This window comes from Paenibacillus sp. J22R232, assembly GCF_056269165.1.
The window spans coordinates 1-57,671 of record NZ_JBWDNK010000014.1 but is presented as its reverse complement, the minus strand read 5'-3'; the positions used below and the strand labels follow the sequence as shown (position 1 = coordinate 57,671).

The following is a 57,671-nucleotide window of genomic DNA, read 5'->3' as shown; positions in this document are numbered from 1 at the left end:
ATCCGTTCATGTAAAAAATCAACGATATGCATCGCCTTCATCGTCTGATCTTGTTGATGCTTTTCAATTCCAAGCTTCATTTGAAGCAGACAGCCTGGATTGCTCGTTAGCATAAAGCTTGCTTGCGTGTTGTTCGCATGCTCCATTTTGTGCTCAAGGATAGAGCCTGCCATCTCAGGTTGTATGACATTGTATATACCAGCAGAACCGCAGCAGCGATCAGATTCGACCATTTCGACATATTCAACGTTATCTATTTGCTTCATTAATATACGTGGGGCGCTCGAGCCTTTCATTACATTGCGCAGATGACAGGAGTCCTGATACGTCACTTTCATTTTCTTAGCCTGTAGAGAGCTTTCTTTTTGCGCAAATTTAGGAACGCGTCCCTTTTCAACAACCAATGTGCTGACATCGATCACTCTTGAAGCAAACCACTTTGCTGACTCACGGTACTTTTCATCATCCTGCATAAGATGGTCATATTCAACGAGCAGCGCGCCGCAACCGCCTGCATTCGATACAATGTAGTCGACATTAAGCTGTTTGAATATATCGATATTCACAGCTGCCAGTTTTCTAGCGTCGTTCATTTCTCCACTATGAGCATGCAGCGCACCGCAGCATACCTGACTTTCAGGAATGTATACGTCAAAGCCCGCAGCAGACAGCAGCTCCACTGTATTCACATTCGTATCTGCGAACATAACATCCATAATACAACCGCGGAACATCGCAACTGTGGCGATTGCTTCCCCCCTTGCTGGATAAAAAGTACCGAGACGCTCGACTACTCCCTTCGAACTAGCGGATGGTAAAATAGCTTCCATCTCCGATAATTGCTTAGGAAGCAGCTTCATTACACCTGTTGTTTGCACTGCTTTTTGCAAGCCGGATTTTTGATAGAGCGCAAGTGAACCTCCAAGCAGCTTCAAACTGCCACGCTTCGGAAATAAATGTTTGAATACCGCCTTACGAATAATTGTAATGGGCAATGAATGAGTTGCATGGTCCTCGATCGCTTCCTTCGTCTGTTCAATTAATTGGCCGTACTTCACATCTGCCGGACAAGCTGGCTCGCAAGCACGACAGCCTAGACACAAGTTCATTTGATCTTGGAATTGCTGATCTGGAACCATTAGTCCATCTACGGCTGCTTTCATCATCGCAATGCGTCCACGCGGTGAGGCAGGTTCCATGCCTGTTTCTTGGAATGTCGGACAAGCAGGCAAGCAGAAGCCGCATCGCATACAATTTGTTAACTGGTCATAGTCAAGCTTCTCTAATAAAGTTCGAGCTAGAGGATTAGAATGCTCGATTGCCGGTTTTCCCGTAGTACTAGCCATGCTGTACCACCACCCTCTTCTTCGTTTCCTTCGCAAAAATCTTACTTGGATTCAAAATATTCAATGGATCGAAAGCACTTTTGATTCCTTTCATAACTTCAACTCCCGCTTCTCCAACCTTCCATTCCAAATAAGGAGCTTTCACAACGCCGACCCCGTGCTCGCCGGTAATCGTGCCTCCGAGTTCGATTGCAGCTTCAAAAATTTCTGCAAATGCCTGCTCAACACGATGCACTTCTTCATGGTCACGCGCGTCAGTCGTTGCGGTTGGATGCAGGTTTCCATCTCCTGCATGCCCAAAGGTCGCTATATTCACATTGTATTTTTGGGCGATTGCATTTGTACGCAATATCATTTCCGCAATTTTAGAACGTGGTACGGTAGCATCCTCGAGTATCGTCGTCGGGCGAAGGCGAGCGAGTGCGGTAAATGCGCTGCGTCTAGCTGTCAGCAGTTTATCTGCTTCTTCACGATCCGCTGCTACAGCAATGCGATCCGCCTGCTCTTCTTTGCAAATGAGTTGTATTTTTTCAATATCTCGTTCAACCATTTCTGGTTCGCCATCCTGCTCGATAATGAGGATCGCGGCCATATCTAGCGGCAGACCAATTTTCGCGAAATCATCAACAACCCGAATCGTTGGATTATCCAATATTTCTAATGTTGCTGGAATGATTTGATTTTTAATAATTTTAGATACCGTACGTGCCGCACCATAAATATCCTTATACATCGCAACCATCGTTTTCTTTGTTTTGGGCTGTGGAATAAGCTTAAGAATCGCCTCTGTAATGACGGCCAGTGTTCCTTCTGAGCCTACTAATAGCTTTGTTAAATCATACCCGGCGACATCTTTAGTCAATTTGCCACCGGTACGGATGATTGAGCCATTTGCCAGCACCGCCGTTAAGCCAAGGACATAATCTTTTGTCGTTCCGTACTTTAAGCCTCTTAGACCGCCTGAGCATTCAGCGATATTGCCGCCGATTGTAGAAATTTTCATACTGCTTGGATCTGGTGGATAGAATAGTCCCAACCCTTCAACTTGTGTGATAAATTGGCCGGTAATTACCCCTGGTTGGACAATAGCCGTTAGGTTTTCCATATCCACTTCCATGATTTTATTCATGCGATGCATGACCATCACTATTCCGCCTAGCAACGGTACTGTACCACCGCAAAGATTCGAACCCGATCCTCTTGTTACAATCGGAATAAGATTGCTGCTAGCTATTTTCATGATTTCTGAAACTTGCTCAGTTGATTCTGGATAAACGACTCCATCAGGCAAAGCCTGCAACATCGGCGTTCCATCATAGGAATGTGCGATTAGCGCCTCCTGGTCTGTCCGAAAAAACTTTTCTCCTACAATCTTTCGTATTTGTCTAACTACAGCTTCATTTAACATGATCGATTCCTCCATCGTAAAATTGAGCAGGTCATCTGATGACTTTGAATTGATTATAGTGTAATAAAGTTGTAAAGTATAGTCTATAGTTATATTTTCGGGAGGTTAAAAGCTCTATGCAGCCGATAAAGGTAGAAACTGAAAAAGGACATGAGCTTGTGCAAAAAATCATTCTTTCACAAATTGAGGAAGGTCTCTTGCAACCTGGACAAAAACTACCGTCCGTAGTTGACTTGAGTACCTCCTTTGGAGTAGGTCGCTCCACCATTCGTGAAGCATTGAGCGCATTAAAGGCTACAGGCTGGATAGATGTTAAGCATGGCGGGGGTACTTTTATCAATAAAGAATTGCCTACCTCACAAAGCAACTCGCGTGATCCATTCGAGGAATCGGAAAATGTAAAAGAAATACTAGAGGTTCGTATTTGGCTTGAAAGCGGCAGTGCTGCATTCGCTGCCCAGCGCCGAAATGATAAGGATCTCGAGAGGTTAACGCAAATTATTAAACAAATGGAGCAAGCGTTGGAAATGAATAATACGCAAATGAGTGAACAGGCGGATATTGCATTTCATCTAGCTATAGCAGCTGCCTCGCATAATGAACTTCTTAATACATTAATGAATTCACTTACTTGCAAGCTAACCGAAACAATGGGAAAAACACGTCAGCTGTGGTTTTCCGAAGACAAGTCCTCTTCCACCCTTCTCTTAAAAGAGCATCAATCCATATATGATGCAATAGTAGCTCAAAACAGCGAGCTAGCCAGCCAATTCATTCAAGCTCATTTACATAAAGTCGAGAATGTACTGAAACGCGGAGCCATTCAGGATTAATTCTGTTCCATATAGAGTCAAATATAGAACTTCGGTTCTCTATTTGGCTTTTTTTCTACGTACTAATGGCGAAGCACGCTCGAAGCACGCTCACTTGATGGATTCTGTGCATCGAATGAAAAAAAATGATATTATGTATGATGGGTAAAGGACTTTACTACCGCTTTTAATGTTTTTATATATTGCAACAAGAGGAGATATTATGAGTAACGAACAAAATTTTTGGCTTGATTTGCCAAAGCCATTTTTTATATTAGCGCCAATGGAAGATGTCACAGATGTTGTATTTCGTCACGTCGTCAGCACAGCTGCAAAACCAGACGTATTTTTCACGGAATTCACAAGTACAGATAGTTATTGCAACCCTGCAGGAAGAGATAGCACTCGTGGCCGGCTAACGTTCACAGAAGATGAGCAGCCGATCGTCGCTCATATTTGGGGCAATAAGCCTGCATTTTTTGAACAGATGAGTATCGATATGAAAAAGCTCGGTTTTCGCGGTATCGACTTAAACATGGGCTGCCCCGTCCAAAACGTCGCATCCAATGGGAAGGGTTCCGGGTTAATCCAACATCCTGAACTTGCAGCCGAAATTATTCAAGCAGCCAAAGCAGGCGGATTGCCGGTTAGCGTTAAAACAAGATTGGGTTACCATGATATTGACGAGTGGCGCGATTGGTTAGGGCATATATTGAAACAAGATATTGCGAATCTTTCCATTCACCTTCGTACAAAAAAAGAGATGAGCAAAGTAGAGGCGCACTGGGAGCTCATCCCTGAAATAAAAAAATTACGCGATGAAATCGCACCGAATACGTTGTTAACCATTAATGGAGATATCCCTGACCGCGCAACAGGATTAAAATTAGTGGAACAATACGGCGTTGATGGTGTCATGATTGGCCGCGGTATTTTCACCAATCCATTTGCTTTTGAAAAAGAGCCCAAAGAACATAGCGCAAAGGATTTTCTCAATTTACTACTTTTACAGTTGGATCTTCACGATCAATATTCAAAAGAACATCTGCCGCGTCCATTTAAACCGCTTCTTCGCTTCTTCAAAATCTATGTTCGCGGGTTTAGAGGCGCAAGCGAACTAAGAACCCAATTAATGGATACTTCGTCAACCGATGAAGTCCGTCGTTTAGTCATGCCTTTATTAGATCAAGATTTAGATTAAAACAGTTGACCAGCAGCACGGTCCCGAACCGCTTATTCCTCATAAAGGGGCGAGCAATAAAAAGCCGACTCCCTTCCGCATGCGGTTGGAAAGTCGGCTTTTCGTTTCTTACATTACCGGTCTAGCCGCTAGCTACTAAACTTCGGCGCCAGCCTATCCATCCTCTCTATCAACGATTCATCTACCTGCTCCCCATTCGCGTACAGTTCCGCTCCTTCCTCGCTGATCGCCGCCGATAAACGCCCGCTCAGTATCCGGAGGCCGATCAGACCGCCGCCGCGAATTTCAAACCCGATACCTGCGTAGCGGAACGATACATTTAACTCTCCGCCCAGCTGCGGCATCAACGTCAGTATGGTTCCGTCATCGTCATAAGCGATTTTGGAGATTATGTTAGGAGGCAGCAACAGTTCCTTGTATCCTTCCAGCTCATGCAGCAGGGAATCGCAATAAGGTGTGAGCGGCAGCTCGAACGCATAATAGTCGACATTGCCTTTTCGCGCTGCAATGGACAGATCGTCATGCCTGATTGTTACCCTGGCATCGCCAGCGCCTCCCGCAATGGATAGGGGGAAACATTTCATTGGAATTCGGTCGTTCGTAAACCAGAGATCCCAAGCGACATATTCGTATTCTCCCGGATATTCGGTCTCGAGAGGGGCTTGCGCGCTACTCCTATCAGCGCTAGCGCACCCTTGGACCGCCGTTCCGGTTAGCTCCGCAAACTCGGCGGAGATATCCCTGCCCTCCGTCGTGCAAGCCGCAGGCGGGCCGATAAAGATTAGACGCTTCCCCGACATTTCGCCATAGCGCCTAATTCTCTCCCATGTTGCCTCCGGCAACATGGCCGGCCAAAGCACGATCAACGCGTCGTAACGCGTGAGATCCTCTTCGAAGGTAGGCACGACATCGACCTCTACGTGACGCAGCATCAGCTTATGCAGAAGCGCCTTCATGCTCAGGCGATGGTAGTGCATAAACGGATCGTTACGATGGGCGACCGATTCCCATGCGTACATCATGGCGACCCGCGGACGGCTGACGGCTTTGCCTACAAATCGCTGCATCGCCCTTTGCATGGCGACGCAACGCCTCGTCATCTCCCAAGTGGGATGATGCGGATAGCCGGGTCCGAATGGACCGGAATGCCCGTAAGCATGGGCGACCCAGCGAACGTTGCGGGCGGCAAGCAAACGATGGTAATAGTTCATCTTTCCGGTGGTCGGTTCGCGATCCCAGCACATGTTGTACGCCAGGCCGCTGTCCGAATATTTCGCAAGCGACTCCGCGAGCATCGTCATGGAGAGCATCGTACGCTCCGCATCGTACTGCGAATCGACGAACCCTCCGCTCAGATTATCCGTCAGCTTAAAGTAGTCGATGTTGCCTGCCCACAAATCGCCGGAGTTTCCTTCGCCCCACCACGTGCTGTGGAATCCCATAAAGGATGCTTGGCCATGCTGCTCTTCGTATCGCTCCCTCACCTGCTTTTGAATTTGGTATGTCAGCTCAACCGTCAAGTTGTAATAGTCGTAACGGAGCTTGCCCGAGCTCTCCTCCGCCGCCTCGTGCCGCATCAGATAGATTCGATCGAGAAAGTCATAGCCGAAGCTCTGGCGAAATGCTTCCAAAAAAGCGGCTCCGCCCAGGTAGACGTCTTCCTTCTTACTGCCGGCCCCGAATTCGTCCATGGCGAAGCCGTCAAGCTTCATTCCCCGATAACAAGCAAGCGTTTCGTCAATGGACTCGGTCATGTTGGAACTCGCGAAGTCGGGGTAATCGGTGGAGTAAGACGCATACAGCAACACTTCGCCGTCCACGTCGTACGTTCCGCTCAGATCGGAGCGGCTCGTTATGGCGAGGGAGACATCCCGCAATTCCGCGGTAATATCTTTTGCCTCCCGAATGATTCCCCCTTCCCGCTTGATGAGAAACGCTTTGGCGATGCCTTCGTATACCGGCCGCATATCAATATGTCCGGCAGACTCGAGATCGTTCAACCTAATCTCGAGCTTGCCGTTTCTAATGGAGCCCGTGTGCTCGCTTATCCACTTCTGTCTGGCCTCGGGATAACGCTTGAGGAGACGCAATCCCGGCCAGGGTATAATCTGGATGAAGGCGAGGCCGTGCTTTCGGGCCTCCTCCTCCGTCGTGCGCATGGCCCTTTGGCCGATGTCGTCGAATTCGTTATAGCTGCAATTCCGAAATTCAAGCGCGATCGCGTCGAAGCCCTTTCCCGCGATGTCCGCAACGGCAAGCCGTATGCTGTCAGGTTGAGCCGCCATCGATGTGTCGATCAGCAGCATAATAGGTGCCATTGTCATCGTTTTTATCTCCCTTACTCGAATCGGAACCAATCAAAGTCGGTCGCGCCCGAGAACAAAATATATATATCGTGGATGCCGCTCGCTCCCGTAAGCGAAGCCGTTCCTTCTGTCCAATTGCTCCAGCCGCCTGTAGCAGGCGTCGTAATGGTCGCGATTTGCGTACCTGTCAAGCTATCCAAGCGCACAGCAGCCGTCTTGGTCGTGGATTCGCCGTTCGTGAATCTGAATTTCAACTGCGAGAAGCCGCTCCCGAGATTGACGCCGCTATACTTCACCCAAGAGCCCGGATTCAGTCCGCCGATCGTCGTCACGTAGTTGGAGACGCTATTGCTGCTGCTATAGCTCTCCGCTTGGATCGTAACCGGCGTCGGAGCGCTCACGCTGTCCTCGAACCGGAACCAGTCGAAGTCGGTCATGCCGGAAAATTGGATGTAAATATCATGCGTGCCGCTAGCCCCTGTAAGCGAGCTCACCGTTTCAGTCCAATTGCTCCAGCCTCCCGTCGGCGGCGTCGAGATCGTGCCGATCAGCGTCCCCGTCAGACTGTCCAGCCTTATTTCGGCCGTCTTGGCCGACACGTCCCCGTTCGTGAACCGCGTCCGCAGCGTAGCAAACCCGCTTCCCAGGTTCACGTTGCTAAACTTGATCCAATCCCCGTTATGAAGATCGCCGATCGTAGAGCCGAAATTGACGATGCCGTTCATGTCGTCATAGCTTTCCGCTTGCAGCGTCACCGTTCCGCCGCCGCCCGAAGCCGTGTACGCAGCCGTCGAAACCGCCGACTTCAGCATGCCCGCTTTGCTCGCGACCGCTTTGACGGTCTGCGGCGGCGTTACGGTCAACGGCGCTCGGTAGATTGGCGAATTCGCATTCGGCGTGCTGCCGTCCGTCGTGTAACGGATCGTCGCTCCGGTCGTCGACGAAGCAATCGTCACAGTTTGCGGCGCGCTGTACGCGCCAGCTGCCGGCGTGAAAGTAGGAGCTGCAACAGTCGATTGAGAAGCCGCGGACCCGGCATTGTTGGCATTGTACGTATTGTGCGCACCGGTATTGTTAACGAAGGCGCTGGTTACGTTTGCGGTTTTGTTTCCCGCTAGAACCGTTCCGTAGCTGTTATGAGTCAATGTGACCGCGTATTGCTTGTTGCGGACCGTGTTGTCCTCAACGATCGTGTTTGTCGTATCTCCCGATACCGTCACGTCGTTGTTGCCGTCGTAATATCCAATATCCGCCGTGGAGATGTAGATGCCGGTGTTGTAAGCCGGCGCTTCGGTAATGCTGTTGCCCACAGGCGTTTCGTTCGTACCTGTCAGGTCGTTGCCCCTGAATTCGTTGCCGAATGCTTGCACGGCGAGATAATGGCCGCCGCCGTTGTCGAATCGCTCCGACGCAACTCCCACGCCCGAGTTTTTGCTAAGCGGGGAAACGCCCGTCAGGACGTTGCCGCTCACCCTGTTGAAGTAATTGGGCGATAAGGTGGATTCGTTCGCGTTTTTGACATTCACGCTCCAGATAAAGACCCCTTCCGAATCCAGGAACGTATTGTTGGCCACTACGCTGTCGTATGCATTGCCGAACAGCCAGATGCCTTTGTCGTTATCGGTAATCGTATTATTGTAGGCAGTCGTATGTTCGTTAGGCGTAATGAGTGTCCATTTGCTCGTGCTGTCCGGCATTTTGTCCCAAGCCTTGTCGACCGTAATCGTGTTGCCGGAGATGCCCGTTACTCTGCGCAATTGTCCCAGCCCAGTCCCGTCGATGATCTGAATGGCGGGATAACTGTACATGACGGTTGGAGCGATCAACGTGCGATCCGCGCTGACCGTGACGCTAAGACCGCTTGCGGAGCTAACCGTGCCGTAGTTGAAATAACCGCCCGGCGCTTCCGACATGATCGCTTCCCCATCGTTATCGTGTCCGTCGACAAGCCCGCTCGCCACGGAGCGCATGCCGATAATCGTATTGTCCGCCAAGTAGTTGTTGGCGCGTACCGACAACCCGTGTTTTTCGGCATTGACGGCGGTATGTCCGATGAGGGTGTTACCCGTCGCGACGTAATATTCCGCCGTATTGACGTAGACGCCGAAGCTGAATTCCATATACGAGTTCGTAAACGAAGAATATTGGTTGACATAGTTATGGGCGTAACCCGCAAAACCGCGGAAGTCGCTGTCCGCAACTAGAAAACGTTCCTTGCCAAGCGTCATCATTGGGAAGCCGCGCTGCCCGGGCGCGCCGTTCGTACCAAGATCGTAGTCGATCTTCACGCCTTTAAGGAACATTTGCTCGGCCGTGCGCTGCAATACATTTCCCGCCGGATAGGTAGGATTGCCGCTTCCGTCCAATACCTCCCACGGAGAACCGAGGATTAGGAAAATGTCCGGCCGGCTCGCGTGGCCTGGCGCGATCGTTACCGTCAGATTGGCAATGCCGACCTGACCGAAGTTCGTTTTGCTATCGATAGCCGAGACGCCGCCCGTCCCGATATACTGCAGAATCGTACCCGCGCGGCTTTGACCTCGCAGCACCACTTTACGCGAGAGATGCAAGGACGTGATCCGATACGTACCGTCGGCCAGATAGACGACGCCCCCATTCGGATCCGCTCCCGCAGCGTCGATGGCAGCCTGAATGTCGGCGGTTTCGTCGACGCCGCTGTTCGGGGTCGCGCCGTACGAGCTCGCATTCACCTGGTTCGCCCAGTTGAAGTTGCCCGCCCAAGCGACGCCAAGCCCAAGCGGATCGCTTCCCACGGAGACGACTTGCAGCTGCTGTCCGCTGCTAGGCTTGCTCCAGTGAACGCCGCTGTCGTTCGAAATTTCGACGTCGTATGTGCCTAGCGGCGTGCTGGACGAGACGGAGAACTCGGCCATGTACGCATTGCTGGCTGATATGGTCTGATTCACCGTGTTCGAGCTGTTCTTTAAACGTACGGCGGTTCCGTTACCCGCTCCGAACTCGGACCCCGCGAAGTTACGTCCGACGATCGTTATTTTTTGACCGGACCAAGCTTGCTTCTCGGAGATCCAGATCGCGCGAGCCGTATTGATCTTGGCCGGAGCGCTCCAGCCTGTCGCGTTTTTAACCCATACATTATAGACGCCGGCGGCTGCGCCGTCAGGCATCGTTACGGTGACGTAATTCCCTTTGCGATCGCTCTGGATAATGGTCGGGTGCAAGGCATCGCCGGGCGGCGTAGCCGGAGACGTGTTCGTCGAATCCAGCTTGATCGCTACATCCTGCGAGGCTGCCGTCATGTCCCAGCCGGTGATCGTAAATGTCTTGCCTGCCTGCACGGCGTCCGACATCCGGTGAATCTCGGGCGCGTCCGCGGCATGGACCGTGCGAACGTCGAGAACGGCTACCAGCGTCAATAACATGGCCATAACCAACAATCGGGACAAGCTGTTTCGTAGGGAACTTCCAATACAAGCGTACATAATTAGCCTCCTGACAAAATGGTTTCTTAAATATGTAAGCGGTTACTAAGATGTCGTATTGAATCCCCCGGCTATCCATCAAGCCGCTTTGGCCGATGGATAAACCGGGGGTAGTTCCTTATTTCAGCGCATCAAGCTGATCTTTGTTCGCCTGTTTGAAATAGTCGTCGATCTTTTTCCTTAAATCCTCGTTGCCGCCGTTCTTCTCAGCGATTTCGCTGAACTGCTTCCACAGCTCTTCGAAATGCGCGTCGTCGCGGGCTGCAAGCGTCTTGGTCAATGCCTTCTCGAAGGCGTCGCGGCCTTTCCAGAATTGGTCGGATTCCGGTACTACACCGAAGAAATTCCAAATTTGCATGTCGTTATTGATCGGTATGCCTAGATCCGAATACGAATTGTTAGGCAAATTGCCCGGATCGAAAAAGTTTCTTGCCTCGGAGGGCGATAAGACACGTTCGTAGCTGTAGAACGGCGATACGTTCGAGCCGCCCCACATGTAGGTCGGATAATAAGGCCAGCCGCCGCCATAAACGTTCGTCGATGCCAGTCTCGTGTTCGCCAAGTTGTAATGGAGCGATTTGCCGTTGTCCTTGTTGTAAACCATGGCATCCTCGAGCTCTTTGTCCTTGAACACGCGTTTGCCATCTACTTCGTCGAACAGACCGGCGCTCTTTGGTCCCCAAGTGTACATTTTCTCGCCGATCTCGGATACCATGTAGTCCAAGAAACGGACAACCTGCGGCAAATCCTCTTCCTTCACGCTGTCCTTGAAGATCACGACGCCGATATTGTTTTTGACGCCGCCCATCGGCGAAATAAATTTTGCCGTGTTGACCGGAGAATCAAGGAATACCTTGCGGTAGCGATAGCTTTTGCCGGCGGCTTTCATCACGTTCTCGTCCGGCTGATCGTACAGATAAGCAATCGCGTATTGACCGTTGTTGATTTTCTCCAAATGCATCGCGTTGTTTTCGACGAGCGAGTTCGGATCCATCACCTTGTCGCGTACAAGCTTGTTGAAGTCCTGGACGATATTTTTGAAGAATGGCTGTTGGAACATAAATTCGATCTGCTGCGTCTCTTTGTCGAAGTAGGTGAAGTAGTTGCTGCCTTTCGGCATGCGGCCGTACAGGTTGGACAGAACAGCCAGCGTACCCCAGTTATCTTGACCTCCGAATGCGTAGCTTACCTCGACCGGCTTGCCGTTCTCCGTAATGTTCTCGGTCTTGATTAATTGCTGCATATCGTACATCAGCTTCGTGAAGTCTTCCGTCGTCTTAACCGGAACGTCGTAGATATCTTCTCTGCTGAACTTGCCGCCCTTCTCGACGAACAGCGCATCAATCTCATCCTGCGTCTTGGCCTCCGGATACAGCTTCTTCAAAAGATCATCACGCACCCAGATGAATTGGTCCGTGCCTTCGAGCGCGTTCGGAGTAACGAACGATGGATCCATGATTTTGAGCGAACGGTCAGGATCCCCCATCTGAGTCGGGAACGAATAGATGCTTCCATCCTGGTCGTTGTTGGTCGAGAAACGTTTGACATAAGGGAACGTCTCGAAGCTCAGGCGCTTCTGCAGGTTCGGGGCATACTTCTCGATCGCCTCCGTCAGGTCATAGGCTTTGCCTGCGGCGAACATGTCCTTAAGGCTCCCCATGCCGGAGTCGGTGACGAACGCAAGCTCGGGCCAGTCGCTCGCCGCGTTGATCATCCCGAGCTTCACGTCGATCGCTTGCCCGCCGTTGTCGAACGAGCCGTCCTTGTCGATCTCGATGCCTGTTACCCGCTTAATCTCCGGACTGACGATATCCTCCGTAGGCACCGGCCGTTTGGCGTCTCCCGTACCGTGGGCGTACCAGATCTTCAGTTTGAGCTGTTTGCCCGTCCAGTCCGGCAGCTCGGAGCTGTCGGTCACCGCATCGTACATGTCGTAATAAGCTTTTTCCTCGGAAACGTTTTCATTTGTCGCGTTGGTCGGAGCCGTCGTTCCTTCTCCGCCGTTGCCTCCGTTCGTACAGCCCGCCGCCAGCGACATCAGCAGGGCTGCGGCCGTAGTCAACATAACCGCATTGCGCGTCCGTAATTTCATGCTTACTCCCCCTAGAATGAATTTGCATCTATATCATGCCGAATCTGTGCATGCGGTTTATATTTCATCATACCAAATCCGGCATCATACCGTGGTTGATCTTGAATAATATGAAAACATGTTTTCTCCATACTGGGCCTTAATGCTAGGAAGGAAACGTGCTGCGCCGCCAATGATGGCTACAGCCGTTCACCTTGCCCCTATTCCTTAACGGCTCCGAGCGTAATGCCTTTGACGAAGTGTTTCTGAAGAAAGGGATACACGATTACGATCGGGATCGTCGTCAATATGATATTGGCGGCGCGAATGGCCTGCGGCGTCACCTGAGTCTGCGTATTCATGCCGGACGAGATGCCTGCCCGGATCGCCTCCTGGAACATGCTCGCCATCCGCTCGCCCTCCTTCAGAATTTGCATCAGAATATACTGCAACGTGTTCAACTTCTGATCCGTGACGAAATAAAGCGTCGTCGTCCAGTCATTCCAGTGATAAACAGCCGTCCATAAAGCCATAACCGCAAGGATCGGCATCGATAATGGCACGTAGATGCGCAGCATGATGACAAACTCGTTCGCTCCGTCGATCCGGGCCGATTCGGCCAGACTGTCTGGGATGGTATACAAGAACGAACGGATGATGACCATGTTGTACAAACTGAACGAAACCGGGAGAATATAGACCAGGAAATTATTGAGCAGATGCATCTTGGAATACAGCAGGTAGACGGGAATGAGTCCGCCGCCGAAATACATCGGGATCATTAGGAAAATCAGTATGGCTCCTTTGCCGTGCAGTCCCTTCAACGTGAATGCGTAGGCGCTCGTATATTGAATGAGCAGGGCGAAGGCAGTGCCTATTATGACCCGGAGCACGGATATGAACGTCGACTGGATGATGGCCGAGTTCGATAGCAGCATCTCGAAGTTGGCGAACGATAGCTCTCTGGGATAAAAGGTTAAGCCGCCGAACTGCGAATCCACGGGATCGTTGAGCGCGTAAGCGAGCACGTTAAGATACGGGAACACCATGGCGACTACGATCAGGGTGAGCAACGCCGCGTTGCCTACTTTGAAGATGCGATACGTCAGTGATTCATGATTCAATGGAGCAACCTCCTTACCAGATCGAAATTCCGGTCGTTTTTTTGGCGATCGTGTTGGCTCCAACGGTTAAGAGAAGCGCCACAATTCCTTGCAGGAAACCTACCGCTGCCGCCATTGAATAATTGCCCTGCTGAATACCGGACGAATAAACGATCGTCGAGATGACGTCATAGCTGATAAAGGCGTTCTGCATGCCGTATACAAGCTCGAAGTTGCTCGTGAACAACGTGCCGAGAGTGAAGATAAGAAGCAGAATGGTCGTCATCTTTAGTCCGGGCAACGTAATGTAGAGATGCTGCTTCCATCGGTTGGCTCCGTCGATCTTAGCCGCTTCGTACAAGCTGGGATCGATGGAAGTAATGGCTGCCAAGTAAACGACCGTCCCCCAGCCAATTTCCTTCCAGACGCTTAGCAGAAGCAGAAACGGCAGGAACAGCTCCTGTTTGGAGAGGAACATGACCCTCTCCTCTTCACCGCCCGAAAGCTTGAGCAGCAGATCGTTAAGCGGACCGTAGAGATCGAAGAACGAGTATGCAAGCCCGACGACGGCGATCCAGGACAGGAAGTGGGGCAAATAGCTGAGTGTCTGCACGGATCGTTTGAATAAGCCGTCCTTCACCTCGTTAATCATCAAAGCGAGAATGATCGGTGCTGGGAAGCCTACGAGAACCGTCAACACGCTAAGCTCCAGCGTATTGATAATTGCCTGCCTCAGCATTGGCGTCTCGAAGATCTCCCGGACGTGCTCCATCCCGACCCATGGGCTATTCCATAACCCCAAGAAAATATTGTAGTCTTTGAAAGCCGCGATAATGCCCGGCATTGGCACGTAAGCGAAGATGAACGTTAACACGACCGACGGCAGCATGAGCATATAGCCGAACGAGTTTTTGCGCAGCGCCCGCATGAATCTGCTTCCGCTCGGCTTGGCGGTATGGCTGGTAGCAATTTCTTCGTACAAGGTTCCAACTCCTTTCATCGTAGGTGTTGCTCTCATTCTATTGCATTGCGAGTAACGGTTATAGTAAATAAACGGAGCTCATATAGCTGAATTCGGACATTATAGTCGCCTGTAAGAAAGCTAGAAGCTGCTGCAAAGGAAAGAAGAGCCTGCCGCTACCGCGATAGACTCCTCTTATCCATGTCGATATTCTGTTCGTCTCTAGCATATATGCTATGCGGCTGCCGGTATGCGCAGCGTTACCGTCGTCCCTTTGCCTGGCTTGCTGTCGATCTCGATGCCGTACGGCTTGCCGTAGTAGACCTCGATCCGTTTCCTCGTGTTGAGCATGCCATAGCCGCCGTACATGCTGTCGGCGTCGGTCTCGCCTCTCATGATCGTACTTAGCTTGTCCGGCTGAATCCCTTCGCCATTGTCGGATATATGGATCCAGACCTCGTCCGAAGCCGTCTCTCCTTGCATCCCCCGTTCGACCCGAATGGAGATGCTTCCCCCGGTCTCGCGCCCGTTAATGCCATGCAATACGGCATTCTCCACGACGGGCTGCAGCAGATGCTTCAGCATAGGCGTATCGCCCAGCCCTTTCTCGACATAGATATGGAACGCAAAATCGTTGCCGTAGGCGAATTTCTGCAGCTCCAAATATTCGTGCATCATCTCCAGCTCTTGATCGATCGTAATGATGCTGCTGCCCTTGTTAAGCGCGATTCGGTAATAACGGACCATGGAGTCGATGACGCCGCGTATGCGTTCGTCACCGCTTAGCCACTTCATCGTCGATAGCGTATTGTATAGAAAATGCGGATTGACGCGCTCTTGCAGGAGCTGGGTCTCAAGCACGGTGCGTTCCGTCTCGTAATCATTAATGCGCTTATAATAATCCCGTACGCGAACGATCAGCTCGTGGAGGACGTTGCCCATGCGGCTAAACTCGTCGTCGGTCGTGGAAAATTGCAAATGATCGTTTTGGAGCAAATTTTCGACGGTCGTATTCATGCGGCGGAACAGCACCTCTAGCTTGCGAGTCAGGTAAAACGACACAACCTCTACCATCAGGAACAGAATGATCGAGACCCCGAGCAGCATGGCGACCGCTCCGATCCAATAGGAATCCAGTTCTCTTATGACAAGAGACTTCGGGATGTACATTGCGACCGTCCCGATCCCCGACTTTAAGTCGAGCCGAATGGCGTACTGGTCTTCCGAATGGGCGGCGGCCGCCTCGACTTCATCCGGGCCCGAAATGGGAAACCGTCCTCCGCCTATGTTGGAGTCGAATGCAATCGACGTGTTCAACGGCAGCTCAACGTCGAAGTGCCTCCGAATGGTAGGGAAGGGAACCCGAATTTCCGTCACAGCGAGCGGGCCTCGGAAGGAAGCCAGCGTTTTGTAGAGGTAAATGTAAGTTCGATCCTCCGGAGCGCCTAGCCCGTTTAAAGCAGACAATCTCCAGAAGACGTTGCCCGGATCGGAGGCTAGAATATCCTGGCGGAGCTTTGAACCTCCGTCCGGCTCATAGCTCCCCAAAGAATCGAATCTGCGCAAATAATCGCCGTTTAGCGTATGCTCGCTTATCGAATAGATGATCACGCTGTCGTTTTTCATATCCGCCTTGACGGCCCCGACCACGCTTTGCAAATAATCGTTAAACGACATGATGCCGACCAGATTCTGATCGGTCTTCGTTTCGAGATAATTATTAATATAGAAGTTGCTGTTAATGAACAGCAGCATATCGACGTTCGAAGTAAGCAAATTGTCGACTCCTGCCACGCTACCTGCGAGCAGGGCCTCGTTTTTCTCCAGAATGTCGTCCACTTTCTCATTCCAGACGTTAATGAACAGCACCGAGCCGAGCACGAGCATCGGAATTAACGAAAAGATAAAAATAATGGACGCGATTTTATGTCGATACTTGAGCTTGCCGAATAGAAACATGGTGCAAGACCCCTCCCGGGAGGCATGCCCCGCACAAATTAGCGCAGCATGGATTTATTTTTGTATTCCGCCGGGGTCATGCCGACGTTTTTCTTGAAGGCCAGGCAGAAATAGGAGGTGTTGACGTACCCTACCGCTTCCGCGACGACGGCCACTTTGCTGTCTTGCTCCTTCAAGAGCCCTTTGGCTATGCCGATCCGGTAGTCGATCAAATAATCGAAGATCGTCTGGCCCGTCTCCTTCTTGAAAATATGGTTGGCATGACGTCCGCTCAGGTAAACGGATTTGGAAATATCCTCGATCGTAAGCGCCTCTCCGTACCGCTGTCCGATGATGTCCCGAATTTGATCGATCACTTTCTGATTTTTGGTCGGATTGCGTTCGGCGAGCGCTTCGCGAAGCGTCGCGAAAATTCGCCGCAGCCAAACCCGCGCTTCCTTGGCGGGAGCGGGAGCGGGGACGTTAAAGTAGCTCCAATCCGCCGATTCCTCGCCTAGCAGCTCCTTCAGCGATTTGTTCGCCTCCTCCAGCAGCACGTTCACTAGATTGAGCGTCAAATAGGAGAACACCTTGACGTAGCTTTCGTGCGGGACGCCTCCTCCGGGCAAAGACATGTATTTGTCCAAAAACTCGTCGATGACCTCTTCCCCGCCGTAAGACAGCAACACCTTCACGTCTCCGTACAACGATTCTAGCCCCGGCATCGCGTCGAACGGACTGCGCTCCGCGCGGTCCTCGATTTCCGAATAGACGATAATCGGGCTGCTGCCTTCGTAGAAGGTTGTCAGCGCTGCCTGCCGAGCCTGCCGATATAGCTCAGCCATGGCGGAGAGCGAAGACGACGCCTCGCTGATGCCGATCGTTACGGAGCGGTCCAGCCGCTCCGTTATCATCAGGTGCAAATTAACCGTCGTCTGCAGAAATTGCTCCGACTCGCCGAACAAAAGAACGGCAAAGGAGTCTCCCGCCATCTGTACCGGATAAGCGGACACGAGACCCTGGCGTTTCGAATCGGAATCGGGACGCGGCGCTCCATCCGATTCCCCGGATACCGCGCCAAGGGCGGCTCCCCGCTCCAGGGCGTTAACCGCCTTCTTAATCGTATACGATTGGTAGTAGGTATCCACAACGCTGCGGGAGGACTCCCCGCTCGTCGACTCTTCTTTCTCCCTAACGTCCAGGGCAAGCACCGCAAAGCTCGAATTATCCGGCACGGACACGTGGAGAAAGCCGATTCGCTCGCTAATGTCTCTTTCGTCGCGGAAATTGCCGAGCAGCAGCTCCTTGAAGAACTGCTCCTGCACGAGCGGCAGCATTCCCTCGAGTTGACGCAGCATGCCGGCCCGCTCTCGCTCTCTTCGTTCACGTTCGGTCATCTCGCCAAGCACACTCCGCACCGCGGACTCCAGCTCGCCGGAGATGATTGGCTTAAGCACGTAGCCGTAAACCCCTAGGTTTACCGCCGATTTCGCAAATTCGAAATCGCTGTGGCAGCTCGTAAATATCATTTTTATATCGGGATATTGATCCCTCACGCGCTCCGCGAGCGCGATTCCGTTCATCATCGGCATAGCGATATCGGTGACGATCAAATCGGGATGAAGCTCTCCGACGCCAGCAAGCGCTTCCGCTCCGTTAGCGAACGTGCCGACTACCTCGATTTCCAGCGCCCCCCAGTCTACCGCTTGCTTAATGCCCATACGTTCGTATTTATTGTCATCTACAATGATCAGCTTGAACATAAGCGCTCCCCCTTTGTCTTCAGTTAAGCGTTTTCACTTCTAATGGTAGGATGGAGTTCCCGTCAAATCCAGTCCATATCAGGAGAACAGATGCCGCTATTCGGAGCTCTATTATTCACTCATTATAGCTTGTTTCTTGTCGCTGCATGAGAAATATTCCTATCGGTGTACTTCGACGATTTGCGACCGCGTTTATGCGGGAGTTTTTATCGCCAATCAAAAAAAAATCGCTTTTCTCTTTATCACTTTAAAGAACTTAAACTTTCTGATGCGGTAAATAAAAACCTCCTCATTGCGGCCAATGAGGAGGTTTTTGGATGGTTTGACGGCTGGTTTATTTTTGTTGACCATTGGCCGCGTTCATTAACGAACCGTAGGCCCAGTGACTCTCTGGAAGATCCGGGAACGTCTGGACTCCCGTCCATTCCGATGAGCGCTGCAGAATCCGGGCTATAATGGTAGCAGCCTCGGCTTTGGATAAAGTCTGGTTCGGCTTGAAGTTGCCGTCCGGATAACCGGCTATCAGACCGTTGCCATAAGCCAGCTCCAGCGCCGATTGTGCCCAGTGCCCCTCGATGTCGACGAATGACGCTTCGCCTGAGGTTAGCGAAAGACTCCGCAGCTTAAGCGCCATTAATATAAATTCCGCCCGCGTGATCAATCGTTCTGGCTTCAAGCTGTTGTCTGGATAACCGTGCATGAATGCAAGCTGCGTACAGAAAGCGATCGCTTCTGCCTGTTTGTGCAGGGGGCTTACATCCCGGAATTGCTTCAGTACACCCGTGTCCAGCTTGGATTGCGGCTTCTCGTACAAACTGTAGATCATGTCGGCCACGTCGCCCCTCGTGAGTTTGCGGTCGGGCTCGAGAAGACCTTCTTTATTCGGAGACAGATAGGATCCGGTATAAGTAACGTTTTCACCTTTTTCCGGCCAACGCTCTTCCGATTGGACAGGCTGATTCGGTTGTGGCTCCTCGCCGCCGTGAGAGGCCGGAATGGTTTCCAACGCTGCAGCGGCAGAACGAAGCGCATATAAGGAGTTTCTGATGTCTATGTTGCGCGGCGTCGATAAGGCTACGATCTCCTCCGCGGCCGCGAGACTGTAGGAATAAGTTTCCCATGTCTGGCTTGTATAGCTCGAAGCGCTTCTGCCCCGAGCAATCTCCGTATTGTACAGCCGTCTCAGATCGCCGACATCCACCGAAGCCTCACCTTCCAGCTGAACCAGATTTTCAACTTCTCCGGCAACCCGGTCTTTGCCCGCATGATACAATTCGGTCGCGACATTATGGAATGAATTTTCTGCGGTAATGACGCCATAATCTCCAAGCGTTACGCTAATGCCCTTGTTAAAGTCGGTCAGGATATTATTCTGCACGAGCAGGTTGGTCGCATCGCCGCTATAACCGTCCGTAATCAAGTCCGAGCTTTTGAGCCCCGACCAGAATACGATTCCGGATTCTTGCGGCGCCTCTGACAAATTGTTAGGCACGGCGCTTGGCACACCAGTAAGAGCATTGTTGCGGATTTCGATATTGTTTGCACCTACCGAATAATACCGGCCCTCGGAACCGTAACGCTGCGTATTAAGAAGAATGCCGCCTGTGCGTGTTTTCGGCGACACGCCAGCGAACTCGTTGTCGCGAATCGCGACATGCATGGCGGTGACCAGAGCCGCCGATTGTTTAATCAATGCGGTCCAGACAAACGCGCCTTCCGTATCGACCGCGTCGTTGCCAGCTACCACCGTGTCAACCGCGTTACCGAAAATATAAATGCCCTTGCTCGTATTTTCCGCAAAGTTATTGTAGATGGTTACATTGTCGTTAGGTGAAATAAGCGTGAACACACTGTTGCCGTCAGGAACGACGTCCCAGCTGCCCTTAATTGTAATGACATTGCCGTCAATGCTTTCCACTTCCCGCCACTGCCCCATGCCCCGGCCGTCCGTAATTTGCACGCCTAGCGTATTGTACATAATGGAGTAGTCCCGATGAGGCATAAGCGGAGCAGTCGTCAACGTGTTCTCGGTCGCGTTGATGACATAACCGGTGTTGAAGTTGCCTCCTGGGCTGTCTACAGCATAACTTTCTCCATCGTTATAGTCACTTCCAACGTCGTACACCTGATTGCCTTCCATGTGCACGTTGGCGCGGGCGAACAGACCGTGCGAATCTTTGAGCACTCCCGCCTGCCATCCGCGTCCGTGCACAATGTTGCCGTTCATGAACGAGTAGTTGGCAACGGTCTGCAAGTAACCTTCGTGCGCGTAGTCCAGCTTGTTATTAAAATAAGTCGTATATTCGTTAAGATAAGCATGCGTAATGCCGGCGGACCAGCCGCTCAGCTCGGAGTCGCGGACGATAAACCGTTCTTTGCCGATAATGACGACGGCCAATCCACGCATGCCCGCGTAAGGATCCGGGTTCGCCTGTCCGTAGCCGGTATCCAGCGTATAGTCCAATTTGATATTGTCGATAAACATTTCGCTGGCCGTGCGCAAGGCCATATTGCCGGCTGCTTCGCTCCATGGCTGCCCGAAAGCGAAAAACATATCCGGGCGCTTGGCGTTATCGGAGAGTCCCACCGTAAACCCGGACACACCATATCGGCCTTCCACCGCGCCGTCGCCTTCGGATTCGAACATATTGACTCCCGCTCCCGTATAGACGAGATGCGTCGAATCCCTATCTTCGCCCAGCAGCACAATGTCCGCATACATCGGAACCCGGCTCAGCTCGTACATGCCCGACGGAAAATAGGCGACCCCGCCGCCGGAAGCCTTCGCTGCCTCGATCGCGTCCGTCACGGCGACCGTATCGTCCACGCCGTCTCCAGGGGTAGCTCCGAAGTCGGTTACGTCATAACGATTGTCCCAATCGAACACGTTAGCCCAAGCGACGCCTAATCCAAGCGGATCCCTGCCTACCTCTACCACGTCCAAAGTTTGTCCGCTGGCCAGCGGCGCCCAGCTCAAGCCGTCGTTGTTGCTCACCTCTACGGTGTATTTGCCGATCGGCGCCTTAACGTTAAAGCGCAAAGAATATGGCGAGTACTGATCGATCTTCTGCACGACCGAACGGGAGGCGTTAACGAGTCGCAGACGCGTCGCCGAATCCATTCCGAACTGCTCTGCCATCAGGTTGCGTCCGGATAGATCGATCGTCTGCCCTTCCCATGCTTCATATTCGGAGATGAACAACGGACGCGCGGCGTTCAGCAACATAGGCGCGCTCCATCCGTTTCCGTTGTTGATCCAGACGGTGTATATGCCTGTGGTCAGTTGCTCCGGGAACTCGGCTACGAGGAAGTAGCCATCGCGACCGTCGTATTGCTTGATTGCCGCAGGCGTTCCGTCGGCCGGCGGCATTGCAGGCAAGGAACCATTGCCGTTGTAAGCCTTCATCACGACCTGTATATCGTCCGGATCGCCGGCTTTCAAACCGTAGCCGTTAATAGAGATTAGCTCGCCAGGCTTCACCCCATCCGATAGCTTGTAGACGACCGGCGGAAGCTCCCAGGCCTCGCCCCCAATCGTCAACGCAACATCTTCAGTCGATTTTGCCAACTGATCCTCGTCATCCGCAGCAAACGAGGCCGTGACGGTAAAGCTGCCCATATAATTGGGCGTGATGCTCAGCGTCGCCACTCCGTCGTCATCGGTTACGGCCGAACCTAATGAGGCGGGAATATAATCACCGACCGTTCTGCCGGACAAGTTGAACTCTACCGTTTTGCCGCTCACAGGAAGGCCCTCGGATGTTAACGCCACATTGAGCTCAACAGGGGAGCCTGATTCTGACACCTCATAAGTCACGGAGTCAAACTGCAAAGCCGTGGCTTGGTATTCCGGCATATCGACGGACACGACGCTGTCGCCGGGTAACGAATAACGCCCGTCGTCTTTGACGCGCGATCTGTAGAAATATGTGCTGCTGGTTCCCAGATCGGAATCGACATAAGCGCCGTCCGCGGCATCCGTCATACCTACCTGAACGAAAGGACCCTCTGCCTGCGCGGAACGTTCGATGACCGCGATCGAACCCGCGTCCCCGCCGCTCCAGCTCAGCTTAGCGGAGCGAGGCGATTGGTACTCGCCGGTAAACCCTTCGAGGTCATAAACCGCCGGTTCGTCGAAGAAGAATGCCTGTGGACCGAAAGTCATGTCGCTGTCTGTTTTGGTTACCTTCAGTGTAAAGCTGCCTTTAACATAATAGGTCAAATAAACGCCGTCGATAAACATATCCGGCTTAATCGAATGGTTAGGAAGCATGACGTTGCCGTTGTTGTCCAGGAAGGAGAATTCCACCGCATTTTGCGGAACGGCATTGCTATAGACCGTGAATTGATGCCAAGCCTGATCGTCCAGAACGAAGCTGAATTGTCCCGGAGAGCCTCCGGCTCCATAGGTATCATGTTTGGCAGGCGACCCGGCGCCGGCCGGAACGCTTAAGCTGGCTTCGTCGCTCGTCGAACTTCTGGCCCACAAGCTTCCGTTGACATTGTACGTGAATTGATCTAGATAATTCGGCTTCGACACGTAATCATGGATCGTCGGATCCATGAACAGCCATGTATCCCAAACCGGATTATCGCCCGGAACGGCATCCGGATAGTTGTATCCCAACAAAATATGTCCGTCCTGACCGTAATTACCGATCCAATCTCCCTTGGTCGACTTGTCGACGCTGACTTGCGACACCTCGGCGTCTGAGACGGGATCGACGGAATCGACAGGATCGAAGAACATCCCGGACGGTCCTTCGTTCCACGAGCCCATCACCTCGAAAACGAAGCTCCCTTTTACTTTGAACGTGATGTATGCGCCTTGATCTCCCAGGCTATTTGCCCCTTCAGGTAAACCAGGCGCATCGGCCAATGAAGGAGTAAGCGTTTTCATTCCACGGAATGTATTCACAAGATTATTGCCTTCCAAATCCTTTATCGTGTAATACTTATAATTCATGTCCCCCGCAAAATAAACCGAAAACAAATGCTCCTCGTTATCCCCGAGCGTGAACGCGAACTGCCGAATGTCCCCGTCGCTTCCCGGCGTCCCTCTTGAGATAAAGGCATTCGTCTTGGTAAGCCCGCTGCCGGACGGCGGATCCAGTACTGCCCCGTTGCCGCTGACGTCATCCGATTTGAGCCATGCGCGAGCCCCTGCGGTAACGGTATAGATGTTGCCATCTTGCTCCTGCACGTAAGCCGGCTGCATGGTCAAATCGCTGTCGTACAAAGCGATTTCTTTGCTTGTCTCCCCTTGATTCTCCATCGGATCGGCATCTCTGCCCTCATAACCGAACAACACGTACCCGTCCCGGCCGTATACACCGTTCCATGCGCCGCGTGTCGCAAGATCATATGCGTTGACGACGGCGCTTGAGCCCGCTGCGGCCTCGGCCGTCTTCGCGGCGGGTAATGGCGCGCAGGTCATCAAGAAGGTCATCGCCGCGATCATGCCTACGGTCCATCGTTTAAGCCTTGTCTGTTTCATTTTTTTCCTCCTCATTGATTCATCGATAGATTGATTTACGCCTAAAGTATAGCCCTCTCCAGATTCCGGATATAGTGAATATTCGGAGGAGCTATGGAGATATCCGGCTAATCTATAGTTACCAAACGGAAAATAAGCCAAAAAGACTGCCCCCCATCATTTGGGAAGCGGTCTTATCGTTTATGAACGCTATCCATCCGCTTTTCTCGGAAACACATTGTCCGATTTCCTTTAAAAATTAGTTCGATAAAACCGCGTGAGTATGATGTGTGGGTAGAGTTTGGGGGCAAAATGTGGGCACGTTGTGAGCATGCTATTATTCAGGTATATGCTTCAAATATTTTCAAACAAAAAGCCACCATCCTTGACGGTACCTAAGTACTGTCAAGGATGGTGGCTGATGTAATAGGCGCACGCTAACGAAGTAAGAGAATTATGCCGTTCTTATCTAGAAGACCGGATGAAACTCACACTGTATATGGACAAAACACATATTACGCATGTAATTGATGGTTTTGTTTTCCTTGGCCATCGTATTATCCGCAAACGTGGCGCAAAAGTTAAAGCGCGGATTCCGATCATTGATGAGAGAGCATGCTCGGTCACCAGAGAAGGGTAAGGCTAAATCTGGGTACTGCAAGGTCAAAATAGCCGAGGATTATTCCAACTCTTTAAACCTTTGGAGCATAGTGGCAACCTCTGCTCTGGTTGCAAGACCAGAAGGATTTAGAGTCAAATCGGAGTTGCCCTTCATAATGCCCTTTGACACAGCCCAAGTAATTGACGCTTTGGCAAAGTCTGAAATTTCATTTGCATCTTTGAAGCTCAAGCTTGAAATTTCGGTTTGAAGGTTAGACCCTTTACCATTTGCGTATCGATAAAGCATAACCGCAATTTGCTCACGAGTGATTGCATCATTGGGAGCAAATTTACCCTTACCATATCCGTTAACAATTTGGTTTTGGTTTGCCCAAATAATAGAATCTGAATACCAAAGACCGCTTTGAACGTCAGAGAACACATCTGAATATTTAACATTTGGTTGATTTTCCATACGATATACTACAGTGGCAAGCATTGCACGGTTCATTTTCCCAGAGGGCGAAAATTTTGTTTCAGAAGTTCCCGTAAATAGCCCCTCGTTATAAGCATACCTAACAGAAAAATAGAACCAATCGTCATGTGCTATATCTGTAAAAGGCGTTTTTCTCGCAAATGTAACAACAACAGTTGTGTCACGGCTAACCTCTGGAATGGTGTAAATGTCACGGCCTATAAATCTTTCGCCGTTGATATAGATATATTCGGTTTCAAACCCTTCATCGGGAATCATTCTGATGGTTGCAGAGGTTGTTGCACGAATGGTTTGAGCTTCAAAGCCATCCGCAATTTTGCCATTTCCTCCTTCAACAGAAGCTATAACAGAATAGTTAACTGTGTTATTACTATCCGAGGCAGCCCAACGTTTCGGACCGATAATTTTTGAGTTCTCAAAATTGGAAATGCCAATGCTAAGCTTTTCGATTGCTTCTGTGATTTCCGAGGCCAGAGCATCTTTTTTATCAAAAACAGCCTCAGCCTCCGCAATAACAATCCTTAAATTTTGAGCGGATTTTGTTGAATACCAAAAATCCGGGCTATATATGGTTTTGGGATTGTCCGCAATTGTAACTGAACCAAGTAAAGATTTTGCAGCAACAATATCTTCATATAGTGAAGATTTTGAGGCTTCCTTTATTCCAGAGCCAACAATGATTTGCACATCTTCAAACGGTTCAATATACCGCTGTGACGCATCTTTATTGGTTACAATGAAGCTGCCTAAAGAAAAGTTGAAAGTTCCGTTGTTTCTAGCTTGGAAAACAGCAGTTCCGATATTTTGAAGCATAGAATCATCTTTTCCGCTCGCGGTCATATCAAGAAAGATATAGTTGATGACACCATCGGAATATTTCATTGAAATGTCCTTTTCCATCTGAACACTGCTGTTTTTCAGAACATAAGAATCAAACTATAGCTTTCCTTGAAAACCATATACTGGTGCCCTTCCGGCACCAGCATATGAAAGACTTAGTTTAACAAAAATTTCTTCTCCAACTTCAAAGGATGATTTTGAGGTGCCAGAGCTGTCAGTTACTGTGATGTTTACACGATAACTAAGGTCTGCGGCATCGTTTGCGCTATAGGCATATGATGGTAAAACAGCCACTAGAAGTATCATACAAAAAATAATTTTTAAATATCTTATCATCTTCTAAGTGCCTCCATTAATGTAAGTTGCGCATCTACAATGTCAACAATGCCGTCGCCGTTTTTATCAGATCTCACCCAGTTTTCTGAAGAACTAAATCCGTTGTAGACATTGTTTAAAATAGCATCTTTTGTTGCCGAAATGTCATTTCTATCAATAACACCATTACCATCGGTGTCTCCACGAAGAAGAATTGGAGATTTCACCGTTGGTTCAAAAACAAGATTCGCTGTTAATTGCTCACCTGTGACAAGTTCCCTTGAAGAACCAATATATGCTTTCTTCAAGCTGTCATATAAAAGAGTTTGTTTGTTTCCTTCAACCACCACTGTTGCCTTGCCCATGTTTATTTCCGTGTATATGGTGTACAACGAGAACCCTTGTGTTTGGCGAACTTCATAACGATAACCAAGATCTTTCACGCTAATTTTGATAACGTCCGACAGTTCTTTATAGACATTTTCCCCATTTAGACCTTCAAAAGCAGAAAGTCTATAGCTAACTTTGATTGCCGTTTCGCCGGGGGCTAATGCTTCAATTGTCCCATCTTGTGAAAGGCTGATGATGTTCTGATTATAAAGAACGTGCCACACAACGTCTTCTGCTTTTAATACAGTATCGCCAACTGTGCGAAGAGCTTTAACAGAAAGCTGCGTTTTTCCGCCTATGCCAAGCTCGATAGAATCAGGCTGGTCATCGGAGCTTTCAAGGTCAGAGATTAATTTAATGCTTTCAAACTCTGTCAAAGCACGATTCACAAGATAAACTTGAACAACCGTTTCGTTTCCAGCATCATCAACCGCTTTAAGAATCAGCGTTTGATCTGGGTCTTCGCTTGAGGTCTTACGATTTACAACGAATGTTCCGTCTGGATTTCTAGCAATTCCGTCTGAACTACCGTCTAAAGTTAATGATGCGGATGGTTCTGTTAGACCATGGAAGCTATAGCTTGAGCCCGCGCCAACAAAAACGACTTGATTGCTGACGGTGTTGTCAACGTTTTCCTTGTCAAGGCTTGTTTGAACATCTTCGCCAAGGAGTAACGTAGGTGCTTTTGTGTCAACAGTAAACCCAATTGCACCTGATGACCTGCTGCCTTGAATGGTGTCACGGTTTTCACCAACCGCTATAAAGTCAATCAATTGCTGGCCGTCTTCAAGTCTTTCTTCAAATGACCAAACCGTCTTAAACTCCTGAGGCGTGTTTTTTTCTTCAGTGTTAAGGTTAAATGTCATTTTAACAGGCCTGTCGAACGTGTACGTTACCTCTAACTTGTCAGTACTTAAATAATATCGATCTTTTGATCTGTCAATGTTTGTTTCAATGCTTAAAAGCTGAGGCTTCTCCATTGAAGGCATAACAAAGCTTTGCGATGATGCAAATTCGGTTGAACTATAATATTCCGCATGTTTAAGAGGATTTTCCACAATTCTAGCAGCCTGCACTTTAACAAAATAAGCCTTGCCTTCCTGTAATAAAGGTCGGTTTGTTTTGTCTTCTAATGGTTTTAGGATGATGTCACTGCCAACTTTAAATTGACCAAAGGAATTTTCAACCTCAACACCATCTTCGTCTTGGATAGCCACGAGATAGTGTGTTGCCGTTTCGTCACTTCCAGTTATATCAACTTTCACATAGCCGTCACCACTGTAGACCGCAGAAACAGCTTGTGGTTTTTGAGGAAGCAGTGGATTGGTGAAAGTGATTGTTGAAGAAGTGATTTTCTTACTCATTCCACCTTGATGGTTAACAAGCATCGCAACAACATGATAGTCCCCTTGAGGGAAGGACTCAGGAAGTGTGAACACATGAGAACCTGATTCAATTTCATCTAACTCCAGGTTGCCAATACTAATTAATGATGAAGTGTCTTTCATGTTAGTCGATTCAATGGTTTGCATGATTGATGGGTCTTTTGTGACATAGACATTAAGTGCACCTGAATATTTGCTTTGCTTATCCGTTATCCAAGAAACGTTAATATCACGGCTCGTATTTTTGCTATTAGAAGCACTAATTCCTGTAAGCTCTGGCATATTGTCAACGCTGTTCACTTCAAAGTTGTCGATATAAACATCAGGTGTTTCAACTGAAATGGACCAGTTACCAGGAACAATAAGAGAGGGGTCAATGATTGAAATGTACAAATAATTAACGCCATCTAAAGATTGAACAAGATAGTTTCCGTTGCCGTTATTATCGTCTTCAACCATTGTTAATTTATTGCCTTTTGGATCAGTGACAATGATTTCTGATGCAGAAGGTTTGACAAATCCGCGAAGTGGAATTTCAAAGAGAAGTGCATCTTTAGTTGTCGGGCTAACCTCTTTTGTAACACCATTTCCGGCTCGAGTGCTAGCACTTGCCTTTGTAGTGAGTCTTCTCATATTCGTTCCATATGCCATGGTCGTTGGCACAAGGTTGCCGCTTTCGTCTAGCGCTTCCGAGTGGACATAGTGAACGGCGTTTCCTCTTGAAGACAGGTCGATCGATCCGCCAAAGCTTAGGTCACCGTTCCAATAATAGATAAAGCCAAGCTTAACTCCAATGACTTTAAAGTTTGCGCCAACAAAGTCAGATGAAACAGCTGCCTCAACTCCTGCAAGCTCCTTGCCCCCCACAAACGGGATTGAGTCTGGAATGAACAGTCCTGCGTAAACATAACCATAAAAATAATCTTCCGTAATTTTTATCGTTATACCACCACGAATCGCTCCGGCGTGAATGCTGATGTCGCCAAAGGCATTTAGCTGAAAAGGCGATATCCATTGAACATTCATTCCCGCTCGAATATTAAGAAGTCTTCCATCCTCGTCTTTTTTCAACCGGCCAACACCTTCAATTGCAAGACCGGATAGTTTTGCATCCAGCTTAAAGTCACCTACAATAATGGCATTAATTAAAAGCCTTGTTTGAAGATGGATGGTAAGTGGTGGAAGTTCGCCTGCTGGTTCTCCAGCAATTGTATCTGCAAGGTTTGAAATTCCTCCGCCAAGACCTGTGATAAATACATAAGGTGCAACCACAGGAACTTTCATTGTTGATGGTGCCAAAAAGAAAGTGAGTTCGTCAAGCATCATTTTTGGAACAGAGTTAATAGGAACCTTTTTCAGTGCCAATGACCCTTCTACTTCCAGCATTGTGATAGAAACACCGGCATCAATGCTATAAATATCATCAATGGTGTTAATTGTTATTTCCGCCTCAACACCGGCTTCGTTTCCTACTAATGGGCCTAATATATCTTCTGGTAGGCCTACAGATAGTGTTGTGTTAATGCCAATAAAACCAATTTCGCTGTCTTTACTTCCGTAGAGAACATCTTGAACGTTTGCGGTTAGTGAGCCTTTATAATCATAATGCTCCTCACCCTTCGATTTGTCAGCAGCTTTTAAAGGCATTGAAATCTTTCCGCCAAAGCTAATTCCGAAATCATCCTCATCTTGAGTCATCACGCCATATTTAATATTGATTAAGAAACCTGCAATATTTTGCAGCATAGTACCCGCATCTCCAAGCTGAAGCTCAAGTGCCACAGCCTCCTTCTCGGAAACAGCTTCCCGATCCAGGCTGTATTTGACTCCATTCTCGGCTTCAAAATGCCACTTATTATGCCAAATATTAATGGAGTTGATTACTTTGATGGTGCCATCGCCTTCTAGCTTTGCTCCATTGCTGTCAACTGTCATCTTAAGAGCTTCGTTGCTGTCATAAGCCAAGATGTTGTTGATGGTAATGTCGCCATCGGCTCTGCTAGCAGAGTAATATTTTTCTGTACCCGTACCCATAAGCCTAATTTTCCCGCGAAGTGTCAAAAGAATTTCTGTTTTATCTTTTTCAAATCCGATGCCTTTGTTAAGAAGGCCATCTCTTTTAACGCTGCCAGATACAAATTTTTTCATTACATCTTCGTTTTCAAAACTAATATAGTCATACAACTGTCTGTTGTTTGAAGCGTTTGTAAATCGGACTAGCGAAACAATACCATAACTCGCACTTTTATCCGCTAAATTATTTGTTACATCTAGTGTAGCTGCTGCTTTGATTTTTGTACCAAAGGCATCTATTAGCTGTTGATTTGTAAATCTAAATTCAATGTCATATTTTCCAACTGCCAAATTTTGATTCGTTGAAAACGCAAGCGTTTGACCTTCTTCTACAAAACTTATTTTTCTTTTGTCAATCAAAATAGCCTCACCGCTTGATGGTGAAACAAGATAAAGACTCCATCCATCACTTCCCGAAAGGGCCCCAGCCAAAACTTTCATATCACCAGAAACGGTGATATTTTTGTCGCCTTCATAATAAACGGCCGCTGGGAAAACATGCTTCATTGAAACTTCCGGAAGCTTGCCTTCAACTGCAGGAATCAAAATGTTTGTATTGGCACTATAGTCAACCACTTTATGTGTGCTAGAATCAATAATTTCTGTTGCGTTTAACGAAACGACCAAACGTTTTGCCGTTATCATAGACTGATTCTCTGCAATAATGTCAACATTGGGAATATCAAACACAGATCCAATGTTAAGCCCGCCCGAAATCTTCACCGTATATTCTCGTGTATTCGTTGCTGCAAAAACAAGTCCCTCATCAAGGCTAAGTCTCACAATGGGTTCTATGAGTTCTCTAGCTCCTGAGACACTGTTGTCAATGGTTACATTTGCTTTGAAAACGCCATTGTTTTCATATGCTTTTTTGTCGTTAGTCAGTAAAACGTCCTCGGTTTGGATACCTATTGAAACATGCTCCTTTTGTGTTTGTTCAGAAAAGTTACCGATACCATAGAGCATTTCAGAAATTCTGACTTGACCTGGCTCAATTGATTTTTCGTTCCAATAATAAGCAGTTGCAGTGTCAGGAACTAAATATTTGTTTGAGTAGTTGGTAAAGTCAACATTCGGGTTTGGTGTATAATCGTATCTTGTGTTTGCAAGATTAACCCAGTGACCAACAATAACTTTATCAACGTTTACGTTATTGTTGCCACTCCAGCCGGACAACATGGCATAAGCCATTTTGTCCGAAGCTGAAAGAGAATCAACATATCTAATTTGTTGCGGAAGGTTGTCACCGCTATATTCGGTTTCAACGATTGTCGGTTGTGTGGGGTCAACCAAAACATAAGGTGAATCAATTTCTGAGCCAAGCGCGTTGTCTAAAAGAAGACGAATACCCACTTTTCCGGCTGCGGCATTGTTATTTTTCACATCATATGAAATACCAATGTTTCCAGCCCTCGGGTTGCTAGGATCAATAGAAATGGATACCTTTTGTGTGATAGTATAGCCCTTGATGTCCCATGCAATGGTTAACAGCCTGTTTTGCTCTGAAACGACAGGTTCATGAAGCTTTGTATCTATTCCAAACCAGCCATATTCCTGACCGAAAATAAAATCTTTTCCGTCGATACGAACGGTTGTGAATGATGTTCCATTGCTCCTTGCCGCATCTTCCCTATAAAGAAGCGGAAGGTTGTTGTCGAAAGCTTTTTGTGGGTGACCGTCAATCGTTTCGATTGAAAAACCACCTGTTCTTGAATTTATAGAATATTTCATAAACTCGTTTGCAATTGAATAATCCGCACTGCTAGCATCCGCACGAACAGGGAAACTTGCAAAAGTGAAAAGCATGGTTAGACAAAGGGCTGCAGCTATGCTGCGTTTTATTGTTCTAAAGATAGCCATTGCCTATTTCCCTCCTTTGTTTGAAACATAGACAGAAATGTTGAAATAGTCACGTTTATCCGTTTGGATATATATGGTATACCAACCGTCTGAGACATTATCAAGTGTATAAACTCCGTTTTTCTCCCGAAGGACAGTTCCTTTTGTTTTCATCTGACCTTGTGTTAAAAGACCTTTTTCATAACGTGCATATGAGATTCCGGAGAAGTTTTTCAGTGAAATTTCAACTTTGTTTCCAAGAACGGTTGCAACATTCGTGCTATCTGGCATAACTCCGTTAACAAGAGCTATTGTGTCATAAAGACCCACAAGGCGAACGGTTCGACGAATGGTTGTTTGATTTCCTGCATCATCTCTTACCGTATAGTCGATATAGTAAGGGTTCGAGCGAACAAATTCATTTGCTGAGATGTTGTCAGGGTTAAACGCTCGCCCGCCTACTTCATAGCTAATGGTAACTCGGTTTGTTAGATCAACTTTTTTACCTGCAACCATATCCCATGCTTCGAAGTCGAGAAGCTTTGACTTGTCATATGCAATGGAGGCATCTTTTTTAGGCGTCATTCCTTCGATGAAGATTAGCTCCTCGCCATTTTTAAGTTTTAGCTCAGGAGGCGTTTTGTCGATTAGACCAATGTTGACACCATACGAAGCATACTCTCCTGTCCTTCCTTGGAGGTTAAAAACATAAAGTCCATTTTCCCTATAGTTCATTGACTTATCTTGTTCCCAAACGTCGTTTCCGCCAACGAACTTAGCATCTTTGTCAGTGATTAAAGTGACTTTGACATCTTGATTTGTTGTTGGGTTTTTATCCGTTCCCACCACATAACCTTCTTCTTTTCCAGATGTGTCAACTCCAACATTAATCTTGTTTTGATAATCCTTTTCCACCCACTGACCAGCTTGGTTTTTCTCAAGATACTTATATGACCAACGAACTTCTTTAACCTTTGGTCCTCCAACTTCAATTCCTTCAACCGTCAAAAGAATTTTTTGTGTTATGCCTGTTTGGTCTCTAACTTGAAAGACGTGCTCCCCGTTCGTGTTAACGTTGATAACTGCATCTTTATAGGACACAACATCACCGTCTTCATTTTTCTCCTCCGTTAAAAGTGCATATTCATATCCACGATAAGAAACGGTAAGGTCTGTTAGCTTTCTAAGAATGTCCAGCGGAACGCCATCACTGTCACGAATTTGGTCAAAGGTTACATTAACGCTCAGCTTATCTTTAGCTAATGTTGCAGTTGCGCTGATTTGCGGCGGCGTGGAAACAATATTTGAAATGGTAATAATCTCATGACCTTTGTTACCATAATCGTCAACAAAGAACATGGTAACCGTACCATTTTTTCTAAAGCGAACAGCTTTTGTGCCAGGGATATGTACGATATCGTTGGCAGTTAGGCTTCCGGTAAGTTCTACACCGGTGACTGTAATGGTTTTGATATCTTTGCTAAACTGTGTCAACTCAACATTCACGCTTTGTGCAGTAATTGTGGTTGGAAGAGTGCTGTAAGTCCTGGCGGTTGCAATTGGCACCGATTTATTAATATTTGAAACTGTGATTGGAGTCGTCCACTTGTTTCCTGCGTAGTCATACGCTGTCACATAATAAATGCCTGAGCTGTCAAGCTCAACGACATATTCATTTTCAAGCGGCTCACCTTTGAACGGATAAACCTCTTCGCCCTTCTTAACCTCCGCAAATGCGATTTCACCTGAATCATCAGATAAAGTGATCGTTGCAAAGATATTTTGGTTCGTCTTGGAAGTTTTTGATAACACATAGGTGGTTTGACCAATTGTGTTGTCAAATTGGTTATAGCTAACCGTATGGGAACCTGTGTTTCCTGCATTATCCCTAAACTCAAATGTGAATGTGCTAACCTCTTGCGTTAGAGTCCTTGAAAGTGCTGCGTTGTTGTTTGTCATAGAAAGAGTTTTTCCGCCACCGATAAACTTGAGCGTTGCCATAACCCTTCTATAGGCTTTTCCTTCTTGGATTGGAACCCAATTGCCAAGATAGTTTTCGTAGGTGTATTCTACCCTGTAGTGACTGTCTTGCGTGATTGGCGTTTTATCAATGTTTGAAACAGCGACCGGCACGGTTGTTTCTATTCCTGCTTTATTAGTCACTTTGAAATATACCGTTGCATTCTGCTCGAATGTTTCGTTGTGCGAAACAATGGAGTCAATCGAGCTAAAGTTTATGCCGTCATACGAACGTTCAAGTTTTAAAATGCCGCTTTCCGGATCAGATATAGAAAGCCTTGCGTTAACATTTTGGTTGGTTGGCTCCGTGATTGAATAGTCTACATTTGCAACTGGTGCAGTTTCGTCAACCACTGTCATTGCAACATATTCGTCTTCCATCCTGTCGGCCTGAATGCCTTCTGTCGTGTATGACTCGAAATAAGCTGATTTTGTTGTTTTGCCATCTCTTTGTGCTTCAAAAACAAGCTTTGAATACGCTGTTTTTCCCTCTGCTTCTGTAAATGTAGGTTCAAGAACACTGAGCTCTGTATTTAGTGCTAATCCAGACAACACTGCATTGTCAACAAAGAAATATTGTCCAGAATACTTAGGATTTGGAACGACAACATAATAAAGCTTATCGCCTTGGTTATAGGCTATAAACCCTCCGTTTTGGATCGTTTGACCATTTTTCTCTACATGACCCGTGATGTCAAATCCTGTAACAAACTCAACATCAGGTGTGAATTCTAAAACACTATCCCTTCCGGCCTCGTCCTGAATATAAAGGCTGATTGTATTATTGTTTTGAATAACAACATCATAGTCTATCGTATATTCAGCGGATGTTGTTAAAAGTCCTGTATAAAGAAGGTTCGACCTTGCCATATCACCCACAACATTCCCCTGGGCAGGTGCATTAGGCATTACGGTTACTGGAACGTTAAATGAAACGGTAACCGTTGAGGTGGTTTTTGTTGTTGCAGGGTTTGCGCTAACCGTTACAATGGATGCTTGCGCGTCAACCAAGTTTAGTTTGGAGTCAAAGAAAACTTTTTCAGTAACATTTCCTGATGTGTCGACGGCTTTAATCCCAATTGCATAGCTTCCACTAAGCCCCTTCAAGTCAATTTTGTAGGTTTTCTGTTTGTTTCCTTCGCCAGTAACGATTACCGGACTACTTTGCATGTCCACTGATTGACTTGAATTAAACAACGCATAGTCAGCTTCTGTTAGAATATGGTTTTCTGTTGGGTCTTTAATAAGTGCGAATGAAACGGTTGTGTCGCTCTTGTCTGAAACATCGACTGTGATAACTCCATCTTGTCTTGCTCCTTTTGTCACGATTTCACTTGACGTAAGTGCAGATGGAGCTGTTTTGTCAATGTTAGAAACGGAGATAGGAACAAAAACACGATTTCCTAGCTCGTCAGATAGGATCAGGTTTGTTGTTATGTTTTCGCTGACCGTTATTGTGAATGCACCGTTTGCGTATGGAGAAACCGTGATTTTGTCTGCATCCTCTGGCGAAACTGTCAGTTTGCTAATTCCCGTACCAACGTCATTTGCTGCTATTCTTGCTGTCACTGATGCGTTTGTTGGCTGAATGGTGCTATAGTCTGGCAATTCAAAGGTTGGTGCTTGGCTATCATAAAGAATCGTGATAGGTCTTGCTTCTGTTAAAAACTCAGGTTTTTCGTCAGCAGGATAATTGATGAGCCCAAATTGAATATAGATGGTGTTGACACCCTCTTGAAGCGGAACAGGTGTGTCGAGTGTAAATGTAAAATAACCACCAGAATTATTATCCGCAGTAAACTCAGGCACTAAAACGCCGTTATCTGTTGACGTGCCATCGGTTGTTGCATAATATACCGGTTTTTGATATTTTGATGTGCTAGTAGAAGTCCATGCTTTATGGGGTTCACTCAAAGCCGCATAGACACCATATGTTCCATCCGTTGTTGTACCCATTCCGTTTAATGTCTTTGACTGGGTATGGTTTAATTCATCAACTATCGCAGGTCCTGACCTCATGCCAAAGTACGGGGAAACCTTTTTGCTTTCTCTGCCATGCGGGTCCCTTGTAACAACAACAATGCTGTACGCACCTGACGGAAGTCCCGTTATGGTCAAGGTTTGATCAACTTCTACTATGTTTTCACTGTTTGGTGTCAGTGTCAGCGGATAGTCTGGCATATCTGCAATTCTACTTTCTGAGCCTGGCTGAGATAAATAATAATATGCACTTGCAATTCCGCTGTCATCTGTCACTTTCACGTTAAACTGATGTGATGATTTAAAATGATCATGCTGATTTCCGACGGTATAGCTAATTTCCGGTGCATTGTTGTCATAAACGTATTCCCGTGAAAAATCGGCAGTGTTGCCCGATTGTTTATTTGTAACACGATATTCAAGTATATATTTTCCGTCCATCGAAACATTTGTTCCATTAAGATTACGTTTTTCAGCTGCACCAACATCATCGCTCGATTTATATACGCTAAAGTTTTGTGTAAAGCTTTGGTCATTGCCGGGATGTGAAATCCATCTATATCTCGTTTCAATGTTTGGATTGCTTATGTCGAAACTGATGTCAAAACGTGGCATTGGAAGGCTATAATCCTCCGTAATGAGTGTGTCAACAACATTTCCATTGAAAATACTCACAGGTCTTTTATAATATCTTGACGCTTGCTCGTTCCTTGAGTCGTTTCCTAGTGAGTCCATTGTGAAGTAATAGAGAGTTCCGTCAAAGTTGTCCCCTTTTGGAATGGATAGCATAGCCGTTGCGCTATCGCCTTCTGAGTCTACGAATGCCCACATCCCTTGAGTTGAAGCAATTTCTTTTGATGCAGGTTCAATTTGATTGATTGGAGTGTCAGTTGGCGTCGTAGTACCGTTTATAAAGGTATAATAAGTCCTTGACCAGCCGTTATTGCTTTGTTGAAAGTCGTTCATTTCAAAACGATAGTCATTTCTTTTCCGAAGCTGCGCATCTTGCGGATGTACTGTTTCTTGAATGGTCACTCGTGGAGCTTGGGAATCAATTTTGATATTTTCAATTTCTGCATATCCGGCATCTCCGCCTAGCGGATTGTCAGCTTTATCCCATCCATAAAACCGAAGCTTGAATTCGCCTTCCGTTGGATCGATTGGACTTAGTTGTATGCTGACTCCATTTAGAACCTGCGTGTTAATAGGTGCGGTAACCCTTGTTTTGTTTCCTGTACCGTCAAAGTTTGTTATGCTTGTCATTGCCGGTTCATAGGAATCATTGGTTTTTTTGTACAACTCATAATTAAAATAGTTTTGATTTAAAGTGGTGTGAGCGACATTTCCATCTGGATAGAGCGTTTCGCTTGAAACCATATAAAATTCATGCTTCTTTTTGATGTTGTTTTGAATTGAATTTGCCCCCACAAGGTCATTTCCACTTTGGTCGGTGACTCTTATGGTTGGTGTTTTTGTGTCCACTTTGTGAGTTGAAAAATAAAAACTTTGCGATGTTGGTGATTCTGGTGTTGGATTTTCCAAATGGTAGGCCTGAGCTCGACCATTTTTCATTAGAGAGGTAGACACATTATTAAGCTGGAGCCTTATGCCCTCGCTTTCAACTGCGCTAACATCCAGCGGCACCTTTCCAGTAAACTGAAGTATGCCGTTTGGTTTTCCGTCATTGCCTTGCAGTTTTGACATGGTAAGGTTAGCAAGCAGTGTTGCCGTACTGTTCCCAAGATATAACACAGGCGTTGCTTGTAAGTTTGTTATGAGCTCCGTCTTAATTTCTTGCGTCATGTTTTTTTTGTGAATGGAAACCGCTTCAACTGTGATATTAATATCTGTAAATTTTCGATTTAGATAATAATTGTCAGTGCTGGGCGAATAGGTAATCGTTTGATTGATATGGGGGTTATCAAGGTTATATATGCTACGATAAAAGGTATAAGTTATATCTTTATAATAGTAATCCTGGTTCCCTATCTTTGTTGTTAAATAGGTTTTAACTTCGGGATCTCCTGAACTTGTATGGGCAAAAGTCCCTCCAAGGCTTTCAGCGTTGGTAGACTGGGCAAGAAGCGCCACTCTATAGGTTAGTGATATCTCAGCTTTGTTCTTTGCAACCATTGCATCATGAAGCTTTTTGCGGTCAATACCTAACTCAAAGTTTTTTGTTTTTGTTGGCTCTTCGAATGTTAACCAATCTCTACCTACAGCATCGTCCGAAACGGTATAGCTGAAAACTGGAGCATCCTCATATTGCATAATGTCATATTGACCATATTGATCCTTAACATTTTTGTCCCAGTTTACACTTTGAGCGCCTGACGAATTAGCATCAAGGTAGAACTCTCCCCCAGGTAAGTCAACGGAACCCATATCTATGAATTTTCTTTTTGTTACGTCGGAAATGTCACGATAAAGTCTGCCCTGATCTTTTGTCCATGAGTTTATTGGAATGGTCTTCGCTTGTGTTGGATTTATGTTTCCCCCAATTTGAGGAAGCCACAGAACCACAGATTCACCGTACCAGTCATCACTGCCCACCAGCCAAAAAACGAGTTCATTCATTCTCCATGGTGGAATATTTTGCAATTTAAATGTATGTTGTGGTTCAGACCAAGCCGCAGCGCCGCCAAGATTTACTACATGATCAGAGTTTGCTCCAGGTTCATAGGTACTTACGCCCATGTAAATATCATCACCTGTTCCGCCGTTTTCGTTTCCTCCTGTTTTCACACCAAACACATAGGTGTACTCTGTTGGCACATTCGCATAAACAGGCGCTACTGATGCTAGAAGCGAAAGTACTAGCATCAAACTTAACATCTTTTTCATAAAATACCTCCTCGTATAATCGTACTTGTAATCGTTCTTTTAAAGTCGCATTCATTTTTGATCTCATAGTGACCTAACTTAGCAGTTATGAACCGTGACAGCCAAATTTCGACAATATTTTTCCTCCATGTTACCATGATTGATAAAAACACTGCTGCTTTATAAAGAAAACTTTAAGTTCCTAGGTAGACTAGACTACGAAGCCAACTAAAACACGCAAAAAAGAGACTCGCAAAAGTTTGGTGAACTCATGCGAAGCCTCTAAGCAGAAACCATCAAGGACTTTGCTGACTACTCTGTGGATGACATTCAGGACAAAGATCAGCCTTTACAGCTAATTTCAGTTGAAAATAGTTGCTATATACTTTGAGCTAAAACCAATGGCTTTTAGCTCTACTTTCATTTCATTTGTGTGTTCGATTTTTTTGTTAGGGACATATAAAGCCACGCCGTTGCGATTTTTATAACCTGCTGAATTTCTTACTTCGAATGCAAGTGCTTGGGCTGCAGCAGTAATTTCTGATGATTTGCCCATTATATCTATAAGATCATATTGATCAAATATCCCTTCGTTTTTGCCTAATAGCTCTGAGTTGTTTGCAAGGTCTGTTAGTGAGAAATCAAATTCTGCATTTTCTATTGCCTTAACCAATAGTTCAGCCTGAGAAAGCTTCATCATTGACATTGTTGTTGGCATAGTAGCTTCAATCCCCGAATGAAGGGTAAAGGAATCTAAAATTAAACGCCCCACTCTTTCCGTGCTAATCTGTGGGTTTCGCTCCATCGCACCTATCCATGTGGTATAAAACAACCCTGCTGCTGGTGTTGAATCTTCAGAAGCTATGAGATATTTGCCATGGTTTCTAAGGGCATAGGCCGTTTCAACTGTGCCCATAAGACAGGCATCAAACACGATTAAGTCGAAATACATATCTGATGCATCGATTGCCTTCGAGAGCTCCGAAACTTTCATCGTTTTTCGTTCGTTTAGCTCGTCTGCACCAAAGCCACCCATTGTACCATACCCATGGTCCCATAAAATCAGTATATAACGCTCACTTGGTGCAACGGTTTTGCCCCAAACAAGAAAATCCTTTAGTGTTTTAGGGTCTGATGCGGCGGTTTGGATGTGGCTTTCGTGCTTTTTAAGTTGTCCATTGCCAACTTCAAAGCGTTCTGATGCACCATTAGCCATATATTTGTTGTGATATTTGAGCGTTCCACCTGTTTGAATCAGGATTTTCGTATTTTGGTTTGGCTGACCACGAAAAATTTCTTCCAAGTCATCAGTTAGCCGGCCTTGCTGTGATTCAAGGTCAGAACCAACTGCATATATTAAAATCGTCGATGAATCAAGATTTTTATCCTGCTCCCAAAGTGACCTTGCCTCGTTTAAACCTTGCGCTGTGAAAACATCTGTTGCACTGAGGGTTTGACCAAGTGTTGCAATTTGGTTTTTGGGTCTTGTGTTTAAGACATAACTGCTTATTTTCGCAAGAGTTCCCCGATTGAATTCGACTTCTTTTGTAAGGTCTATTCCTAAAACCATTGAGGCGAAAGAAACCGCGGTTTCATAGGTAAAGTCGCCCTTTGTTTCGGAATATCCCAAAACCCTTAAAACCATTGAACAATATTGGTTTAGAGAGGTTGGTCGGTTACCGCCAAAACTATATTCATTAATTCCGTTAACTACACCTTTTGTATAGGCATACGACACGTAGCGACTTTCCCAACCCGTATCATGAAATGGATTTTTGTAGGTGCTTTTCAGGATCTCTTCTTCCTTCCCCCACAGACGCAGCATCATTACAAGAGATTCTGCTCGGGTAGGCACCCTCGAAAGTTCATATCCATTCCCCGTTCCACTGAACAATCCCAAGTGGTTAAGCGCTTCCGCATAGCTTGAGCTTTGTGCCGCTGCTGATGGAGTTGTTGCAAAAAGAAAGATTAAAAAAATGATTAAGCTTCGGATGTTTTTCATCAAGTTATGGCCTTTCCATTTGAAAATTTCCTTCTTAAATTTAAAAATAAAAAAGGATTGTCGATAATAATCTACCCGATTTCCAAGCGATTGACCTTACTCATACTCTTATTCATCTTTTCAAAAAAAGCGTATCTACGGAATTGGCAATGTCTTCCTATTTTCGGAAAATGGTTTTCATTTTCCGTATTTTCCAGCTCTAAAGTCCTTTTACTCCCGCATTTCCCCCTACAGCCCGTCTCTAATTCCGAGAGGCTGTATTACATCATCAAAGTTTGTTATTTTCAACCCATAACTTTGAACTCCCTAGAATGGTTCCCATTCTAAAGTAGATGATTTTTCCTATCAAGCTACTACTCTAACATGGCAGATTAGCCCCTGTGTGAAAGTTAAAGATATCTTTAAGTTCGCACTTGCAACTCACTTCTGGCAACCAGCGAAAAGAGCCTGATCTCCAGAAGATCAGACTCTTACAACTATCAGAAATCCTATTCCATTAGGTGTTATAAGAATGTCTGTATTTTATCTAGGCACTCATTAACTACTTCATTCGGTGCCTTTCCAGCGATTTCAATGCGACTAGCTCGCCAATCAAGCTTCTTCATCTAATCCGTCAAAATAACTCCATTAAATACTACTCCGTTAGCGTAACGTACGGTTCGAATAAAAGGAACACGGTTATACCCTTCCATCTTCGGTAAAAGTTCTATTAGCATGCCTTCACTTACTTTTGCCACCAGGAAATCAGCTTTAGTTATCGAAGGCAATAATCAGTCTTATATCTGATGGATTTTTTCTGCCATATAGACGATTAACGACCCCCATAAACGTTTTACCACATTCTGCATAATCGACGAACTCCATGATTTTCTCACCGTTCATGGTCTCATCCTCGTAATGAAACACCTGGTTCCAATTAAATGCAAGCAATTCTTCAGCCGTAAACCACGTTGTCGTATGACATTCACTATTTCTGATTTGCAATCGAATCTCTGGCGTAACGTCTTTAGGCAACCCTCGTGGTTCAAAGATATATGGCATGTTTTCGGAATTTCGTTGATTAGCTAGGATTGCAAAGAGCTCATAGTTTCTATCCTTAAAGACCATATCGCTCCGATCTACTTCCCAAATTGGATAATTTTTTTCGGGATAGAGAATAGCCCAGTCGCTTTTAGTCCATTTATCAATCGATATCCATTCTCCAGTTCGGTTTGTTTCATGAATGCCGCTGCGATACACTTTTTGTTCTACAAAACTGTGAATATCCGTCCCCATATATTCCTTTCCTCCAAATCTTGATTTTATTTATTGTGCCATATACAGGAAGTAAACTTCCCTATAACTCCACGCTAAACTGCCAGTTAGCTCAACGAGGCTGCCGATTTATGCCGGCAGCCTCGTCTTTGTGAATATTCAGCTATAGTTCACAGTTAGTTGAATAGCTAACAGCCTAGAATTCGTTTAGTCATTCTATTTAGGTCCTTACGCGTGAGGGGATTTTATGTGACCGCATACTAAGTACCGACCAGATCAGTAAACACTTCATCAAAATTTTTATTCAGCATATCCTCCTTTGTAATATAAAAATAAAGTAATCCTGATAAATCCCATTTCATTCCGATTTCATCATTGGTATCTGCCTGAAATAATAATTCAGTATCAGCATCTTGAGAGCCATACTGTACCCCATTTATATAACCAAAAAAACGGAACCCAATATCATGCTGACACATCTCATAATACGAAGAACAGAATTGCTGGTAGAGGACATACGCTTCCTCGTCGTTGCCAAAAAAACGTTTTTCAGTAATAAGTGAGTTAACCGGAATCGTGTTTTCAAATTTATAATTCATTACGCAACTCGAAAATGAAATAATATCCGGTACTGCCTGAAATCGTTTCAGATCGAATAAATTAGATGTGTATAGCACCACGTTCTGATCTTTTGGAAACGTGTCATATAAAAATTCATCAGAGAAGAGCACATCATGCTCACAAGGATAAAAAAAATGAAGAATTCCAGTGGTAGGATAATTCTGATCTATCGAAGATATAGGAAATTCCTCTAAATTTATTTGTGCTATAAAACTCATTGGTTGGCCTTCCCAGTCTGGCCACGTAAATCCCTTTTGGATATCAGGGCTTCCCCCTATCTTACTTTTTCCGATAGGGATTTGATCTTCTGGTGTAATAGTTGGGTCTAGGAAGAAACCCGGCTTAACTAATTGTTTGTATTTCTCCCAGTATCTTTCCAAACCTGCGTTCAATATTAATTGTTTGATTACCTCCAATGACGGCTCCGGCTGCATCATTCGCATTTCCTCCATAAAATAGTATCACTTGTATTCCGACAGAAGATATCCAGCTCCTTTAGCTAATCAAAAAAGGGCTCCATCTATTCAACGCTCCAGCTCGTTAGCGTGGATAAGGACGCCGATCATTGTGATCGGCTTCTTCCGTGTTTTTATTGAACTGTCGTCTCCCCTTAGCGGGATGATATCTCTTGGTGGCTTAACGATATAATTATGAATGGTATTAATTTTGTCTATTACTTAATGAATGCACCTAGCCATTCCATATTTATTGTATTCTGATATAAGTTTCAAGAGGCATTGCATCGACTCTTTGTAAAACACGCTCCTTATAATGTTCTTCCCAACAATGCTTCTGTTGCAAACCGCCTATAGTAATTCCTAAATATTGTAGATCTACAAATATATCTTGACCATTCGTTAATTTAATCTGCAGCACATCACTTAGGATTGCTTCATCAACTATTTCCAGGTTATAGAGAACCACACTTTCCACTGTATGATTAGCCATTGGATTCGTAAAAACTATTTGACCAATCTTGACTTTACCGGAAGGGACATCCTCAAATCCAAAGTCCTGTTTTAGACATTCAACAATTGTAATCCTAAGTCGGCCATAGCTGTCTATGGCCTCAATTTCAAGAAATTGATTTCCAAACTCAAAATATAAAAACTTAGCACTGGCTACAAATTCAGCAGTATTGTTTTCAATATCTATAATACCGATTAAGTAGATTTCTTCAAATCGATAATCTTTTATCAATTTTATTATCTTCTCCACATTATCTGTTCCTCCCATTTTATAGGGTAGTGCATTAAAGTAATCTGTACGTTCGTCTAATAAAAACAAGGAGCAACTCTCACGGCAAACTACTCCTTCTGTCGTTCAACTAACATTTCCCGTTAGCTGAATCCCAGTCCTTCTTTGATTTCTGCCAATTCTCCTGATAGCTTCTCGAATAGAACTTTGTTGTTTATATCCGACCTATCTCTGAAATTGGTCTTTCCTAAGAAGGCCATATATGCGCTTGCAAGTTTCTTCTTGATCCTCTGTTCAATTTCACCTTGTTGGTATTCATAATCAAAAAAGCTATCCATCGTTTTTCGAGCGCAGTCATTAAACCCAAAATTCTCCATACCTAATGACAACAAATCAGTACAATCTGACGCGTCATTAGAAAATGCATCTTTAGATTTCCTTTTCATGCTATCCCTCGAAATTTGGCAACTTTAGGGCTTATCTTCGGTAAACAATTCGACCAGAGCACCACGCTATCCTGCCCGTTCGTATTATGAGGTCACCAGATCTTTCTGGTGGACCTCATTTTAGTGTGGTCGTAAGATAGCGGTAGCCGGGGATCGAACGTTTCTGCCCGTGGGAGCTTGATCCCGAGAGCTATACAGTTCATCCCCCCTACTTGTTAAACCATGATTAGGCTGGTTGGGACTGTGATCCCGAATCACATGCGATAATGTGGACGACAAGAAGGTTAGGGGTTGCCGGCGAATATAATACCGGGAGTGATTGAATGAACCCTGTCATTGGATTAGATGTATCTAAAGGGGAAAGTCATGCACAAGCTTTTTCAGATCGAGGAACGGCCTACGGAAAGACCTTTCGATTTGAGCACAATCTTGAGGGATTAGCGTCCTTCCTCCGCTTTGCTCAAAACGTGGAGTCCTTTGCTGGGCAGCGTCCGGCAATTGTATTAGAAGCAACGGGCCATTATCATAGTCCAGTTATACAGTTTTTAGATGAGCATCAATTTCTGTATATCGTTATTAATCCGTTAATTTCACACCAAGCGAAAAAAATGAATCTACGTAAGGTGAAAACGGATGTTGCTGACGCTTACCAGCTGGGGGAATTGTTTTACAAAGAAGAGCTAGAGCCTTACAAAAAACGGGGTCAGCATTTGATGAATCTGCGTTACCTAACACGACAACATGAGTCACTGACAGATATGTATGTCCAGGCAAAGTTGCAGTTTCAAGCAGTACTGGATCAAGTCTTTCCAGAGTATCACGGCGTGTTTGGTGACCTTTATTCTAAGGTTTCGCTTCGTTTCCTGGCGCAGTATCCAACGTCGCAATCCGTGCTAGCAATGTCCGAGGAGGACCTTGCGGTGAACATACAACGCCTTGTTGGGCATGTCGCCTCGAACCGGTGGTCGCTGGAACGGGCACAGAAACTAATGGCTGCAGCAGAACGAAATCCCTTCAGAGAGACCGCTTTTTCGAGTCATTTAATCTCATTAGAGTTATTCATTCATTTACTTCTTCAGTACCAGGAGCATCTAACGAAACTAGATAAATCGATAGAGGCTCTGGCTGAAGAATTACTGGAGTATGATTTAATCCAATCGATACCCGGCATTGGCACCAAAATTGCTGCAACAATTTTAGCTGAGATCGGAGAAATTGATCGGTTCGATCACGCAAAGAAGCTGGTTGCGTTTGCCGGTATTGATCCAAGTGTCTTTTCTTCTGGCAAATTTACAGCAACCCGGAATAAAATCACCAAACGCGGCTCCAGGAGACTCCGTACAGCCTTATATCAAGCTGTGAGATGTGGTTTACGAAGCTCACGTAATAAGAAGATCAGGGCTTATTACGACAAAAAGCGTGCAGAAGGTAAATTATTTAAAGTAGCCGTGATCGCATGTGCAAATAAATTGATCCAATGGATTTATGCAATTTTGACCAAGAAAGAACCTTCCGCTTGACTGAATAAGCAACGATTAGATATAGAGGTAAACCTTCCCAAATCCTATGGGGCGGTTATTTGTCATGCCTTTTTAACATTATATCACCCTTGGTTTACTTCATTAATAATTAAATATTGACAGGCTATTAGCTGGTATAGCGTAATGAAAAATTGGAGCAGTTGCCGATGCAACTGCTCCATAGTGCGTTAAACTAACGTTTCCTGTTAGTTCAATCAAGCCACTTTGTAGCTGCATGCTTATAAATTGAATCAGAAAGAAACTCTTCAAACGTATCAAAGATCGTAACTATCCCATTTTTACTACCCTCGTACCATTCTAAAATTGGTGGATTATCCCCTGCTCTTAATTCAAAAAATCTAATTTCATAGCCCTGATGCATTGAGAATACAAAAGAAGTCTCAGGCATCAATATCGGATGATTATTCTCATGCAATAATTCCTTGGTTGCATACTGAAGTTCCTTTAATTGTGAAAACCCCATATCTGTACCTTGAAACAATCTTCCCGAATTATGACCAACAGCAAGCAAGTATTGCCGATAGGATGTCGGTAACTTGATTGCCATTTCTTGCTCAAGTAACGTTATTTCTTTTTCGCTACACCCTTGAAATGGACGAACGGTATGTAATTTCTTATCATGTAGAAGTTTTAACAAATGATCACTTTTCATATATAAACCTGCTTCCTAGTGGTATAGCTCAAAATTCGGGAAGAACTCCTATAATTCCTTCATAAACGTAAACTGCCAGTTAGCTTAATGGCCATCAGTTTAAAATTTTATTTTCTCTCTGTTATTTGCAAAGAATGTTACCTTTTCGTTACCTTCTATAAAAAAAAGGACCCGAAGGGTCCTTTAAACACTGATATATCAAGGGTTTTGATGATGTGGTTACATCATGCCGCCCATGCTTATGGGCGGTTTTCCGCTTTCCTACAATTCCATAAAGTCCGCTGTATCAAGGGGGTTCGTCTTATAAATCCATTGAAAATCAGTTGGTAAAAATGCCTACGTGGGGAAACGTGTGGGGAATCGGTCGATTTTATTTTGAAATAACTTCTTCTTCCTTTGTTTCCTCGTCATCCTCTTCACATGACTGAGGCTCTTCTTTTCAACTGGAGTTCTTAGGATATATTCAAGGTCATGTTTGCAAACTAGATCCTAGCCCTCCATGGATAAATCATCTAGTTTTTGAACTAGAGTAGAATTTATATATTCATAATTCCGATTATGAGTTTCAAATATCCACGTCTTTTCCTCTCTCATAGGAATCTTTCTCATAGCACCATATTCGTAACATTTGATTATTTTCGGGTTAGCTTTCGACATTTGAATCAACTCCACTAGCATTATATTTTATGTTTTGAATAGATTAATAGATATACTAAAATAGGAAAGGTTAATTTCTATGATTACATCAAAAGATAGCTATCCACTCGTTCTTGAGCCCTCGCACATCCAAGAAATATTAAGAATCGGACGCAGGACTACATATGAGCTATTAAACGACCCACCATTCCACGTAAACAGGATCGGTAAAAACAAAATGATTATAAAGTGCCAAAGGAAGTTTTTTTAGATGGTTGGAAGGACATTCTCCAATGTAGCCACAACTAATCACTGTATTATCATTAACCTCATCAAATCTCTTCTGACTTAACGGCAATATTCTTTAATTCAACAAATAGGTAGCTGGTAAAACTTTCAAAATCATCATGTAATCTTATGCAATCTTCCATATTAGTGATAATGCAATTAATTTCTTGATCGAAATATATCTCTACTTTTGAAATATGATCAAACTCATCGTCTTTATATGTAAATCCATAATTATGTGTTAGTAAATTCCTTACTACCAACCAACTGTTTACTCGTTTGTATTCTTTACTCTTCCCTATCTGCAAACCGAATAGAGCCTCTGTGTAATTAACTACGGCTCTTATGCCTTGTCCTTTCATATGCTTATGGCTGACGCCGATTTCTAATGCTCTTTGTACGACCTCACATAGTAAAATCAAATGGTATTCAAATTTACCACACATTGTAATAAGTATTGAATTACTTAGAGTATTCATAAGTTCAATTTGGGAAACGTCTTTATTTCCATTATACTCATAATAATCATCATGACTTATGGAATTGATCGGTAAACTTAATCCCATACTCTCAAAATGCGCTTTCAGGAAGAGAATATTCGCTTTTTCCTGTAACAATGAATTTTTCAATTGCATCTCATATAATCCTATATCGTTCAAATATTCATCTCTTGAGAAAATCATTTTTTCATCCCCCCTAAATTCAAGTCTTTGTTAAACATTAAAAATTAAACATTAATTTCAGACAACAAATTTAGGCATTAGTGATTATAATAATGCAAATTATTGTCAATCAGAATTTGAATACAAAAAATTGTAAAGAACCCTTCGATGCTCATGTCGAAGGGTTTTCCGGCTCAGGTTCTTTATAAGTAACGTAAAGATAAAGTGTTTTCATATTTCGGATAGAAAGAAAAATTGAATGAATTGTTATGGTCAACCATATTCCTCCAAGTACCCAAGCCCACCAAGTTATAGGCAATTTATCGATGTTCAAAGGGATAAATGACCCTACGTAAAACAATAAAATACTTAATAGTACTACAATTAATTGAATTATTACTGCCCATGTAAAAAAACAAATCAAGGTATCATATAATGTTAATGAACCATCTTGATTTCTTCGTCTTCTTAGTAAACCAGTCGGGCCACCTGTTATAGTCGCAAGTATTGTTATACTAGCTATATTAAATCCTGCTAGAATTGAGATTGCTGCGATTACCTGCCCGCTTATTTGTTGAAAATTCTCAATTAAGATTTTTAATGTTTTAACTGAATATGAAGAAAAAAATAGAAGTACAACAGCTAAAATTATCGGAAGTAATACATCGATTAACAATTCTGAAGTAGATGCGTTTTTCCAATACCTTTTAAAAATAACATAAGGAAAATTATTAGCCCTAAGAAATGCTTTTATTTTTTCTATCATCCAATATCTCTCCTCATTAGAGTCCCCCTGTTCTGAGACAACTCACTAAGAATCATTTCTGCTGATTGCATTGTTGGCTGTCCTGTTCCATCCACCTCCACCCTGCGTTTATATTTTTCTTGTGATTCATCCATTCTTATTGTCTTTTCTGCTCCTGCAAGCTTACCTTTGACTACTATTTTTACTACGCCAGGTTTATCTTTATACCTACGTACAAATGGTACAGCTCCAGCTAGTCCAGCGCGGCTGTATTTTGCAGAGAAATCTAAGTTCACACTCGTCGCTTGGGCAGCATTGGCTTCTTCTTGTAAAGCAAGTACAGCGGGATTCTCATCTGCTGCTTGTTGTGCTGTTGTTACTTCAATAGAAATTTTATTTACCGTATTCAACGCTTGTATGTTCTCAAAAAACGAGCTGTCTACTAAAGTACATATTTGTAAAAATGTAAGGTTATGCTGTCTGATTACAGGCTCACCAAAATTTTCAAAGTATTCTTCAACTCTAGGCCTGTTAATTTTAGCACTTGATTGAATCAAGAGTAAGCCGTCTGATTTCCTAATGCAAAAATATGTATATAAAGTTTCACCTTCACGAAGATGCTTAGGGTTCGGTCGTGATGTTAAATTATCAGCATGTATTAAATCACCAGTTGTCCCGTATTCAGCGTAAGCAAATCTTCCAAAAAAATAATTCCTTTCAATTGAGAAATGATCTAAATAGATTAGCCAAGAATCGTGAAATCTCTGCGTTTTTCCATGGGCTGGGAGATTATTGATATGGTTCAGAATATCTTCAACTATTTGTTGATTCCATTTAGTTGAATCTACCTCCCCTTGTCTTGTAGCGAGTAAATAGTGAAGATCCATTTGATAAGCATAGAAATTTTTATATTTTGACGGCAAGTTTGCTCCCCCTTATTAACTACGTATAAAAAAACATATTCGACAATAGGGAGGAATTTCCTCTTTTGGTGTCGAAAGTACTAGGTACATAGGGGGGGTTAGATTGGGAAACGTTGCATACCGCAAGATATACGAGAAGTATGAAATTGCAGTCATTATTCTAAATGATGGGAAGTATGACGTTACATTTATGATGAGAGACAGCAATACAGGGATATCGATTGAAGTTTGTGAATCTAAGCATCATGCCGTAACAGGCGCTGAAAAGTTTCCGACTTACTACGAGCTGGCTTTAAAACATGGATACTACCTCGGCCAAATAGAATTTAAACATCCGGACGGCAGAGAGCTTCACTACTCATATGCAATGGACCTCGATAGGACAGAAACTACATTCGAAAACCTATTAATTACTGGGGGCAGATAATGTTTAGATCGTTCAATTTGCCTCTGATACAAGGAAGGAAATACAATGCGGATAGATGATTATTTTAAATGCGTTGTTGTATTGGAGCTCGATACAATGGCGCAGCATGAGGGCTACCTAGAGGATGCTGAAGGCACTCATGTGAAGATATCCAATGGTTCAGAGGTTTGGGTAATACCGAATGAAGAGATCGTCAAAATAACGCCTATTTTCCCTAAACGTTTTAAAAGCACATAAATAGAAAACCTCCTGCGAATTCAAGGTTCGCTAGGCGGTTTTCTTCTGTTTCACACCAGTCTCAATAATAGTATTAAATATAGGCAAATAACCCCGCAACTACAGCAACGCCTATAACGGCCCTCTGAAACCTCCTAGGTAGATACCTTGCTATAATCGAGCCCACTACCCCGAATGCCAGCATGAAGAGCAAAGCGGTTACAAGTGGTCCAGTAACAGCGTCTGCACTCTCTCGTGATGTTGAAAAGTCTAACATTCTGTTCACCTCATGCTATTTATCGGCTGACTAACGGCACCCTTCAATAACCAACGATACAGAGCCTTAGATGGCTGTTTAAGATATTATAGCTCTTACCCTCCATTTACACATGCTGAATGATAGAAGCCCGTGAACGCCTTGTGCTGTCGCAAGAATTCGAATCAGAAGCGATGTGAAATGCTTTTCCGTTCGCAGGAAGTTGCGAAACGCGAGTTTAAGCCTGGCATTCACCTGAAATTCAGGACAGCACCATTTCGTGCTCACCTGTCAGTTTGGAGGACTCCGCGGACTTGCTTACAATCGCAAAAATGTGTTCGTTATGACGACTCATCAAATTGATGACAGTTCAGTGCAGCCGGACATTCCGTTTCAGAATGATCGACAACCTACGCAGGTCACTCTTCAAAATTTGATAGCTGAGCTCGAACCAACCAAAACCAACTCTAAAAGTTGTAATGAAAATCTTTAGACATCACATTAATACCCAAACGCTAATATTTAGTACTTGATTACTTTTTCTTCAAATTGTTGACCTTTACTGTAGTATTCAATATGAATATTTCGATTTTTGTTATTGACTTCGTAATAAATTCCTAAAGCATACCTGCAAATATGCTCTGGCAAGTCATCAGTTGTAAAGAATTTAGGTTCAAAAAGCCATACATCGTCATAGCTATCCTTTGTTAAAGCAATTAATCGATGTCTGTCATTGTCCTTATCCTCTTTTTTCCTATTAGATTTCTTCATTTCTATTGCAATTAAATTATCCTGCTCAATTATATTACCCCTACTATGAACTATGAGATCACAGTTTATCTTTACAATAACATCCTCAGGACCATTTATAGTTTTAATATGAGTTTTCAATTTCCCATTTTTATTACGATTATATTCAACATCTACTTTGTAATCTTTATATTCAGATTCCTTAATAAGATTATTTAGGTGTAACATTAACGCGCCACACAAAGTCCGTTCAGAGACTCTTGAATCCAATAAATACAGATCATCCAGCAAGAAGGTATTGTTGGCACTCTCAAATAATTCAATTAGCCTTTGCTTCATCAGACGCCTCCACAATGTTTATGATTTCAAGCAGCTATTCCTAGATAGTATCTTTTCATAATCTATGTTGAATCTCCATATTCTAGGTATTCGTGAAACGAAACCCTTATCCTGCCTTTTCTATTATGATAGAAGAGTATCTTACAAGGAAACAACATGATTCACCGTTAATCGCTATATAGTTTTCTCATTATCATCTTTCTTATTATTGTTCCGCTATAATCCCGTCACTGTTCCAGGTTGTGTTCCATATTCAGATAGAGCAGGTCTTGAGTGCTTATTGCTGCTGGTGTTTGTGGAGCTGAATGCTGTTCCAAGTTATGTCTGTTTCTTGCATGTTCGGAGAGTTATCTTAGAGCTGCGGTATTTGAGACCGACCAGCATATCAATAATTTGAGAGAACGCCGTTGCCAGCGGCGCCCTTTACATGCGTGAGGTATTATCCTCCGCTCACGTTTTCTAACTCTTCATCTGTTAATTGGTAGTAATCTTGTAAAGCATTAAGTGAATTTAATCGTAATTCCAATGAGGTTATAAGTTCATTTAATTTATTGAATTGTTCATTGTCCATTGCTACAACAACCCCTCTCTATAAGTTGTTAATAACATATGAACGATTAAATAGTTTTATTCTAATTAATGGTCGAATACTGCTTAATAAAGTAATTAAACCTCGAATCCTCACGATATATGGGTCCCTCTGGGCTTTCAAACGACTGCGGGTACGCGTGAGCCCGATTTTCCGCTAGATTTTATTTTGAGAATTCACTTTCGCTTTCGCTTAGTAGACTTGATGATTGAAAACATGAAAAATACGCTACATCTAAGAGTATTGAATTTCGTATCTTGAGTAATCAGGTTAAAGCGAAAATGATGAAACTTAGATTGTGAAAGCACAAGTGGTTTTTTATATTGTATAGACCAATAAAAGAAACAGCGACTGCTAGGGACGTGAAACTAAGTCCTTACTGCCGCTACTTTATTCAACTATCGTTTCTCGTTAGCGCAATATCAAATTCCGAAATAAACAATGACATAGTCTTCATCTTTGACTTTTTGGCCAATTAAAATAAGCTCTTCTAAGTTATTAATAAGTACATCTTTATCATATTCAAGTTGTTCATATTGGCCACTTGCCGGTTCATCAATCCAAAAAAAGGGACCCTGGAGGCTTATATTTTCCGGAGCTGCTTGAAATAATTCTCTCCAACTTGTCATCACGGGGATGAATTTGGTCATAGATTCCTTATTCATTATAGAAATCCCATAATAATTGAATCCCATCATCATTTTATTTTTAAAGGGATCAAAAGTCGGTATCCAATTCAAGGAATCTCCAAAATATCCGAAGAGGTCATCAACCAGCGTTATAACATCCTCACTGTTGGCCCTTTTATAATCAAACACAGAAATAAAGTCGTGCTCTCGCTCTTTAAATTCACTTTCTTTAATCAAAAGAAACTCATGAACTAACCCCATGATATCCCCCTTGTTTTTTATTGGTTGAGTTCCCATATGGCATTATGCAAATGTTCCCCATTAGCATAATAATGTTTGAATTATAACTTACTTCTTAGCTTGTTGAAGTGATTAATTGTAGCTTTTACATCTTGTACATCATTCAAATCAACAATCTTACGAAGTTTCATACTCCAGCAACATAAGTTCAAGGAATCACATAACGCACTGCAAATATGTAATGCCGCATTTACACTTCCTTCTAATTTATAATAATTGGTTCTGACAGATATCGTCCCAGATTGTTCAGATACTGTGCCAACATTTAATTCAATTTCTACTTTGTACTGCTCATCGTTATAGAGAAAATAACACGCATCATCGAACGAGTTCCAACTTTTCAAGGTTGGGTCATTTTTTATATTATCTAATTTTTCGAGTTCTTTGACTGCTTGGACAAAATTAAAATAATAAGGTCCGACAAACTCCATTCCTTCTTCCTCTAGCCTAGGCGAATTTCCTATTGGATACAGAATAAATTGATAGTCGCCTAATCCCATCTTCTAAAATCACCTCCGATAATGAGTAGCACTGAATCGAATATTTATAATCATTTATTCAAGATAGTTTCCACGCTATCCTGTCAGTTAGCCCAACGGCAGCCTCGTCCTGGTGATTATGAAGCTATAGTTTCCCAGATAGTTCAATGACATCAAACTACTGCAAGATATTTAGATTAACTTCTCTTCCATATAACGTCTCAACTTCCCTAGACAATCTTCTTGTTTCATTTCCTACATACTTTAAGGCATTTTTAAGAACGTTTATATCGTCACCTATTCGAGCCATAACAGTTGCGTAAACTACATTCCTAATTTCAACGTCGCTACTTAATGCCATGTTCTCAAGAAAAATAAAGATTCTTATGAGTAATTGCTCTTCCTCTATTGTTAATTGTTGTTTTTGAAGCTGGTTAATTAAAAATGGATTCAATATATTGCCAAAAGCTACATGCGGAGGTATCTCATCTTCTTCTTTCCATAAACACTCAAGCTCTTTTTCGTAAAACGGTTGCAACTTGGGATTTATTTTTAGCATCTCTTGAACGATGTTTTTGTAAGTTAAGTTCATCATTTGCTCATTCCCTTGCAGACAAATTTACTTAATGTATTTCCATACGTTTACTCAACTATCATGCCAGTTATCTTAATAAAGAAATGGAGCAGCTGCCGCTGCAAACTACTCCTTATTTGTTGAAGTTTCGTGTTCCTAGGGAGTTTAATATCTCACTTAATGAGATTTAAGGTTTTTTGATTGTATGTAATAAACACGCTCGATCTCAGATTCATAATATCCAAATTTAAATTTTGATGTATCTACGAGATCATAAAAGGTATTTGGAAGCTCACAATCCCATTTGAGAAAATCTAAGTTCGCTGGAAAATTGTCCGAATTAGAGTTTGGTGTGTGTACGTAGACTGCATCAGATCCCGTATCCTCATCATGAATACATACCCATGCTTGATATGGTTTATTTAGCTGTTCAAGTTGTTTGGAAATTATTGTATAAAGTGAGATATGCGCTTTAATGTGTGTCCTTCTTACTTTCAAACTGTCATTTCCTAAACCAAAGAAGTCGAGATGTCTATGCCAATAATCATACCAAGAATCATCATCAACATGTGCCTGAAAAGTTTCAACCGATGACCATAGTTTTCTGAAATATCTTTTTTTACCGCGAAACTTCTTCAAAAGATACACCTCCAATTTGATTACATATATCACAAGCATCGCTTACTCATTTACTAAATTAATCTCTGCTTTTAAAGTAATTCACCTAATATTGCAATAAACCTGCCGCTATTAGTTTAATGGTCATTACAGAGTAACTAAGATAAAGATAGACGACCTGATTATTGAGGGAACGAGAGGCATGATCTGTATTTGACTTCCGTTAATCTTTCGAACGTTGTGATTCCCTTACTTCCGCATAAACGAGTATTTGCCGTTAAGCGATATTTCGTCTCTGATGAAGAAAAATTCAATTCCTACAAATCGCTGCGTCCGTATACGGAAGCGGAAGGAGATTTTCTGAAATAAAACTAGATGAAAAACGGGCTCACGCGTACCCGCAGTCGTTTGAAAGCCTAGAGGGACCCATATAACGTGAGGATTCGAAGTTAACGGGCAGTTTAGTGCAACAAACGCCACATTTAATTCGTATACATTATGTGGGAAAAGTGGTACACATTATCACACGAAAGGAGGCCGACATTGAAACTTGTATACAAGCTTATAGTAGCTGTGTTAGGACTGTATCTTATTTATGAAGGTTACTCGATTTATACTGTTACTGCTAGAAGTCCCGACGGTAGCATGGGAATTTATAAATTTGTTCACCTCTTCATTCCAGCGACAGACTTTCACTTACATGCATATGGTATCTCCTTTTTCTTAGCGGGGGTTTTAATCACGTTGACTCCTTTTATTCGTATCAAACGAAAAAGGATAAATTGAGCTACGATGGGTACATGGCAGACGATCCAAGGTTGAAGCGGTAGCCACGTAGAACTAACTGGGAACGATAGTTCAATAAAAACACGGAAGCAGCCGACCACAATTATCGGCTGCTTCATTACGCTAACTGGCAGGTTAATTGAATAAAGAATATAGTGAAACTTAGTCAAGTATTAAACGTCTAATTTAACATGAGGGAGGTATTGTATGAAGATAAAGCATTTACTTTTCTTTATTTTATTAACATCTTTAATATTTCCAAGTAAGCTATCAGCAACTACATGGGCTAATGAATTTGTTGTTTGGCATGGTTATGCTTATGTAATAAGTGATGAGTATGTAACTGAAATAGATAGTAAGATTGGGCATGTCACTAAGTTTTCACATATGGAATCCTATACTGGTAATTACTCGAACTTTTATAAGAAAGGGACTAATTATTATTCTATTAAAGGTGTTAATACAGACGAAGGGATAGCAGTTCAACATAAAGATGGCAAGTATAAAAAAGCAATCAGGAATGGGAAATTCGAAGGAGAGAATAATAATTACTCAGGTTTAGTGGAAAGTTTGATAACTATTTCTCTAATAGCAATTTTGGGTATCTTTCTCGTTAAATACAAATATAAAAAGCAATTTTCAAAAAAAGTTTATTAAACTTACGGGAAACTATAGCTTCATAATCACCAGGACGAGGCTGCCGGCATAAATCGGCAGCCTCGTTGAGCTAACGGGCAGGATAGTTGAATCACTTCACGAATATTTAAAGTAAGGAAATATATCAGAAGAGGGGTTCAATGAAAAAGCCAACAATACTCTTAACAACTTTTTGTCTTTTATTAGGGTTGATACTTTTTCCTTTTGTCAGAGATATTAGTTCCAATAACAAAACACTAAAGAATTTTTCAAATCACCTATTTGATTCTACTCTCCCACCAATGACAAAAGAGATAAATAGAAAATCAGAAGTAGGATTATTGGTAGCTAATGGTGACCATTGTGATTTCAGAGCAAAAATGACACTTGAAACATCATTAAGTAAAGAAGAGATTATTAGTTTTTATAACAAGGCAATGCCAAGTGCAAAAGGACAATCGCAAGTAAAGATAAATATTAAGTTTCATGATAAACAAGTAAATAACAAATTAATATTCGATATTGAAATACTCGACGATGGTTATAATACAGGGTTTGATTTGAGGTGTGGTTAAAGAATAAACAGTGGAGACAGTAACTTCTGCCTCCAAGACATTCTGTAAGGGTCATTTCGCTAACGGGTAACGATAGTTACATATCAATATATGGATGAGCAGGCGCTGCGGTGGCCTGCTCTTTTTATTAAGCTAACGGACAGGATAGTTCCAATATGTGTTAACATTATCATAAATCACTAAATTATATTGTGAGGGGTTGTAATTTCATGAGCTATAACATTTATATTACAAGAGGTTCACATTGGGCAGATAATGAGGAAAAAAAGATAGCATTAAAGGAATTCCAAGAATATTTTTCATCTAAGCATGACTTTGTATATTCTAACGAGATATCCATAACAGGTCCATTTAACATGACTATAGAAGGTGATTTCTTTATATGGAAATATGAAGATCAGGATATACCTTTTATGTATTCGAAAGGAAACCTAACAAATTCTCATGGGGATGAAGATGTGATTGAGAAAATGAAGGAAATTGCGAAGGAACTCAATGCAATAGTTCAAGGTGACGAAGGTGAAATCTATTAAGCTTTTAGCTCAGCTAGAGCAGTTCCAGGAATGGCATGTTTTTTTGAAGAGGAGATATTTCGATGTCAACATTATTAGGCTTGAGAAAAGTTGTAGAACCTAAACTATCAATTTATGGGTTTCAATATATTGGTAAGATTGATTCTACAGCTTGGAGATTCGCAAAAGAAACTGGAATAGCAACTCAATTCATTACATTCGAGAAAATAAGTTCAAATCCAAGTAGCATGAGGTTTTATATAAGTACTTCCGTTAGGATTCCTGTAGAGCGTTAATTTTGCGCTTTGCATAAAAACGAGCGACTCCGGTACGATGGGTTAATCACGGGTCATAGCCCTTTAGCCATCTTAAGGAGGTCGCTCTATCTTGAAGTTTAAAGCTCAAGCCAAAC

General features: G+C 44.2%; 38 protein-coding genes (1 of these 38 running past the window's edge). 9 read left to right on the top strand and 29 right to left on the bottom strand.

The window, feature by feature from the left end; translation table 11 throughout:
• A protein-coding gene (locus tag AC0YN3_RS27045; protein ID WP_475778017.1) for a (Fe-S)-binding protein crosses the window boundary here: on the bottom strand, nucleotides 1-1,346 show its 5' portion. It extends 19 nt beyond the left edge of the window; the window shows 1,346 of its 1,365 coding nt (coding positions 1-1,346); the start codon lies at nucleotides 1,344-1,346; its stop codon lies beyond the left edge, outside the window.
• Nucleotides 1,339-2,754: an FAD-binding oxidoreductase gene (locus AC0YN3_RS27040; protein WP_475778016.1), complete on the bottom strand. Its 1,416-nt coding sequence runs from the start codon at nucleotides 2,752-2,754 to the stop codon at nucleotides 1,339-1,341. The genes AC0YN3_RS27045 and AC0YN3_RS27040 overlap by 8 nt, the downstream gene beginning before the upstream one ends.
• Before the next feature lie 116 nt (nucleotides 2,755-2,870).
• On the opposite strand from AC0YN3_RS27040, the gene AC0YN3_RS27035 reads away from it, so the two are divergent.
• Nucleotides 2,871-3,587, top strand: a complete 717-nt coding sequence (locus tag AC0YN3_RS27035) for a FadR/GntR family transcriptional regulator (RefSeq protein ID WP_475778015.1) — start codon at nucleotides 2,871-2,873, stop codon at nucleotides 3,585-3,587.
• A gap of 202 nt (nucleotides 3,588-3,789) precedes the next feature.
• Nucleotides 3,790-4,767 carry a tRNA dihydrouridine synthase gene (locus tag AC0YN3_RS27030; RefSeq protein WP_475778014.1) on the top strand — a complete coding sequence of 326 codons (978 nt, stop codon included), beginning with the start codon at nucleotides 3,790-3,792 and terminating at the stop codon, nucleotides 4,765-4,767.
• Between the two features lie 128 nt (nucleotides 4,768-4,895).
• Here the strand turns inward: AC0YN3_RS27030 and AC0YN3_RS27025 are convergent, their stop codons facing one another.
• The 17 genes from AC0YN3_RS27025 to AC0YN3_RS26945 form a co-directional block, all read right to left on the bottom strand.
• A complete protein-coding gene (locus tag AC0YN3_RS27025) occupies nucleotides 4,896-7,091 on the bottom strand; it encodes a hypothetical protein (protein ID WP_475778013.1) in 2,196 nt (731 codons plus the stop codon).
• Nucleotides 7,092-7,105: 14 nt separating this feature from the next.
• Nucleotides 7,106-10,534, bottom strand: a complete 3,429-nt coding sequence (locus AC0YN3_RS27020) for a carbohydrate-binding protein (protein ID WP_475778012.1) — start codon at nucleotides 10,532-10,534, stop codon at nucleotides 7,106-7,108.
• A 118-nt stretch (nucleotides 10,535-10,652) separates the two neighbouring features.
• On the bottom strand, nucleotides 10,653-12,626 hold the full coding sequence (locus AC0YN3_RS27015) for a type 2 periplasmic-binding domain-containing protein (protein ID WP_475778011.1): 1,974 nt from the start codon (nucleotides 12,624-12,626) through the stop codon (nucleotides 10,653-10,655).
• Between the two features lie 200 nt (nucleotides 12,627-12,826).
• Complete coding sequence (locus AC0YN3_RS27010; RefSeq protein WP_475778010.1) at nucleotides 12,827-13,729, bottom strand: carbohydrate ABC transporter permease; 903 nt, start codon at nucleotides 13,727-13,729, stop codon at nucleotides 12,827-12,829.
• A 13-nt stretch (nucleotides 13,730-13,742) separates the two neighbouring features.
• Nucleotides 13,743-14,690 (bottom strand): ABC transporter permease, encoded by a 948-nt coding sequence (locus AC0YN3_RS27005; RefSeq protein ID WP_475778009.1) that lies wholly within the window; start codon nucleotides 14,688-14,690, stop codon nucleotides 13,743-13,745.
• 213 nt (nucleotides 14,691-14,903) lie between these two features.
• The gene (locus AC0YN3_RS27000; RefSeq protein WP_475778008.1) at nucleotides 14,904-16,628 is read right to left on the bottom strand and encodes a sensor histidine kinase; all 1,725 of its coding nucleotides are present in this window, start codon (nucleotides 16,626-16,628) and stop codon (nucleotides 14,904-14,906) included.
• 38 nt (nucleotides 16,629-16,666) lie between these two features.
• The gene (locus AC0YN3_RS26995; RefSeq protein WP_475778007.1) at nucleotides 16,667-18,370 is read right to left on the bottom strand and encodes a response regulator; all 1,704 of its coding nucleotides are present in this window, start codon (nucleotides 18,368-18,370) and stop codon (nucleotides 16,667-16,669) included.
• Nucleotides 18,371-18,704: 334 nt separating this feature from the next.
• Nucleotides 18,705-23,867, bottom strand: a complete 5,163-nt coding sequence (locus AC0YN3_RS26990) for an S-layer homology domain-containing protein (RefSeq protein WP_475778006.1) — start codon at nucleotides 23,865-23,867, stop codon at nucleotides 18,705-18,707.
• A gap of 658 nt (nucleotides 23,868-24,525) precedes the next feature.
• Nucleotides 24,526-25,842 carry an S-layer homology domain-containing protein gene (locus AC0YN3_RS26985; protein WP_475778005.1) on the bottom strand — a complete coding sequence of 439 codons (1,317 nt, stop codon included), beginning with the start codon at nucleotides 25,840-25,842 and terminating at the stop codon, nucleotides 24,526-24,528.
• A 36-nt stretch (nucleotides 25,843-25,878) separates the two neighbouring features.
• Nucleotides 25,879-26,118 carry a hypothetical protein gene (locus tag AC0YN3_RS26980; protein ID WP_475778004.1) on the bottom strand — a complete coding sequence of 80 codons (240 nt, stop codon included), beginning with the start codon at nucleotides 26,116-26,118 and terminating at the stop codon, nucleotides 25,879-25,881.
• Nucleotides 26,115-31,805: a hypothetical protein gene (locus AC0YN3_RS26975; RefSeq protein ID WP_475778003.1), complete on the bottom strand. Its 5,691-nt coding sequence runs from the start codon at nucleotides 31,803-31,805 to the stop codon at nucleotides 26,115-26,117. Before AC0YN3_RS26975 ends, AC0YN3_RS26980 begins: the two co-directional genes overlap by 4 nt.
• A 3-nt stretch (nucleotides 31,806-31,808) precedes the next feature.
• A complete protein-coding gene (locus AC0YN3_RS26970) occupies nucleotides 31,809-38,627 on the bottom strand; it encodes a hypothetical protein (RefSeq protein ID WP_475778002.1) in 6,819 nt (2,272 codons plus the stop codon).
• Between the two features lie 340 nt (nucleotides 38,628-38,967).
• Complete coding sequence (locus tag AC0YN3_RS26965) at nucleotides 38,968-40,608, bottom strand: clostripain-related cysteine peptidase (RefSeq protein WP_475778095.1); 1,641 nt, start codon at nucleotides 40,606-40,608, stop codon at nucleotides 38,968-38,970.
• 750 nt (nucleotides 40,609-41,358) lie between these two features.
• The gene (locus tag AC0YN3_RS26960) at nucleotides 41,359-41,883 is read right to left on the bottom strand and encodes a hypothetical protein (RefSeq protein WP_475778001.1); all 525 of its coding nucleotides are present in this window, start codon (nucleotides 41,881-41,883) and stop codon (nucleotides 41,359-41,361) included.
• Nucleotides 41,884-42,122: 239 nt separating this feature from the next.
• Nucleotides 42,123-42,920 carry a YwqG family protein gene (locus tag AC0YN3_RS26955; RefSeq protein ID WP_475778000.1) on the bottom strand — a complete coding sequence of 266 codons (798 nt, stop codon included), beginning with the start codon at nucleotides 42,918-42,920 and terminating at the stop codon, nucleotides 42,123-42,125.
• A gap of 268 nt (nucleotides 42,921-43,188) precedes the next feature.
• On the bottom strand, nucleotides 43,189-43,701 hold the full coding sequence (locus AC0YN3_RS26950; RefSeq protein ID WP_475777999.1) for a hypothetical protein: 513 nt from the start codon (nucleotides 43,699-43,701) through the stop codon (nucleotides 43,189-43,191).
• A 122-nt stretch (nucleotides 43,702-43,823) separates the two neighbouring features.
• Complete coding sequence (locus AC0YN3_RS26945; RefSeq protein WP_475777998.1) at nucleotides 43,824-44,126, bottom strand: hypothetical protein; 303 nt, start codon at nucleotides 44,124-44,126, stop codon at nucleotides 43,824-43,826.
• Nucleotides 44,127-44,449: 323 nt separating this feature from the next.
• Between AC0YN3_RS26945 and AC0YN3_RS26940 the strand changes: the two genes are divergently transcribed.
• A complete protein-coding gene (locus AC0YN3_RS26940; protein WP_475777997.1) occupies nucleotides 44,450-45,646 on the top strand; it encodes an IS110 family RNA-guided transposase in 1,197 nt (398 codons plus the stop codon).
• 211 nt (nucleotides 45,647-45,857) lie between these two features.
• Here the strand turns inward: AC0YN3_RS26940 and AC0YN3_RS26935 are convergent, their stop codons facing one another.
• The 4 genes from AC0YN3_RS26935 to AC0YN3_RS26920 all read right to left on the bottom strand — a co-directional run bounded on the left by AC0YN3_RS26935 (nucleotide 45,858) and on the right by AC0YN3_RS26920 (nucleotide 49,573).
• Nucleotides 45,858-46,319, bottom strand: coding sequence for an SMI1/KNR4 family protein (locus AC0YN3_RS26935; RefSeq protein WP_475777996.1), 462 nt, complete (start codon nucleotides 46,317-46,319; stop codon nucleotides 45,858-45,860).
• A 968-nt stretch (nucleotides 46,320-47,287) separates the two neighbouring features.
• Complete coding sequence (locus tag AC0YN3_RS26930) at nucleotides 47,288-47,926, bottom strand: hypothetical protein (RefSeq protein ID WP_475777995.1); 639 nt, start codon at nucleotides 47,924-47,926, stop codon at nucleotides 47,288-47,290.
• Between the two features lie 151 nt (nucleotides 47,927-48,077).
• Entirely contained in the window at nucleotides 48,078-48,671 is a 594-nt protein-coding gene (locus tag AC0YN3_RS26925) for a hypothetical protein (RefSeq protein ID WP_475777994.1), read from the bottom strand.
• On the bottom strand, nucleotides 48,668-49,573 hold the full coding sequence (locus AC0YN3_RS26920) for a hypothetical protein (RefSeq protein ID WP_475777993.1): 906 nt from the start codon (nucleotides 49,571-49,573) through the stop codon (nucleotides 48,668-48,670). Before AC0YN3_RS26920 ends, AC0YN3_RS26925 begins: the two co-directional genes overlap by 4 nt.
• A gap of 103 nt (nucleotides 49,574-49,676) precedes the next feature.
• Here AC0YN3_RS26920 and AC0YN3_RS26915 point away from each other — a divergent pair, with 103 nt between their 5' ends.
• Complete coding sequence (locus tag AC0YN3_RS26915) at nucleotides 49,677-50,000, top strand: hypothetical protein (RefSeq protein ID WP_475777992.1); 324 nt, start codon at nucleotides 49,677-49,679, stop codon at nucleotides 49,998-50,000.
• Nucleotides 50,001-50,045: 45 nt separating this feature from the next.
• A complete protein-coding gene (locus AC0YN3_RS26910) occupies nucleotides 50,046-50,237 on the top strand; it encodes a hypothetical protein (protein ID WP_475777991.1) in 192 nt (63 codons plus the stop codon).
• 757 nt (nucleotides 50,238-50,994) lie between these two features.
• Here AC0YN3_RS26910 and AC0YN3_RS26905 read toward each other — a convergent pair.
• The 6 genes from AC0YN3_RS26905 to AC0YN3_RS26880 form a co-directional block, all read right to left on the bottom strand.
• Nucleotides 50,995-51,561 carry a hypothetical protein gene (locus AC0YN3_RS26905; protein ID WP_475777990.1) on the bottom strand — a complete coding sequence of 189 codons (567 nt, stop codon included), beginning with the start codon at nucleotides 51,559-51,561 and terminating at the stop codon, nucleotides 50,995-50,997.
• 439 nt (nucleotides 51,562-52,000) lie between these two features.
• Complete coding sequence (locus AC0YN3_RS26900; RefSeq protein ID WP_475777989.1) at nucleotides 52,001-52,132, bottom strand: bacteriocin; 132 nt, start codon at nucleotides 52,130-52,132, stop codon at nucleotides 52,001-52,003.
• A gap of 440 nt (nucleotides 52,133-52,572) precedes the next feature.
• Nucleotides 52,573-53,040: a hypothetical protein gene (locus AC0YN3_RS26895; protein ID WP_475777988.1), complete on the bottom strand. Its 468-nt coding sequence runs from the start codon at nucleotides 53,038-53,040 to the stop codon at nucleotides 52,573-52,575.
• Nucleotides 53,041-53,120: 80 nt separating this feature from the next.
• Nucleotides 53,121-53,579, bottom strand: a complete 459-nt coding sequence (locus tag AC0YN3_RS26890; RefSeq protein ID WP_475777987.1) for a hypothetical protein — start codon at nucleotides 53,577-53,579, stop codon at nucleotides 53,121-53,123.
• A 157-nt stretch (nucleotides 53,580-53,736) separates the two neighbouring features.
• Entirely contained in the window at nucleotides 53,737-54,153 is a 417-nt protein-coding gene (locus tag AC0YN3_RS26885; RefSeq protein ID WP_475777986.1) for a DUF7674 family protein, read from the bottom strand.
• A 156-nt stretch (nucleotides 54,154-54,309) separates the two neighbouring features.
• Entirely contained in the window at nucleotides 54,310-54,771 is a 462-nt protein-coding gene (locus tag AC0YN3_RS26880) for a hypothetical protein (protein ID WP_475777985.1), read from the bottom strand.
• A 972-nt stretch (nucleotides 54,772-55,743) separates the two neighbouring features.
• Here AC0YN3_RS26880 and AC0YN3_RS26875 point away from each other — a divergent pair.
• The 4 genes from AC0YN3_RS26875 (at nucleotide 55,744) to AC0YN3_RS26860 (ending at nucleotide 57,555) form a co-directional block, all read left to right on the top strand.
• Nucleotides 55,744-56,193, top strand: coding sequence for a hypothetical protein (locus AC0YN3_RS26875; protein WP_475777984.1), 450 nt, complete (start codon nucleotides 55,744-55,746; stop codon nucleotides 56,191-56,193).
• A gap of 140 nt (nucleotides 56,194-56,333) precedes the next feature.
• On the top strand, nucleotides 56,334-56,747 hold the full coding sequence (locus AC0YN3_RS26870) for a hypothetical protein (protein WP_475777983.1): 414 nt from the start codon (nucleotides 56,334-56,336) through the stop codon (nucleotides 56,745-56,747).
• 209 nt (nucleotides 56,748-56,956) lie between these two features.
• Nucleotides 56,957-57,280 carry a hypothetical protein gene (locus AC0YN3_RS26865; RefSeq protein ID WP_475777982.1) on the top strand — a complete coding sequence of 108 codons (324 nt, stop codon included), beginning with the start codon at nucleotides 56,957-56,959 and terminating at the stop codon, nucleotides 57,278-57,280.
• Nucleotides 57,281-57,342: 62 nt separating this feature from the next.
• The gene (locus tag AC0YN3_RS26860) at nucleotides 57,343-57,555 is read left to right on the top strand and encodes a hypothetical protein (RefSeq protein ID WP_475777981.1); all 213 of its coding nucleotides are present in this window, start codon (nucleotides 57,343-57,345) and stop codon (nucleotides 57,553-57,555) included.
• Nucleotides 57,556-57,671: the final 116 nt, after the last annotated feature.

Excerpts from the sequence above, each read along its gene's own strand:
- AC0YN3_RS27035 (WP_475778015.1), top strand. The coding sequence starts at position 2,871 with ATGCAGCCGATAAAGGTAGAAACTGAAAAAGGACATGAGCTTGTGCAA.
- AC0YN3_RS26895 (WP_475777988.1), bottom strand. The coding sequence starts at position 53,040 with ATGGGGTTAGTTCATGAGTTTCTTTTGATTAAAGAAAGTGAATTTAAA.
- AC0YN3_RS26935 (WP_475777996.1), bottom strand. The coding sequence starts at position 46,319 with ATGAAAAGTGATCATTTGTTAAAACTTCTACATGATAAGAAATTACAT.
- AC0YN3_RS26860 (WP_475777981.1), top strand. The coding sequence starts at position 57,343 with ATGTCAACATTATTAGGCTTGAGAAAAGTTGTAGAACCTAAACTATCA.
- AC0YN3_RS26910 (WP_475777991.1), top strand. The coding sequence starts at position 50,046 with ATGCGGATAGATGATTATTTTAAATGCGTTGTTGTATTGGAGCTCGAT.
- AC0YN3_RS27000 (WP_475778008.1), bottom strand. The coding sequence starts at position 16,628 with ATGTTTCTATTCGGCAAGCTCAAGTATCGACATAAAATCGCGTCCATT.
- AC0YN3_RS26905 (WP_475777990.1), bottom strand. The coding sequence starts at position 51,561 with ATGAAGCAAAGGCTAATTGAATTATTTGAGAGTGCCAACAATACCTTC.
- AC0YN3_RS26940 (WP_475777997.1), top strand. The coding sequence starts at position 44,450 with ATGAACCCTGTCATTGGATTAGATGTATCTAAAGGGGAAAGTCATGCA.
- AC0YN3_RS26995 (WP_475778007.1), bottom strand. The coding sequence starts at position 18,370 with ATGTTCAAGCTGATCATTGTAGATGACAATAAATACGAACGTATGGGC.
- AC0YN3_RS26945 (WP_475777998.1), bottom strand. The coding sequence starts at position 44,126 with ATGAAAAGGAAATCTAAAGATGCATTTTCTAATGACGCGTCAGATTGT.
- AC0YN3_RS26930 (WP_475777995.1), bottom strand. The coding sequence starts at position 47,926 with ATGATTTTCTCAAGAGATGAATATTTGAACGATATAGGATTATATGAG.
- AC0YN3_RS26875 (WP_475777984.1), top strand. The coding sequence starts at position 55,744 with ATGAAGATAAAGCATTTACTTTTCTTTATTTTATTAACATCTTTAATA.
- AC0YN3_RS26985 (WP_475778005.1), bottom strand. The coding sequence starts at position 25,842 with ATGGAAAAGGACATTTCAATGAAATATTCCGATGGTGTCATCAACTAT.
- AC0YN3_RS27040 (WP_475778016.1), bottom strand. The coding sequence starts at position 2,754 with ATGTTAAATGAAGCTGTAGTTAGACAAATACGAAAGATTGTAGGAGAA.
- AC0YN3_RS26965 (WP_475778095.1), bottom strand. The coding sequence starts at position 40,608 with ATGAAAAACATCCGAAGCTTAATCATTTTTTTAATCTTTCTTTTTGCA.
- AC0YN3_RS26960 (WP_475778001.1), bottom strand. The coding sequence starts at position 41,883 with ATGGGGACGGATATTCACAGTTTTGTAGAACAAAAAGTGTATCGCAGC.
- AC0YN3_RS26970 (WP_475778002.1), bottom strand. The coding sequence starts at position 38,627 with ATGAAAAAGATGTTAAGTTTGATGCTAGTACTTTCGCTTCTAGCATCA.
- AC0YN3_RS26885 (WP_475777986.1), bottom strand. The coding sequence starts at position 54,153 with ATGATGAACTTAACTTACAAAAACATCGTTCAAGAGATGCTAAAAATA.
- AC0YN3_RS26975 (WP_475778003.1), bottom strand. The coding sequence starts at position 31,805 with ATGGCTATCTTTAGAACAATAAAACGCAGCATAGCTGCAGCCCTTTGT.
- AC0YN3_RS26990 (WP_475778006.1), bottom strand. The coding sequence starts at position 23,867 with ATGAAACAGACAAGGCTTAAACGATGGACCGTAGGCATGATCGCGGCG.
- AC0YN3_RS27015 (WP_475778011.1), bottom strand. The coding sequence starts at position 12,626 with ATGAAATTACGGACGCGCAATGCGGTTATGTTGACTACGGCCGCAGCC.
- AC0YN3_RS26925 (WP_475777994.1), bottom strand. The coding sequence starts at position 48,671 with ATGATAGAAAAAATAAAAGCATTTCTTAGGGCTAATAATTTTCCTTAT.
- AC0YN3_RS26890 (WP_475777987.1), bottom strand. The coding sequence starts at position 53,579 with ATGGGATTAGGCGACTATCAATTTATTCTGTATCCAATAGGAAATTCG.
- AC0YN3_RS26955 (WP_475778000.1), bottom strand. The coding sequence starts at position 42,920 with ATGATGCAGCCGGAGCCGTCATTGGAGGTAATCAAACAATTAATATTG.
- AC0YN3_RS27030 (WP_475778014.1), top strand. The coding sequence starts at position 3,790 with ATGAGTAACGAACAAAATTTTTGGCTTGATTTGCCAAAGCCATTTTTT.
- AC0YN3_RS27020 (WP_475778012.1), bottom strand. The coding sequence starts at position 10,534 with ATGTACGCTTGTATTGGAAGTTCCCTACGAAACAGCTTGTCCCGATTG.
- AC0YN3_RS26900 (WP_475777989.1), bottom strand. The coding sequence starts at position 52,132 with ATGGACAATGAACAATTCAATAAATTAAATGAACTTATAACCTCATTG.
- AC0YN3_RS26980 (WP_475778004.1), bottom strand. The coding sequence starts at position 26,118 with ATGATAAGATATTTAAAAATTATTTTTTGTATGATACTTCTAGTGGCT.
- AC0YN3_RS26870 (WP_475777983.1), top strand. The coding sequence starts at position 56,334 with ATGAAAAAGCCAACAATACTCTTAACAACTTTTTGTCTTTTATTAGGG.
- AC0YN3_RS27025 (WP_475778013.1), bottom strand. The coding sequence starts at position 7,091 with ATGACAATGGCACCTATTATGCTGCTGATCGACACATCGATGGCGGCT.
- AC0YN3_RS26865 (WP_475777982.1), top strand. The coding sequence starts at position 56,957 with ATGAGCTATAACATTTATATTACAAGAGGTTCACATTGGGCAGATAAT.